The following is a 56,126-nucleotide window of genomic DNA, read 5'->3' on the forward strand; positions in this document are numbered from 1 at the left end:
CTGTCCCGGGTGCCTGGGGTCCGTCTCCGGTGGTTCTGACGTATCAGTGGAAAGCTGGCGGTGTTGCCATCACCGGGGCGGCCGGCGCGACGTACAAGCCTGTCGCGGCGGATGTCGGCAAGACCCTCACGGTCACTGTGACCGGCGCGAAGGCCGGTTACATCACGGCGGCTAGGACCTCTGCCGCCACAGTCCGCATAGCTTGATATCTTTGCGCGTTCATCCTAAAGCGGTGAGACGGACGATGACTGCTCGGAGGACAGGGCCGCCGCGGGAGGTGGGCCTACTTTGTCCGGGCGGCGTTCGAAGACCGGCAGCGCCTCGGCATTCTTGGCGACCGACCTCGTCGGCGGGTTTTCTGTAACTGCGTCCATTCCGCTGGCTTGAAGGTGTGACGGGATCGCCCGGGACGAACGGGCACTACGCACATGTGCGCGGCGCAGGACGCCTCTGGCTAAACCCGCACATGACAAGGGGACGACGGCGGAACCTCCCGCCGTCGTCCCCTTCTTTATCCCCGCGAGCCTTTATTTCAGGATTGTGCCCGACACGTCCGGCGTCGAGGGCACAATGCCGTACTTGGCCATCAGCTCGCCGAGCTTGCCCAGGACGGGTTCGTTCAGCTTGCCGTCGAAGTCCTCCAGCCGGAGCTTCTTGGCTACGGCCTCCGGCATCTTCATGAACGCAGGCAGCAGTGCCCGGACCTTGTCAGGGTTGCTCTGCGCCAGGGCAAGGGTCTCCGTCATGGCCGCCTTGAAGTCGGCAACCACCTGCGGATTCTGCTGGGCATAGCCGCCGCTGGTGAAGGTGACCATGGTGGGCAGGCCCGGCAGCGCCGCCTGGTTGTTGTACGTCACCAGCTTGTTGCCTTCCGCCAGCAGCTTGGACAGAAACGGTTCCGGAACCCAGACAGCATCCGCATTCCCCTTGGCGAGCTGGGCACCCATGTCCTGGAAAGGCAGTTCGAGGAACTGGACCGCGCCCGGATCGCCGCCCTGCTTCGACACAGCCTCCTTAATGGTCAGGTCTCCCTGCGCATTGAGGGTGTTGACCGCGACCTTCTTCCCGACGAGGTCCTTGGCCGAGGTAATGCCCGAGTCCGCCTTGGCGACGACGCCGTTGATGTCATCCCCGGTGGGGAGCGAGTTCGAATACCCGGAGACAATCTTCATGTCCAGGCCTTTGTTCTTGGCCAGGAGCACGGACAGCGGGTTCCCCACGGAGAAGTTCATGGTTCCGGTGGAGACGGCGGGAAGCATTGCCGCCCCGCCCTGCCCGCTCTGCAACTCGACCTTGAGCTTGTGCTTCGCAAAAATCCCCTCGTCGATGCCCAGCTGCACAGCAGCGGACGGCGCAATCGAGATCACACCCACACTGATGTTGCGGACACCATCGCCGCCGGCGGACGCGGCGTTCGACGCCGACCCGGACGGCGACCCGGCGCCGCATCCGGTGAGCAGCAAGGCCGCGGCAACTCCGACGGCGGCAAATGTGAGTCTCTTCATAACAGTCCACTTCCTTGGGGGTAGTTATTGGGCGGTCGGGACACTTGCCGGGCAGACGACCCTGCGGGTAGCCCCGTAGCTACATAAATGACAACCCACATAATTGACGTTGTCAATCATAATTTTCTCAACTATTTTCCGGAGTGCGGGGCCGCCAGCGGTATCGTTGGCGCTGTCAAGCGTTCCAGGCGCCAACCAGAAGCTGCGAGGATCTGTGGCCGAATCAACCCAGCACGGTGAGGACCCGTGGGAGGGCGCCGCGATTCCGGCCGTCCCCGACCGCTTTCTCGCCAGCGATTTGGTGGACGAAATTGAATTCCTGGCGGCGCGGGCGAGATCCCTGGGCAGCGCCCACGCCAATGCCGTGCTGGCCCCGCTGGATCTGAAGGTGCGGTCCTACTCGGTCCTGGCGATGGCCTGCAGCGACACTGGGCCCTCGCAGCGCGAGCTCGCCGATTTCCTGCGCTTGGATCCGAGCCAGATTGTCTCCCTGGTTGACGCACTGGAACAGCGCGGGCTGGTGTTCCGCGCGCCCGATCCCCGCGACCGGCGGTCCAAGGTCATCCGCCCGACGGCAGCCGGCACGGAGCTGCATCAACGTGCGGCGGCGGCCGTCCGGGTGGCCGAAGAGACGTCCTTGGCGTCCCTCGACGGTCCGGAACGGGATCAGCTCCGCGTCCTGCTGCGAAAGATCGCGTTCAGCTGAGTTTCGTGCTGCGTAGTGGCCGTGGACTAGGCGGAGAGCACGTCCAGCTCGACGCCGGAGAGCACCTTTGCCGGGTGCGGGCCGCGGGCCGTCAGCGCCGCGGTCCAGACCTCGGGCCACGGGCCCTGGGTGCCGGTCAGGATGATGTTGCCGGGGTGCCGGCCGGCGAACATGCCGGTCTCTGCGAACGCGGCCACATCGGCCATCGCCCGGCGCAGCGCGGCGACCTGGCTGCGGACCAGGGTCAGGCCCGGCTCGTCGCCGACATTGACGATCAGTACGCCCCGCGGGGTCAGCCTGGCCGCGGCTTCCAAGTAGAACCCGGTGCTGGCAATGTGCTCGGGCGCCTCCGGACCGGAAAAGATGTCCAGGATCACGACGTCGAAGCGCAGTTCCGCGGGCAGCGTGGCCAGGGATTCGCGGGCGTCGCCGATGACGGTGTGCAGCTCGGTCCCCGCGGGCATCGGCAGCTGCTGCAGCACGAAGTCCAGCAGTTCCCGCTCCAGCTCCACGGCGTACTGCACGGAACCCGGACGGGTCGCCTGGATATAGCGCGCCAGCGTCAGCGCCCCGGCGCCCAGATGGAGGGCGCTGATGGGTTCGCCCCACGGCGCCGCGAGATCCACCACGTGGCCGATCCGGCGCAGATACTCGTAGAAAATGTCGCTGGGGTCGGCCAGGTTGACGTGGGACTGTTCGGCCCCGCCGATGCTCAGCACGAACCCGCCCTCGGTGAACTCGTCGGGCTCGATCACGGCGTGCTGGCCGGTGGTCCGCAGGAACCGCGTGGCCGCCGGGGTGCCCTCCGTGCTCACAGTACGTACCGGAGGGTGGCGAGCCGTTCGGCGGCTTCCTCCAGGACGTGGGTCCGCTTGCAGAACGCGAAGCGGAGCAGGCTGCGGGTCCGCTCTGCGCCCTCGGGGTGACAGAAGACCGGAACCGGGATGGCGGCAACGCCCACCAGTTCCGGCAGCCGGCGGGCCAGGTCTACCGAATCGGAAATCCCTAGCGGGGCGGTGTCCACGTTCACGAAGTAGGTACCCTGCGGGGTGAAGACCTCCAGTCCCGCCGCACGCAGGCCTTCGCTCAGGATGTCCCGCTTGAGCCGCAGGGTGTCGGCGATGCCGGCGTAGAACTCGTCCGGCAAGCCCAGGCCCACCGCAATGGCGCTCTGGAACGGGGTCCCGGAACTGTAGCTCAGGAACTGCTTGACCGTCCGGGCCGCGGCAACGAGGTGTTCGGGGCCGCTGAGCCAGCCGATCTTCCAACCGGTGAAGGAGAAGGTCTTTCCGGCGGACGAAATGGTCAAGGTGCGGTCGGCCGCGCCGGGCAGTGTGGCGATCGGCAGGTGCGCGACGTCGAAGGTGAGGTGCTCGTAGACCTCATCCGTGATGATGACGGCGTCGTGCTTAATGGCGAGCTCGACGACGCGTTCCAGCGCTTCGCGGGGGAATACCGCGCCGGTGGGGTTGTGCGGGTTGTTGACCAGCACCACCTTGGTGCGGTCGCTGAAGGCCGCGGCCAGCGCATCGAGGTGGGGCATGAAATCGGGAGCCAGCAGCGGGGCGGTGACGTGCGTGGCGCCGGACAGCCCGATGATGGCGCCGTAGGAGTCGTAGAACGGCTCGAAGGTGAGGACCTCGTCGCCGGGCCCAACCAGGGCGAGTAGTGCGGCGGCGATGGCCTCCGTGGCGCCGGTGGTGACGATGATTTCCGTCTGCGGATCCGGGGTCAGCCCATAGAACCGTTCCTGGTGCAGGGAGATGGCCTCGCGCAGCTCAAGGATGCCCTTGCCGGGGGCGTACTGGTTGGCGCCCGCGGCGATCGCGGCCTGGGCTGCGTCCTTGATCTCCGCCGGGCCGTCCTCGTCCGGGAAGCCCTGGCCGAGGTTGATGGCACCGGTCCTGAGCGCCAGCGTGGTCATCTCCTCGAAGATGGTGACGCCCAGGTCCCCGCCGGGGGAGAGCAGGTTGGCGCCGCTAGCCGCACGCTGCCAGGGGGCCAGCGGCTGTCCGCTCACCGGGTCCCCGCCTGGCTGGGGCTTTCATCGGCACCGTCGCCAACGCCGTTGGAGGCACTGCCCGTGCGGCCGGTGAACTTGTCCATGGTGGTGTAAATGCCGAAGATCTTCCCGCCGACGAAGTCCCAGGCCCGGACCGGCAGCAGCCCGCGAAGCACCTTGCCGAGCTGCGCCGTCGCCGGGGCGATCAGCTGCGGCTGACCGGCCACGGTGGCCCGCCAGGCGCGGTTGACGGCGTCGTCCGGGGTCATCAGCGGGGTGAAGAGCGGGCCCCGGGCACCGGTGAACATGCCGGTGGAGATGTAGCTGGGGCAGAACGTGGTCACCTTGAGGTGGCCATAGCCCTGCTGTTCGAGCTCCAGCCGCAGCGAGTCGCTCCAGCCGATGACCGCCCACTTGGACGCGGCGTAGACGCTCATCCGCGGATTGGACACGGTGCCCGCGGCGGAGGCGATGTTCAGGATCCGGCGCGGCCGGCCGACGTCGGCCATCATGGCCGGCAGGAAGGCGTGGGTGACATACATCGGGGCGAGCGCATTGATGTCCATGGTCAGGGCGATGTCCCGGGCCGGCTCGTGGTCCCAGAACAGGGCACCGCGCACGATCCCGGCGTTGTTGACCAGCAGGGTGAGCGGGCCTTCGGACTTCGCCTCCGCGGCGGCCTCCGCGATCGCCTCCCGGCTGGCCAGGTCGACCCGGCGGACGACGGCGCGCGCGCCGAGCGCCGTGACCTCATCGGCGGTCCGGGCAAGGCCGTCGGCGTCGACGTCCCAGAGAATGACGACGGCGGCTCCCTCCCGGGCCGCGCGAAGGGCGTAAAGCCGCCCCATGCCCATGGCGGCTCCGGTCACGAGGACGACCCCGCCGGCAACCGTGAACGGCGCGGACGTGGGCTCGGCAGTGGAACTCTTAGATGCTGACATGCCGCCATGCTATCCCGGCCCGCAAGGCCCATGCGGTAGGTTCGGAGGATGAGACGCGCCGTATGCCCTGGCTCCTTTGACCCTATCCATAACGGCCACCTGGAAGTCATAGCCCGGGCGGCCAGCCTCTTCGACGAGGTCATCGTGGCAGTATCGACCAACTACGCCAAGAAATACCGTTTCGGGCTCGAGGAACGGCTGGACATGGCCCGGGAAACCCTGGCCTCGCTGCGGGGGATCGTGGTGGAACCCGTGGGGGAGGGGCTGCTCGCCGAGTACTGCCGGCAGCGCGGAGCCAACGCGATCGTGAAGGGCCTGCGATCGTCCTCGGACTTCGACTACGAGCTGCCGATGGCCACCATGAACCGGCAGCTGACCGGCGTGGAGACCGTGTTCATTCCGGCCGAGGGCCACTACCTGCACCTGTCCTCCACGCTGATCAAGGAAGTCTTCACCCTCGGCGGCGACGTCGCGGACTTCGTGCCGAAGTCAGTGCTGAAACGGCTGGGCTCCGGCGAGCCGGTCCAGGATGCGCCCCGCAGAGGGTAAGCTTGATCGGTACTCGGCGGCCTGCTGCCGGTTGCGCGGCCTAACCGGGCCGGTGTGCGGTGCTGAACCGCGCGCTGCCGGCCGGTTTGAGTCCGTCCGGAAGATCAGGCTAAGATGGTACGTCGGTCATATGTTCAACAGGAGTTCTCATTAAACGAGATGCTAGTTCGCCCCTGGCGTTCGACGTCAAGGACCTCGGACGCAGTCCGGGAAGCATGCGGACACTGACGGAACATGTACCCGCACCAAGTGACCTTGGTGTGGCGCTCATTGGTGTGCAGGAAGGCTCGGATGTCGAGCTGGATCTGCGGCTGGAGGCCGTACACGAAGGAATTCTGGTATCGGGCACCGCGAACGTCGAAGTAACCGGCGAATGCGGTCGATGCCTGGATCCCCTTGCGTATGACCTTGAGGTCAATGTGCAAGAACTTTTCTTCTACGGGGATGCTGAATTCCCGGACGAAGAAGACGAACAAGAGCAACGTCGAGTCGAGCACGATCTGATCGATCTTGAGCCGGTGTTGCGGGACGCAGTTGTCACTATGCTGCCGTTCCAGCCGGTGTGCCGGGAAGACTGCCAGGGCCTTTGCTCCGAATGCGGAGTTCGCCTGGAAGACGAGCCGGGGCACCACCACGAGGTCGTAGATCCTCGCTGGGCTGCCCTAGCTGATCTGGCTAAGCCTGACCGGCAAAACTGATTTGTAAGTGTTGGACTAGAGAGAAATGAGTTAGCCGTGGCTGTCCCGAAGCGGAAAATGTCTCGCTCGAATACCCGCGCCCGCCGCTCCCAGTGGAAGGCAACCGCCCCCCACCTGGTGAAGACCGTGGAAAACGGACAGGTTGTTTACAGCCTGCCGCACCAGGCAAAGGTCGTTACCGACTCGGCTGGCACCGCGCTGTTCCTTGAGTACAAGGGCCGCAAGGTCGCAGACGTCTAATCCGCCAACAGGCTGACCAAGATGTCTTCAACTGAAGAGCTTCTGAAGCGTCTCGGTGTCTCTATTGACGCCGGGACGCTTCGTCTTGCTCTGACACACCGTTCCTACGCCTACGAAAACGGCGGCATCCCCACCAACGAACGGCTCGAGTTCCTCGGCGACTCCATCCTGGGCTTCTCCGTCACCGACGCGCTGTACCGCGACAACCCCGAGCTGCCAGAAGGGGACCTGGCCAAGCGCCGCTCCGCCGTCGTCAGCACCCGGGCGCTGGCCGGCATCGGCCGCAGCATCGGGCTGGGCGAGTACATCTACCTCGGCCAGGGCGAGAAGCTCACCGAGGGCAAGAACAAGGCCTCCATCCTGGCGGACACCATGGAGGCGCTTATTGGCGCCACCTACCTGTCCAACGACCTGGAGACCGCGCGGCAGCTCGTCATGCGGCTGGTCGGCCCGCTGCTCCAGGACGCGGGTGCGCTGGGCGCCGGCACCGACTGGAAAACCAGCATCCAGGAGCTCGCGGCCAGCCGGCAGCTCGGCACGATCAATTATGCCGTGGAGGGCTCCGGCCCGGACCATGCGCGGACCTTCGAAGCCGTGCTGCGGATCGGCGGCAACGACTACGGCACCGGCTCGGGAAATTCCAAGAAGGAAGCCGAACAGGAAGCAGCCGCCGACGCCTGGCGCCGGCTTTCCGCGCCCGCTCCCGCCCGGTCCCCGGACGCCGCTCAGGCCGCCTCTTCGGACGCGCCGGCCGACGCACCGGCCGACGCCGCGCCGTTCAAGACCCAGACCGGCAGCTAGGCGCCTCCTTGCCTGAACTGCCCGAGGTCGAAGTGGTCCGGCGCGGCCTGGTGAACTGGGTGCGCGGCCGGACCATCACCGCCGTAGAGGTGCTGGATCCGCGCTCCATCCGCCGGCACGCGCTTGGCGTCGAGGACTTCGCCGGAAACCTCGAAGGTGCCCGGGTGCTCGACATCGTCCGCCGCGGAAAGTTCCTGTGGCTGCCGCTGGCGGACACCCCCGCGGGTGCCAGCAGCGCGGCTCCGGAGCCGGCCCCAGCCGTCGCGCTGATGGCCCACCTGGGCATGTCCGGCCAGCTCCTGATGCAGGACGGTGCCGTCGCAGACGAGAAGCACCTAAAGATCCGGCTGCGGCTCAGTGCCGCCGCGGGCATGCCCGACCAGCTGCGCTTCGTGGACCAGCGCATCTTCGGCGGGCTGTTCCTCACCGCGCTGATCCCCACGCCCGACGGCGGTCCCGGCGGCCTCGCGGAGACGCCGTTGCCGCTGATCGCCGAGGAAGCCGCGCACATTGCCCGGGACCCGTTGGACCCGCACTTTTCCTTCGACGTCTTCTACCGGCGGCTCCGGGCGCGCAAGACCGGCCTCAAGCGGGCGCTCCTGGACCAGGCGCTGGTTTCCGGGATCGGCAACATCTACGCGGACGAGGCGCTCTGGCTGGCCAAACTTCACTATGCCCGGCCCACGGACACCCTCCGCCGGTCCGAGGCGCTGCGGGTGCTCGACGCGGCCCGGCAGGTCATGACGGACGCCCTCGCTGCCGGGGGGACCAGCTTCGATTCCCTCTACGTCAACGTCAACGGCGCGTCCGGCTACTTCGAGCGGTCCCTGAACGCCTACGGCCGCGAGGGCCAGGAATGCCGGCGCTGCGCGGAAGCGGGCATCGTGAGCCTGATGAAGCGCGAACAGTTCATGAACCGCTCCTCCTACACCTGTCCGGTCTGCCAGCCGCGGCCGCGTAACGGGCGCTGGTAGCCGGACGCCCGCGAATCAGGGCGCCGCGCTCCTGCCTAACCCACGTCGAGTGCTCCATAACTGCCGTTATGAGGCCTCGAAAGGGCCGTTATGGAGCAACCGACGCTGGAACATGGCACCGAGACCCCAAATCCGCTGAATATGTTGTGGTGCCAGTAGATTTAGGGCAGGAAACACCCCCGCTTCCGCCACACAGGAGACCCGAAACACCTTGCATCTCAAAAGCCTGACCGTCCGCGGATTCAAGTCGTTCGCCTCCGCGACGACGTTCGAATTCGAACCTGGCGTCACCGCCGTGGTGGGACCCAACGGCTCGGGCAAGTCCAACGTGGTCGACGCCTTGTCCTGGGTGATGGGCGAGCAGGGGGCCAAGACGCTCCGCGGCGGCAAGATGGAGGACGTCATTTTTGCCGGAACCTCCGGCCGGCCGCCGCTGGGCCGCGCCCACGTCTCGCTGACTATCGACAACAGCGACGGCGCGTTGCCGATCGACTACAGCGAAGTGACGATCTCCCGCACGCTGTTCCGCACCGGCGGCTCGGAATATGCAATCAACGGTGCAAGCTGCCGGCTGCTGGACATCCAGGAACTGCTCTCGGACTCCGGCCTGGGCCGTGAAATGCACGTAATCGTCGGGCAGGGGCAACTGGACAAGGTCCTGCACGCCACCCCGGAGGACCGGCGCGGCTTCATCGAGGAGGCCGCCGGCATCCTCAAGCACCGCCGCCGCAAGGAAAAAACGGTCCGCAAACTCGAAGCCATGCAGGCCAACCTCGCCCGGCTCAGCGACCTCACCGGGGAAATCCGGCGCCAGCTCACCCCGCTGGGCAAGCAGGCCGAGGTGGCCCGCCGCGCCCAGACCGTCCAGTTCGAGGTCCGCGACGCCCGCTCCCGGCTCCTGGCCGACGAGCTGGTCCAGCTTCAGTCCGTGCTGGCCAAGGACGTCGCGGATGAGAGCGCGCTGAAGGCCCGCCGCGCCGTCGTCGAACGGGAACTCGAAAGCGGCCGCCAGCGCCAGGCCGGTCTGGAGCAACTCGCCGCGGAGGCCACTCCAAAGCTCAACGCCGCCCGGGACAGCTGGTACCAGCTCTCCTCCGGACGCGAACGGCTGCGCTCCCTCGGATCGCTCGCGGAGGAACGCCGCCGCCTGCTCGGGGCGACCGACGCGGCCCCGGACACCGGCCGCGACCCCGAGCAGCTCGACAAGCAGGCAGCCCGGGTCCGCGCGGAACAGTCCGGGTTGGAAGACCAGATTGTCGAGCAGCGAACCGCCCTCGACGCCGCTACCGCAGCCAAGCAGGAAGCCGAAAGCGCAGCCGCGGCGGAGGACAAGCGCCTCGCCACCCTGCTCCGGGCCGCCGCGGACCGCCGCGAGGGCCTTGCCCGGCTCGCCGGCCAGGTGGGTGCCGCGAGGTCCCGGGTCGAATCCGCCCAGGCCGAACTCGGCCGGCTGAGGGAATCGCAGAAGTCCGGTGAGGAACGGCGCCGCCTCGCCCAAAGCGAGTTCACCGCCCTCGAATCCCAGGTGGCCGGCGTCGAGGACGGCGAGGAGACCCTCGACGCCGAATACGAAGCCGCAAGCGAGGCCCTCGACGCCGTCGTAGCCGAAATCGACGCCCTCAAGGCGGCCGAACGCGAGGGCGAGCGGGAACGCGACGCCCTCGTGGCCCGCCGGGACGCCCTGCAGCTTGGCATGAACCGCAAGGACGGTTCGGAGCACGTGGTGGCCTCGGGGCTGCCCGGCGTGCTGGGCCCGCTCGCGGGCATGCTGAGCGTGGAGACCGGCTACGAGGCCGCCATCGCCGCCGCGCTGGGCAGCTGCTCCGACGCCGTCGTCGTGCGCGACGCAGCAGCAGCCGCCGAGGCCGTGCAGCTCCTGAAGGACGACGACGCCGGCCGCGTCTCGCTGCTGCTGGCCGACGGCTCCGGCTTGTCCAGTGCCTCCGCACCCTCTGCAGGAAAAGACGACGCCGGCCTGCCCGCGGGCGTTCGCTGGGCCGCCGGACTCGTCAGCCCCGTCGGCGACAAGAACGGCGACACGGACGGCGGCACCGGCCTGCCGCTCGGGCAGCTGCTCGAAGGCACCGCCGTCGTCGAGGACCTCGACGCCGCGGCGCGGCTCATTGCCGCCCGGCCGGAGCTGACCGCGGTGACCCGGACCGGGGATGTGTTCACTGCACTGAGTGTCAGCGGCGGCTCCGCCACGGCGCCGTCACTGCTGGAAGTCCAGGCCGCCGTCGACGACGCCGCCGCTCGGCTCGCCGGCGTGGGCGCAGAGCTGGAACGCAACCGCTTCGCCCTGGCCGCCGCCGAATCCCGCCGCGCCGCCGCCCAGGACCGTGCCGACGCCGCCCTTGAGAAGCTGCACGACTCGGACGCCCGGCTCGCCGCCGTGGCCGAACGGCTGGGTCACCTGAACTCGGTGCTGCGCAGTGCCGTCGGGGAAAGCGAACGCCTCGCCGCGTCGCTGGCCCGGGCGGAGGCGAACATCCAGGCGGAGCAGGAGGCGCTGGAGGCTGTCGCCGCCCGGCTCGCCGCAGCCCAGGAGGCCCCCACGGAGGACGAGCCTTCGCCGGAACACCGCGACGCCCTCGCCCTCGCGGCGTCCGCGGCGCGCGCGGCTGAAATGGAGGCCCGCCTCACGCTGCGCAGCGCGGAGGAACAACTGACCGCCACCCGCAACCGGGCCGCCTCGCTGGAGCGGGCCGCCGCCACCGAACGCCGCGCCCGCGAAGAGGCCGCCGAACGGGCCCGCCGCCGCCGGCTCCAGGCCGGCCGCGCCGCAGCCGTGGCCGCCGCCGTCGGACAGGTGATCGGCTTCATCGACGTGTCGGTGGAACTGGCCCGCCGCGAACGCGACCATGCCGAGGAGCGCCGCGAGCAAATGGAGCGTGAACTGGCCGCGGTCCGCACCGGCAACGACGCCCTCGCCCGTGAACTGGCTGAGCTGACCGACTCCGTGCACCGGGACGAACTGGCCCGCGCGCAGCAGCGCCTGCGGATCGAAGCCCTCGAGCTGCGCAGCGTCGAGGAACTCGGCCTGACCGCGGACCAGTTGGTCGCCGACTTCGGCCCGGACCAGCCCGTACCCTTGCCGGCCGGCGAATCAGGGGACAAGTGGGCGGCCCTCCGCGCCCCCGTCGACGAGGACGGACACGAGATCGTCGAAGGCAAACCCTTCGTCCGCGAAGAGCAGGAAAAGCGGCTCCGCAAGGCCGAACGCGACCTCTCAGCCCTGGGCCGGGTCAACCCGCTCGCGCTGGAGGAGTTTGCGGCCCTCGAGGAGCGCCACCAGTTCCTGAGCACCCAGCTGGAGGACCTCAAGTCCAGCCGCAAGGACCTGCTGGACATCATCAAGGAAGTCGACGAACGCGTGCAGAAGGTCTTCGCCGAGGCCTTCGAGGACACCGCGGCGCAGTTCGTCCGGGTCTTCGCCCGGCTGTTCCCGGGCGGCGAAGGCAGGCTGGTGCTGACCGACCCCTCGGACATGCTCACCACCGGCATCGAGGTGGAGGCGCGCCCCGCCGGCAAGAAGATCAAGCGGCTTTCCCTGCTGTCCGGCGGTGAACGGTCGCTGACGGCGGTGGCCCTGCTGGTGGCGATCTTCAAAGCCCGGCCCTCGCCGTTCTACGTCATGGACGAGGTGGAGGCCGCCCTGGACGACACCAATCTGGGCCGCCTCATCACCATCTTCGAGGAGCTGCGCGAGTCCAGCCAGCTGATCGTCATCACGCACCAGAAACGCACCATGGAGGTCGCGGACGCACTCTACGGCGTCACCATGCGCGGCGACGGGGTCTCCACCGTGATCAGCCAGCGGCTGGGGGCCGAGGTCTGAGGTCCGGCGCCTGAAGGCCTGCTCCGGACGGAGCCCGGGCCGCCTCCGGGGCGTTTGGGGTTTGTGAGAAGCTAGGGGAGTGAACGACATCCTCCCCATCATCCTGCCCATCCTCGTTGCCGTGGTGGTCCTCGGTGCGCTGATTCCGGTGCTCATGAAGACCCGGAAGAACATCACCAACTACCCGTCGCAGCGCGACGCGAACGACCCCGTGCAGGGTGCCGGCGGCGGCACGCTGCTGGAGGACCGTCCCGCTCCGCCCCGCGGGGCCACGGCGCCGGACGCCGTCGACCTCGAAGGCCTCGAAACCGTCGAGGTGCCGGACAACGTCGCAGGCCTCGAGACCGTCCCGGTCGAGACCCCGCTGCCGGTGGCGGGCCGCCTGACCCGGCTGCGCGAACGCCTGGTCAAGTCCAACAACATCCTGGGCAAGGGCCTGCTCGCCCTGCTCTCCGCGGACAAGATCGACGAAAACGTCTGGGACGAGGTCGAGGAGACCCTGCTGCTGGCGGACCTCGGCACGGAACCGACGATGCAGCTCGTGGACGCCCTCCGCGAACGCGTCAAGGTCCTGGGGACCCGTTCGCCCGAGCAGGTCAAGGCCCTGCTGCGCGAGGAACTCATCAAGCTCGTGGACCCCACGATGGACCGCAGCCTGAACGTCGAGCGGCACGCGGACAAGCCCGCGGTCATGATGGTGGTCGGCGTCAACGGGGTCGGCAAGACCACCACGGTCGGCAAGCTCGCCCGAGTGCTTGTTGCCGAGGACAAGGATGTGCTGCTTGGCGCTGCCGACACCTTCCGTGCCGCCGCGGCTGAGCAGCTCGCCACCTGGGGCCAGCGCGTCGGCGTCCCCACGGTCAAGTCCGACGTCGACGGGGCGGACCCGGCGTCCGTCGCCTACGAGGCGGTCAAGGCCGGCATCGACCAGGAAGTCGACGTCGTCATGATCGACACCGCCGGCCGGCTGCAGAACAAGGTCGGCCTGATGGACGAGCTCGGCAAGGTCAAGCGCGTTATTGAAAAGCTCGCTGAGGTGGACGAGGTGCTCTTGGTCCTGGATGCGACGACCGGCCAGAACGGCCTGAACCAGGCCCGCGTCTTCGCCGAGGTCGTGAACATCACCGGCATCGTGCTGACCAAGCTGGACGGCACCGCCAAGGGCGGCATCGTCGTCGCGATCCAGAAGTCACTCGGGGTGCCGGTCAAGCTGATCGGCCTCGGTGAAGGCGCGGATGACCTGGCGCCCTTCGACGCAGAAAGCTTCGTGGACGCGCTGCTGAACTAGCCCGCCCCGCCCAACTAGCTCGCAGTTGTTGTCGTTTTCAGCCCTCAAAACGACGACAAGTGCGAGCTAGTTTGGGTTAATCCGTAGCGTCGCGTCAGTAGCTGAAGTTGAGAACCGTCACCGTACCGGCCGTCAGCTTGAACTTCTGCGTATCCGACCCGTAGGAGAAGCCCGGCACGGTGGGACGCTTGGCGGCCGGGACCGGCGCGTTCTTGTCCCCGTCGATGACCGTGCTGTCCTGCGCGTTCAGGCGGGGGCCGCTGAGCTGCGTCATGGTTCCGCGCAGGGCGCGGCCGGGCAGCTTGAGCGATACTTCAGTCTGCGCGGCCTTCTCGGGATCGTTTTCGTTGACGATGACCACCGTGGTGCTGCCGTCGGCGTTCTTCAGCGCGTAGCTGTTGCCCATGCCGCCGCCCTTTTTGTCGACGTTGAGGAACTTGCCGGGCGCCAGGTCCGCGACCATCGCCATGCCGAAGTAGTTCGCGCGGGCGGCCATCTCGCCGTTCGGCTTCAGGTAGGCGCCGCCGCTGCAGATCACGGACATCGGCGGGCCGCCCTTGCAGGTGGCCATCGAGCTGTGGAAGCCCAGCCGGGTGATGCCGAGGCGGGCTGCATTCAACGCATAGTCTGCGGCCCACAGCGCCGTCGCGTGCGTCTTGGTGGTCTGGTTGGATCCCGGGCAGGCGGACATGCCGGTCTCCGCGAGCCAGGTCTCCAGCCCGGCGGCCTTGGCTGCATCAAGGGCGTGCTGCTGGTATTTGGCGGCGCGCTGGCGGGTTCCCTCGCCCAGCAGGTTGGGGACCGTGGGGAAGCCCTCCGACTTCGTGTCCTTGCAGCTGTAGAGCGGGTAGTTGTGGAACGACAGCACCTTCTTCTGCGGCAGCTCCGCGTCGATAAACGGCTTCCACCACTTTTGGTCATAGACGCCGGGCCCGGAAATGACGACATCGGGGGCGGCCGCGTGGATGGCGTTGGCATAGGCCTTGAGTTCCACGATGTACTCGTCGCTGCCGTAGGTGGCCGGACGCAGCTTCGTGTACGCGAAGCCGTTCGGTTCATTTCCGACCGTGAAGCTCAGCAGCCGCTTGCCGAAGATCCGGGAGGCGTTCTTGATCATGTCCGCTGCCCGGTCAGGATCGTAGTGTCCAAGGTCCACGGTGAGGCTGATCTTGGCGTTTGTGGCGTTCAGGAGGGTGGCAACCCGCTCCAGGTCTGCGGGGGTGACCACCCGGGCCGGGTGGGCCTTATCTCCCTTGTAGCCGGCGGGCAGCGCCTCCCCCGAGGACGTCCAGAAGAACCGGCGGTCTACGGCGTTGCCTCCGAAGCGGAGCACCGTGTCGTCGGAGTCCTTGAGCAGCTTCACCATCGTGGCGTTGTCAGCGCTCAGGGTGGGATCCGCCAGATCCGTCGCTTCCAGCGAAATTCCAACGGTGCCCTTGTCCAGGGTCGTTCCGACGGGCTCGTTCTTGACGGTCAGCTCCAGCGGGTCCACCTTCTCCAGGGGGGACCCGGCCGGCGGGGGAGTCTGCTTGTAGTAGGTGACGGCGGGGGCCTTGCCCGTCGGGGCGGGCTGCGTCGGCGTCTCCTCGGCGGTGCCTTCGGCGTTCCCCGCGGCCTGATTCGAGTTCGAGCCCGGGTTAAACGACACCGTAAGCAGGACGGCGATCAGCGCAATAACCGCCACGGCCGCGATGGCTGCGATCAGGCGTAGGCGGGTGATTTTTCCGGCGGGGCGGGAACTGCTGGAGCCAGGCTCCGTGCCGTGCGGCGGGTGGTCAGTATCGGGCATGGCAGTTTCTCCAGCGGTCGAGGTTGGTTTGCCCCTAGCCTAGCCAATTCCGGTCAGCGCGCGGGCGACCCGGTGCCCAACGAGTCCGAAAGCTACGCGGACGCGCCGCTGAGTTGTCCCGATCAGCCCAACTGGCTGGCAGCAGTTGCCGTTTTCAGCCCTCAGAACGGCCACTACTGCGAGTTAGTTGGGTTGGCGCTGGAAGGTTTCCCGGGCCAGCAGCCAGCCCGCGGCCGCCGCGAGTAGCACCCCGCCGGTCACGCCGAACGCCCAGCCGTAGCCCAGCCGGTCCGCCAGCAGCCCCGCGATCACAGGCCCTACGATCGCGCCGCTGTCCGCGGTCATCTGGAACACCGCCAGCACCCGGCCGCCGGAGCGCTCGTTGCCCACGACGTCGGCAATGGCCGCCTGCTGTGCGGGCCCGAGCAGGCCGGACCCGATGCCGGCGACGGTCGAGGCCAGCAGGAACCAGGGCAGCTCGTGTGTGAAGCCGATGGCGGCGGTGGCGAGGCCGGTGACGACGAGCCCGGCGAGCATCATCGGCTTCCGGCCCAGATTGTCCGCGAGCCGCCCGGAAAAGGTCAGCGCCGCGGCGTTGCCCGCGGCGAACACGGCCAGCGCCCAGCCCGCGGAGGAGGACCCCGCACCGAGCGCCGCGACGGCGAAAAGCGGCACCGTGGCCATCCGGACGCCGAAGGTGGCCCAGCCGTTGGCGAAGCTGGAGGCCAGTCCAGCCCGGTAGGCGCTGTCCCGCAGCGCGTCCCGGAGCAGCATCGCCGGGCCCGCCGCGCCCGCTTCACGGGAACCTGCCGGGACATGGCTGAGCTGGGTCTGCACGACGGCGGCGGCGAGCACCAGCGCGGCCGCGTAGGCCAGGAACGGCACCCGCAGGCCGAAGCTGGCCAGCAACCCGCCCACGATCGGGCCGCATACGTTTCCGATCAGGAAGGCCGAGGCATAGGCGCCCGAGACGCGCCCCCGGCTTTCCGGCGGCGCCAGCCTCACCACGAGGGCCATCGACGCCACCGTGAACATCACTGATCCCGCACCGCCCAGGCCGCGGAAGACCAGCAGTTGCCAGTAGTCCTGGGCGAAGGCGCAGGCCGCCGTGGACGCCGCCACAATCAGCAGCCCGGCCACATACACAGGGCGTTCCCCCAGCCGCACGATCAGCGCCCCGCCGGCCGGAGCGAAGACAAGCCGCATGAACGCGAAGATGCTGACAATCACCGCCGCCGCTGTGGCGCCGACGTCGAAAGTGGTGGCGAACTGGGGGAGCACCGGCGCGACGAGGCCAAAGCCCAGCGCGATGAGGAAGGCAGCGACCAGCATGACCTTGATGTCCCGGGGCAGGCGGGGGCCGCCGGGGCGGCGGAGGCCGGCCAGCGGGCGGGGTCCGTTGGCGGAACGGGTTGCTTTGCTCATGGTGCTGCTTTCGGTGCTGCTTCTGGTGCCACGGGGCAGTCAGGGGCGTGATGGAACGCGTGAAACATAACCGTAACAAGCGCGAGACGCACCATTTACTTCCGGGAGGTTCTTGTAACAACCCGGCAATGTAAATCCTCTGCCGGTGAAACACGGCGCCAGCAAACTCTTCTTAGAACGCAAAACGCGTTGGACCGGCGGACAAGTCCGCACCTAAGAGCAAGAGAGGACGCAGACCATGGAACTCACCGCAGGTCTCGTTTGGCTCCTGGTCGCGTCAGCCCTCGTGCTGTTCATGACCCCGGGCCTGGCATTCTTCTACGGCGGCATGACTCGTGCCAAGTCGGCATTGAACATGATGATGATGAGCTTCGTCGCCATTGGAACCGTAGGCATCATGTGGGTCCTGTGGGGCGCTTCGATGGCTACCAGCAACAAAGACAACTTCTTCCAGATCTTCGCGAACCCCACCAGCCACTTCGGCCTGCACAACTTCACCGAACCGGCTGACCTGCTCAAGGTAGGGTACGCGGCGACCTTCGCCATCATCACCGTGGCACTGATCTCCGGCGCTGTCGCAGACCGGGCCAAGTTCTCCGCCTGGGTCATCTTCACGCCCATCTGGGCCACCCTGGTCTACGCGCCGCTGGCCTACATGGTCTGGGGTGGAGGGCTCTTCTCCGCAGACGGCTGGTTCGGCCAGACGTTTGCCCCGGTGATCGACTTCGCCGGCGGAACCGTGGTCCACATCAACGCCGGCGTCGCCGGCCTCATCCTGGTCCTGATCATCGGAAATCGCCGGGGCTTCGGCAAGGACCCCAACCACCGTCCCCACAACGTCCCGTTCGTCATGGTGGGTGCCGCAATCCTCTGGTTCGGCTGGTTCGGCTTCAACGCCGGCGCCGCCGCCACGGTTGAGCAGGCCGGCCTGATCTGGATCAACACCCTCGCCGCTCCGGCCGCAGCGATGCTCGGCTGGCTCGCCGTCGAACGCTTCCGCGACGGCCACCCGACATCCCTCGGCGCCGCTTCGGGCGTCGTCGCAGGCCTGGTCGCCATCACCCCCGCCTGCGCCAACGTCTCTCCGCTCGGGGCGATCGCCCTGGGCGTCGTCGCCGGTGTGGCCTCGGCCCTCGCCGTCGGCCTGAAGTTCAAGTTCGGCTACGATGACTCGCTCGACGTCGTCGGCGTACACCTTGTCTCCGGTGTCGTTGGCACCGTGGCGATCGGCTTCCTGGCCACCCCGGCCCAGGGCACCGCGGGCCTGTTCTACGGCGGCGGCAGCACGCAGCTGGTCGCCCAGGTCCTGGCAGCCCTGATCGCAATGGCCTTCACCGCGATCATGACGTTCATCATCGCGTTCCCGATCCACAAGCTCATGGGCTTCCGGGTCTCCCAGGAACAGGAAGTCGTGGGCGTTGACCTGAGCCTGCACGCCGAGACGGCCTACGAGTTCGGTGTCAGCGGCCGCGGCGGAAGCTTCCAGCCGCTGCACGAACTCATCACCGGCAAGCAGCTGGACGAAGGCGCAGAAGTACCGGCCACCGAGTCCGTGGACGTCACGTCGAACGGCAAGAAGTCAGCAGCTGGCAAGGAAAGCGTGGAAGCATGAAACTGATTACCGCAATCGTCCGTCCGGAAAAGCTCGACACCATCAGGGAAGGTCTGGAAGCCTACGGCGTGCAGGGCCTGACGGTCAGCGCGGCCAGCGGCTACGGCCGGCAGCGCGGCTACACCGAGGTGTACCGCGGCGCCGAGTACAACGTGGACCTGCTCCCCAAGATCCGAGTCGAGGTCCTGGCCACCGACGAACAGGCGGACGACATCCTGGATGTCATCATCGCCAGCTCGAACACCGGCCGGGCCGGCGACGGGAAGGTCTGGACGATGGACGTCTTCGAGGCAGTGCGCGTCCGCACCGGAGAACGCGGCGCGGCAGCCATCTAGGCTGCAGCCCTCCAGCCGCGCACCGCGCGAGCGGATCGCGATCGGGGGTTGCGACGGCGGACCGGACACCTGGAAAGGTGTCCGGTCTGCTTTTTCGTTGCCCGCTCATTATCGTGGCGGCGATTAGCCGCCGCGGGTTTGCCGTGCCGCCGTTCACCCCGCTAAACCGGCCAGCCCTCCGGACCGGGCGTCCCGGCGGCATATTCCTCCAGCGGCACGCTGTCCCGGGCCCAGGCCTTGAGCACGGGTTCGAGGATGCGCCAGCAGTCTTCCGCGGTGTCGCCGCGCACGGACAGCAGCGGGTCGCCGCTGAGAACGCCTTCCAGGACTTCACCGTAAGGGAGCAGCTCGGAGGCGCTGAGTTCCGCCTTCAGGGTGGCCCGGTCCAGGCTCAACACGTTCCCGGGGCCGTTCACGTCGACGTCGAACTGCAGCGTATCCGGGCCGAAACCAATCCGCAGCTGGTTGGGGGAGTCCACCCCGGTAAAGCCCTTGGGCAGGTGCGGCACCGGCCGGAAGGTGACCACGGCCTCCTTGCGCATCGCGCCCAGCGCCTTGCCTGAGCGGAGGATGAAGGGCACGCCCTGCCACCGCCAGTTGTCGATCTCCACCTGCACCTCGGCAAGGGTCTCGGTGTTGCGCGACGCGTCCACGCCCTCTTCCTTGGCGTAGTCCGGGACCTTCCGGCCGTCGATGGAGCCTGCCGTGTACCGGGCGCGGCGCGTGCTTTTGGCATACGGGGCCTTGATGCTGCTGGCCCGCAGGAGCGTGGCGACGGCGTCCCGCAGGTCCCGCTCGTCAACCGAGGCGGGCGGTTCGATCGCCATCAGGGCCATGATCTGCAGCAGGTGGCTCTGGATCATGTCGCGCAGGGCGCCGGCGCCGTCGTAGTAGCGGGCCCGGCCTTCCAACGCGAGGTCCTCATCGAAGATGATCTCCACCTTCTCGACGTAGTCCCGGTTCCACACCGGCTCCAGGAAGGTATTCGCAAAGCGCAGGCCCAGGATGTTCAGCACCGTGGCCTTGCCCAGAAAGTGGTCCACCCGGTGGATGTGGTCCTCGGGGACCAGTGCGGCCAGGGTCTTGTTGAGGTCCCGCGCCGATTCCTCGCTGGACCCGAACGGTTTCTCCATCACCAGCCGGGTCCCGGCGGGTACCTGCTCCGGGGCCAGGGCCTCGCAGGCCAGCTGGCTGATCTTCGGCGGCAGGGCGAAATAGACAGCCACCGGTCCTTCCAGCGTGGCCAGCAGGCCCGCCAGCTGCCCTTTGGCGGTGACGTCCAGCTGGTGGTAGCTGGTGCTTTCGCGGATCCGTTTCAGCTCCCGCTTGCCGCTGGAGTTGGCCTGGGAGTTGGCGTCGGCGAAGGAGGTCTCGAGGCGTTCCAGCCACTGCTCCGAAGTCCAGTCGTCCGAGCCCGCACCCACCAGCGTGAGGCCCGGAGCGTGGCCCTTCGCCACCAGCCGGGCCAGCCCCGGCAGCAGCAGCCTGCCGGTCAGGTCGCCCGAGGCGCCGAGGATGAGCAGGGTTTTTACAGTTGGTTGACTGGTCACCTAAGCCAGCATGCCATCTTGAAGGCGCGTCTTGGTACCCTAGATAGTCGAGTCCCGTTGTCGAGGCAGTTCGTTCCGGCGAAACAGTCACGACTCTGGCGTGCCGCACTGGCCGCCAGCTGTAGATCCACTGAAAGAAGTGCACGGCGCGTGTTCAATTCACTCTCTGACCGGTTGACAGCAACCTTCAAGAATCTCCGTGGCAAGGGCCGCCTCACCGAGGCGGACGTTGACGCCACGGTCCGCGAGATCCGGCGTGCCCTGCTGGACGCCGACGTTGCCGTCCCGGTGGTCAGGGAGTTCACCGCCCGCGTGCGCGAGCGGGCCCTCGGCGTCGAGGTCTCCGGTGCGTTGAACCCGAGCCAGCAGATCGTGAAGATCGTCAACGAGGAACTCGTCGAGATCCTCGGCGGCGAGACCCGCCGGATCCGGCTGGCCAAGACCGGGCCCACCATCATCATGCTCGCCGGCCTCCAGGGTGCCGGTAAGACCACCCTGGCCGGCAAGCTCTCCAAGTTCCTCAAGGCGCAGGGCCACAGCCCCATGCTGGTCGCCTGCGACCTGCAGCGCCCCAATGCCGTGACGCAGCTGCAGGTCGTCGGCCAGCGGGCCGGCGTTCCCGTCTTTGCCCCGCACCCGGGCGCCACCTCCTCCGAACTGGACCACCCTGCCGGTGACCCGGTCGCCGTCGCCCGTGCCGGCGTCGAGGAAGCCAAGCGCACGCTGCACGACGTCGTGATCGTGGACACCGCCGGCCGGCTCGGCGTCGACGCCGAAATGATGGAACAGGCCCGCCAGATCCGCCGGGCCATCGTCCCCAACGAAGTCCTCTTCGTGATCGACTCGATGATCGGCCAGGACGCCGTCAACACGGCAATGGCCTTCGATGAAGGCGTCAACTTCACCGGCATCGTGCTCTCCAAGCTCGACGGCGACGCCCGCGGCGGTGCCGCGCTGTCCGTCGCGTCGGTCACCGGGAAGCCGGTCATGTTCGCGTCCACCGGCGAAGGCCTGGACGACTTCGAGCTCTTCCACCCGGACCGGATGGCCTCGCGCATCCTCGACATGGGCGACGTGCTCACCCTGATCGAGCAGGCCGAGAAGTCCTGGGACAAGGACGAAGCAGCGCGGATGGCGAAGAAGTTCGCCGACCAGGAAGACTTCACCCTCGAGGACTTCCTCGCCCAGATGCAGCAGATCCGCAACATGGGCTCGATGAAGAAGATGCTCATGATGATGCCGGGCGCGCAGAACATCCGGCAGCAGCTGGAGCAGTTCGACGAGCGCGAGATTGACCGGGTCGAGGCGATCGTGCGGTCCATGACCCCGCACGAGCGGGTGGCGCCGAAGATCATCAACGGCTCCCGCCGCGCCCGCATCGCCCGCGGTTCCGGCGTGCACGTCTCCGAGGTCAACGGCCTGCTGGAACGCTTCGCGCAGGCACAGAAGATGATGAAGAAGATGGCGGCCGGCGGAGGCATGCCAGGCATGCCGGGGATGCCCGGGATGGGCGGCGGCGGAGCCCGCAAGGGCGCCAAGAGCGCACCGAAGAAGAAGGCCCGCTCCGGCAACCCGGCCAAGGCCGCGCAGGAGCTCAAGGACGCGGAGGCACGGCGCGCCGCGGGCCCCAAGGCTGTGCCCACCGGTGCGGCCTTCGGCCAGCAGGGCGGGGAATTCGACCCGTCGCAGCTGAACCTGCCCAAGGGTTTCGACAAGTTCCTCGGCGGCAGCAAGTAGCGGAAGCCTCCTTGGCCCCGGCAGTATGTTGTCGGCCGGTATCCCGACTGCCAGTATCGCGACTGCGAGGATGTCGTCGGCCTCGATGACGGACCGGTGCCATAGGCTTAGGGCATGTTCAAGCAGCGCGTAGTTTTCGTCCACGGGGCCGGCAGATTTGGCGCCGCGGCGTGGCCGAAGCAGCACGGCATGGCGCTGAGCTACGACGCCTTGTTCCTGCGGCGGCACGGCTTCGACGCCGTCGCCGAGCCTCAGGAGACGGACTTTGCCGCCGACGCCGGAATTGTCCTCCGGGCCCTGGCCGACGACGGCCGCGGCGCTGCCGGCGGCCACGTGGTGGCCCATTCGCAGGGCGCGATCGCGGCGATGATGGCGGCCGTCGAACGCCCCGACCTGGTGCAGTCCCTGACCCTGGTGGAACCGGCCTGCCTGTCCCTGACCGCGGAGCTCCCGGCCAGCGCCGCGCACCGGGCGCTGATGCAGCCTCTCTTCGATGTCCGGCACAACCTCAGCGACGACGACTTCCAGCGGGAATTCGTCCGCCGCGCCTTCGCCGCCGACGCCCCGGGAGCCACGACGCCGGAGGCCCTCCGGGCGGCGCGCCGGCTGCGGCTGCAGGCGCCGCCGTGGGAGGCGCCGCTGCACATCGTCCCCGGCGTGCCCACCCTGGTCCTCACCGGCGGCTGGGAGCCGCTCTACGAGGAAATCGCCGGCTACCTGAGGGAGACGGGCGCCCTGCACCGCACCGCCCCCGGAGGGCACCGGCCGCAGGACTCGAAAGAGGGCGACCGCGCTATCCGCACCTTCATCGCCGACGTCAACCGGCTTCAGCAGGCCCGGGCTTCCTAGGGTGCCGGTGGCCCGCATCAGGACGGCGACGCCGGAAGACCTCGGGCGCCTGCCCGCTATCGAGGCTGCGGCTGACAGCCTGCTCGAGGCAGCGCTGGGGAACCAGGCGCTCCCGGGTCCGGCGCTCCCGACCTTGGGTGAGCCGCTCTATGTCCTGGTTGCGGGAACACCCGCCGTGGGTTTTGCCCGTGTCGACGAAGTCGGGGGCCAGGCCCATCTGGAACAACTCGCGGTGCATCCGGACTCTGCCGGGCAGGGGATCGGCCGGTCCCTGGTGGAGGCAGCCCTCGATGTGGCCCGCAGCCGTGGCTATGAATCCATGACGCTCTGCACCTTCGCGGACGTTCCGTTCAATGGGCCCTTTTACGCAAGCTGCGGCTTCGACGTCGTCGCCAGCCCGGCCGGGGCGCTGGAAGCACTGCGGGCGCACGAAGGTCAGTTGGGGCTGGACGAGCTTGGCCCGCGGATCGCCATGCGGATTAGGCTTTAGGCCATGAGCGCCATCATCGAGTTCAGCGGCCCGGTCCTCACCGGAGCCGACCAGGAGCGGCGCGGGCTGTGGGCCGTGGACGGCCGCCTGACCTTCCGGCGCCCCGCGGCCGCGCCGGACCGGGTACTGTACGGCTGGGTGATCCCCGGGCTCGTCGACGCGCACTGCCACATCGGGCTCGGACCCGGCGGGGATGTCCCCGAGGAGGTCGCCGAGCGGCAGGCCCTGACCGACCGCGACGCCGGAACCCTGCTGGTCCGCGACGCCGGTGCCGTCCATGACACCCGCTGGATCCAGCAGCGGGCCGAGCTGCCACGCATCATCCGCTCCGGCCGGCACATCGCCAGGACGCGGCGGTACCTGCGGGGCTTCGCCGTCGAGGTGGAACCCGAGGACCTCGTGGAGGCCGTGCGCAAGCAGGCCCGCGCGGGGGACGGCTGGGTGAAGCTGGTGGGGGACTGGATCGACCGCGACGCCGGCGACCTCGCCGCGAGTTTCCCGGCCCGGTACGTCAGGGACGCGGTCCAGGCCGCCCACGACGAAGGCGCCCGCGTCACGTCGCACTGCTTCGCGGAGGACACCCTCGATGACATGCTCGACGCCGGCATCGACTGCATCGAACACGGAACCGGGCTGCTTCCCCGGCACTTGCCGCGCTTCGTCGAACAACGTGTCCCGATTGTCCCCACCCTGATCAACATCGCCACTTTCCCGGACATCGCGGCCCAGGCCAAGGCGAAGTTCCCCCGCTACGCGGCACACATGCTCGGGCTCTGGGAACGCCGCTCCGAACGGATCCTCGAGGCGTACGAGGCCGGGGTCGCCATCTACGCCGGGACCGACGCGGGCAGCGTGATCAAGCACGGACGCATCATCGACGAAGTAGAGGCCCTGCACGCCGCCGGGCTCCCTGCCGGCGCCGCCCTCGACGCCGGCGCCTGGGCCGCACGGGACTGGCTTGGAGCCGATGCGATCGCAGAAGGTGCCAGTGCCGACGTCCTGGTCTGCGCGGAGGATCCGCGCGGGAACCTCGGCACCCTGCGCGGACTCACGGCCATCGTGCTGCGCGGAGAGCTGGTGCTGGGGACGACTCCGGGCTTTTAGGAATAAATTGAAGCTTCAAGTAATTTAACTCTATGAGGGTCGCCGAAGGTCGGGGGCCACAGAACCATCGGAGCGTTTCAATGACCGTAGAAGCCAGCACCCAGGATCTCCTTCCTGCCGAACTCACCATGGGCACCGTGATGCTCAAGGTCGGCGACATGAAGCTGATGACGGACTACTACCAGCGCGCCCTCGGCCTCGACATCGTGGCCGAGCAGGACGGCGGGCTCTACCTCGGACGCAGGCGCAAGCCGCTGGTCCACCTGGCGCCGGCACCCGGGCTGAACCTGCCCTCCCGCGGCGAAGCCGGCCTCTTCCATACCGCCCTGCTCTTCGAGGACCAGCCCTCGCTGGCCGCCACCGTCGCGTCCGCTGCGCAGTACGAGCCGCAGTCCTTCACCGGCAGCGCCGACCACCTTGTCAGTGAGGCCTTCTACTTCAACGACCCGGAGGGCAACGGCATCGAGCTTTACTGGGACCGCCCCCGCGAAGCCTGGTCCTGGGACGGCAAGAACGTCGTGATGGACAGCCTGGCCCTGCCGCCGCAACGCTACCTCGAGCAGCACCTCACCGAGGCGTCGCTCGCCGGGCAGCGCGAGGCAGACGCCGGCGTCGGCCATGTCCACCTGCAGGTCGGCGACGTTCAGTCCGCGCACGACTTCTACGTCGGCACCCTCGGTTTTGAGAAGACCGCGGGCTGGCATGGCCAGGCGCTCTTCGTCTCCGCCGGCGGCTACCACCACCACATGGCCATGAACGTCTGGAACAGCCGCGGCGCCGGCCCCCGCCGCGACACCCTCGGCCTCGGCGAAGTGCTGATCGAAGTGCCGTCCGGCGACGACGTCGGCGCCCTCGCCGACCGCCTCAAGACCGCCGGCGTCCAATCGCACCACACCGGAGCCGAGCTGCGCTTCGAGGATCCGTGGCGCAACAGCATCCGCGTCGCCGTCCGCTAAGCATCCGGACATGCCCAGTCTTCAGCGCCAACGTTGGACATGTCCCACCTTCGAAGCCCACGCTGGGCATGTCCAACTCTCAGCGCCAGCGGCGGACACGTCCAACTTTCGAAGCCCACGTTGGGTATGTCCACCCTTCCACGTTCGGGTCCGCGGACGTGTCCGGCGTGCGCGTCGGGGAATGGGCATAGTGGGATTATGTCCATTGCTCGCGGCCAGGGGAGGGCATGTCCAGTGGCGGGAGTGCGCGAGGCAGGGTACAGCGTGGTTGACGCCGGGCATGTCCATCCGCTGATCGGGACGCCGGGCATGTCCATCCGCTGATCGGGACGTCGGGCATGTCCATCCGCCGCGGCCAAGGGCGGACATAGTGGCATTATGTCCATTGCTCGCAGCCAGGGGAGGGCATGTCCAGTGGCGGGGGGGGCGAGGCAGGGCGCGGCCGGGCTGAAGCGGATAGGCTGAAAGCGACGCCAAAAACGCGGCCAGCGCCGCCAACCCTCATGAGGAGCACTTCCTTGGGATTTACTGAAATCTTCGTCGCCACCCATGACGCCGCCCTCAAGCGTGCCGCGGCCCTCGACGGCGGCGCCGCGGTCGCCCCCGGCGCGGTCCGGATTCCGGACATCAGCGACTTCGAAGTCGAACGCCTGGGTGACCTGGCCGGGACTGCCGTGCACGCCGCCGGCGCCGATTATGAGCTGGCCATGGTGGACGTGGCCAGCGACTCGCTGCTGGGCGTGCCGGCCGCCATGGTCCGCGCCCTCGCCGAGCTGCTCAGCTACGAGACCGAGGGCGAGGGGGACGTCCTCGCGGACGTCGCGGAGGGCTGGGCCGCGGAGGAGGACATGCCCTTCGGTGCGGACCAGGCCGCCCGCTATGTGCGCCAGCTCGCCGAACTCGCTGCCGGCGTTGACCCCGCCACCAAGGCCGGACTTTACGTCTGGACCTCCTGACGCCTCCAAGCTGACGCCTCGAAAAAGCGTCCGGACACGCAGCCGCGGGCGTCAAGTCGAAATCCGCGCGGTGATCTGGCACAATGAACAGGTACTCGATCTGCGTGGCCCCTCTCTCCGCGTCCGGATCCTGTCCTTTAGAACCCCCTAGTACGGCCCGCCCCACGGGTGCAGAACGCCGGGCTCGACCCCGTTTCAGAAACAGGAGTGACCACAAAAGTGGCCGTAAAGATTCGCCTTAAGCGCTTCGGCAAGATGCGCGCACCGTACTACCGCATCGTCGTCATGGACGCACGCTCCAAGCGTGATGGCCGTGCCATCGAAGAGATCGGCAAGTACCACCCGACCGAAGAGCCCTCGTACATCGAGGTCGACACGGACCGTGCCCAGTACTGGCTCGGCGTCGGCGCACAGCCGTCCGAGCAGGTAGCCGCGATCCTGAAGATCACCGGTGACTGGCAGAAGTTCAAGGGTCTCCCGGGCCAGGAGGGCACCTTGAAGACCAAGGCTCCCAAGGAAGCCTTCGTCACCCCGGAAAAGGGTTCCGTGATCATCCCGGAAGCCATCACCAAGAAGGCCAAGAAGGACGACGCAGCCGAGGCTCCCGCCGACGCCGAAGCAGAGACCACCGAGGCTGAGTAAATTGCTGGCAGAAGCGCTCGAACACCTGGTCCGCGGGATTGTTGACAGCCCCGAGGACGTCAAGGTCAGTGCGAAGAACAACCGCCGCGGGGACACCCTCGAGGTGCGCGTTCATCAGGACGATCTCGGACGGGTGATCGGACGCCAGGGCCGCACGGCACGCGCTTTGCGCACTGTGGTGGCGGCGCTGGCCGACGGCGAGCCGGTCAGGGTCGACGTCGTCGACACCGACCGCCGCCGGTAGCGCGACCAGCATTACTTGTCTTTAGTCCGGCCCCTTCACCAGCTTATGGTGGAGGGGCCGGACTGTTTTGCGCAGCCAGCGCACCAACAAATCCCAGATTTTACGAGAACCCGAACAGAGGAACAGATGCAGCTTCAGGTGGCACGAATCGGCAAGCCCCACGGCATCCGCGGCGAAGTGACCGTCCAGGTGCTGACGGACGCCCCCGGTGACCGCTTTGTTCCCGGCACCCAGTTCGTGGTGGAACCGGCGTCGGCCGGGCCGCTGACGGTGGAGAGCGCCCGCTGGAACAAGGACATCCTGCTGCTGGCGTTCGAGGAGGTGGAGACCCGCAACGAGGCGGAAGCCCTCCGCGGCGCGAAGCTCTACATCGAGACCGAGGAACTGGACGAGGACGACGACGAGGGCTGGTACGAGCACGAGCTGGTGGGCCTGGACGTCCGCGTCGGCGACCAGGTGGTCGGCAAGGTCTCCGGTCTGCACACCATGCCGGCCCAGGACCTGCTCGTGGTGACGGACCAGGACGGCAAGGAAATCCTGATCCCGTTCGTGGAGCAGATCGTGCCCGAGGTCAATGTCGCGGACAAGTACGTCCTCGTCACCCCGCCGGCCGGCCTTTTTGAGGTCAACACCGAGGCCGGCGCTACGCCCGACGACGGTGACGCCGATGGGGATGCCGACGGCAAGACCGAACGCGGCGCGGGGGACAACGCCTAAGATGCGGATCGACGTCGTCAGCATCTTCCCCGAATATCTGGCACCGCTGGAACTCTCCCTGATCGGAAAGGCCCGCCAGGACGGGCTGCTGGACCTCAACGTCCACGACCTCCGCGACTTCACCACGGACCGGCACCGCACCGTGGACGACACCCCGTACGGCGGTGGCGCCGGAATGGTGATGAAGCCCGAACCGTGGGCCCAAGCCCTGACCGCCATAGCCGAGGTCGGCCCGAAAGCGCCTGGGACGGAGGCCGTCCGCAAGCCCGTGCTGATCGTCCCGTCGCCGGCGGGGGAGCGCTTCAGCCAGGCGATTGCCCACGAACTTGCGGAAGAAGAGCAACTCGTCTTCGCCTGCGGACGCTACGAGGGCATCGACGAACGCGTCCTGGAGTGGGCCGCGGAGCACTTCACCGTCCGGCCCATGAGCCTCGGTGACTACGTGCTGAACGGCGGCGAAGTGGCGGTGCTGGCCATGGTCGAAGCCGTGGGGCGGCTGCTGCCCGGCGTCGTCGGAAACCCCGAATCGCTCGTGGAGGAATCCCACTCCGATGGCCTGCTCGAGTACCCCGTGTACACCAAGCCCTCCAGCTGGCGGGACCGCGAGGTTCCGGCGGTGCTGCTGAGCGGCAACCACGGCAAGATCGCGCAGTGGCGGCGCCACGAACAATACCGGCGCACCGCCGAACGCCGGCCGGACCTGCTCGACGTGTTCGACGCCGGCAAGCTGCCACGCGCGGACCGCACCGCTTTCGGCGAACTGGGCTACGACGTCGTGGACGGCCGGCTCCGGCGCCGCCCCGACGCCTGAGCTGAGCCGATTCGCCCAGGCCCTTCGCCCGGCCAATTCACCAAAACGTGCGCGAATGTGGCAAAATTAGTCCTTGTGCCTGCTGGGTGCGAACCTGCCACAGGGGGAGCGCCACCAACAGTGCGGCACCCCGGCCCCGTCAATTCCTGACGGAGCCGGAATGACAAAACTTTCGGCGGGAATTTCCGGTGCGCACAGCACCCGGGCTTGGCCGCCGTGACCCAACGTGAATGACCTGTGGCGTTCACCAGGAGTGGATCAATGCATATCCTCGATTCCGTAGATGCAGCCTCGCTGCGCAACGATGTTCCCGAGTTCCGCGCGGGTGACACCATCAAGGTGCACGTGAACATCATCGAAGGCAAGAACTCCCGTGTCCAGGTCTTCCAGGGCTTCGTCCTGGGCCGCCAGGGCGACGGCGTCCGCGAAACCTTCACCGTCCGTAAGGTCTCCTTCGGCGTCGGCGTGGAGCGTACCTTCCCGGTACACTCCCCGATCATCGACAAGATCGAGCTCGTCTCCAAGGGTGACGTGCGCCGCGCCAAGCTTTACTACATGCGTGCACTGCGCGGTAAGGCTGCGAAGATCAAGGAAAAGCGCGACTTCCAGACCGCCAAGTAAGTCCTCCGGACTTTCCTGCGGATCCACGGAGGGCTCCGGCGTTTGCCGGAACCGTCCCCACTGCGCCGTTCAATTAAGAAAAGCGTTAGAGGACACGGATCATGGAACAGACAAGACGCCGGCCCAGGAAACTGGGCTGGCGTTTTGCGCTTCTGGGCCTGGTGCTGGCCGTGGCCATCAGCGGCCTGGTCCGGTCACTGTGGCTGGATGTCTACTTCATCCCCTCCGCGTCGATGGAACCGCTGCTCCGCGACGGGGACAGGATCCTGGTGTCCCGCACCGACTTCGCGTTCGACCCGGTCCGCCGCGGCGACGTCGTGGTCTTCGACGGCCGCGGCTCCTTTGCCCCGCTGAACAGCGGCAAAGGGCCTGCGGCGGACTTCCTCACCGGCGCGGGCCACTGGCTGGGTCTGACCGGCAGCGACACGACCTATGTCAAGCGCGTCATCGGGCTACCTGGCGACCGCGTGGTGTGCTGCGCCCCGGACGGACGGCTCACAGTCAACGGCCAGCAAGTTGAGGAACGCTATCTGTATGAGGGCGACGCTCCGAGCCAGTTGAAGTTCGATGTGATTGTGCCGGACGGCCGGCTTTGGCTGATGGGGGACCACCGTTCAAAATCGGCCGATTCGCGCAGCCTGCTGGGCGCGCCGGGAGGCGGTATGGTCCCGGTGGAGCGCGTGATCGGCCGCCCGGTACAGATCATCTGGCCGCTTGATAGATTTGCAGCAATACCGCGGCCCAACCAGGCCGCCACGACGATGAAGAACGGACAGTAGATGCCCGAGACCGGACCCCGGACTCCTGATCCGCGGGGGCACGACGAGCCCCGAGTGACTTCCTCGCCCATCCCGGGCGCCGAACACCCGACGACGCGGCTGCCCGCCGCGCCGAGGCCCGAACACGCGCCGGACCCTCGGCCGGTGCAGGCTGAACCGGTGCACGCGGCGCCCGCGCAGCCCGAGCGTGCTGCGGGCATCCCGCTGGCGGGACCCTCGCACGCCGGACCGTCGTCGGCGCGCGCCCGAAAGGCCAAGGCCCGCGAGGGCCGCAACCCCGTGCTCCTCTGGCTCAAGGAGATCGCCACGGTGGTGGTGATCGCCGTCGTGCTGTCCTTCCTGATCAAGACCTTCTTGTTCCGTGCGTTCTACATCCCGTCTGAATCCATGATGAACACCCTGGACGTCAACGACCGGATCTTCGTCAACCTGCTGGTGCCGGAACCGATGGCTTTGCAGCACGGGGACGTCGTCGTGTTCCGGGACACCAAGGGCTGGCTTGTCCCGAGCGCCGTGAAGCCGGCCGGTCCGCTGACCGGTGTCCAGGACGCCCTGACATTCGTCGGCCTGCTCCCCGACAACTCCGAGCAGCACTTGGTCAAGCGCGTCATCGGCCTGCCGGGCGACCACGTCGTCTGCTGCGACGGCAGCGGCCGGCTCACCGTCAATGGGGCGCCGCTGGACGAGAAATACGTGAACAAGGCCGAGGTTCCGCAGGTGCGCGACTTCGACGTCGTGGTCCCCGCCGGCAAGGTCTGGGTCATGGGCGACAACCGGAACCACTCTGCCGACTCGCGCGCCCACATTGAAAGCAACGGCGGCTTCATCGACGTGGCGGATATCGAAGGCAAGGCGGCCGTGATCGCGTGGCCGCTGAACCGGATCACGTCGCTGGACAACTATCCGGACGTGTTCCGCGGCGTCCCGGCTCCAGTAAAGAAGTAGGGACGGCAGTGTCCGAAGCTCCAACCCTCGACTACGAGCGCCGCTTCCGTGGCTCCGGCGCGCGGCTGCTCGCCGGGATCGACGAGGTGGGACGCGGTGCCCTGGCCGGACCCGTCAGCGTCGGAATCGCCGTCGTGGACCTGCAGAAGCAGAAGCTGCTCGCCGACGTGCGGGACAGCAAGCTGCTCAAGGTCGCGGACCGGGAGCGGCTCGAACCGCTGGTGCGCAGCTGGAGCGTCGCCTCCGCCGTGGGGCACGCCAGCGCGGCAGAGATCGACGCCCTGGGGATCATCGGCGCGCTCCGGCTCGCCGGCAACCGTGCCTGGTTCGCGGTGCTGGCCGCCGGTGTGACGCCGGACGTGGTGCTCCTGGACGGCAGCCACAACTGGCTCTCACCCGTGGCGCAGGCTTCGCTGTTCGATGAGGGCCCCGAGGAGCCCGGCTGCGACGCGCCGGTCCACACCCTGGTCAAGGCCGACATGCAGTGCCTCAGCGTGGCCGCGGCGTCCGTGCTGGCCAAGGTCGAACGTGACCGCCAGATGGCTGTCCTGCACGCCGAGTACCCGGCGTTCGGCTGGAACGAGAACAAGGGCTACGGCACCGCTGCGCACAAGGACGCGCTCCGCGCCGCCGGCCCCACGCCGTACCACCGGGTGAGCTGGCAGCTGCTCGGCGACTGAGCGGTGGCGCGCGCCCGGCGCCCGATGGTGCAAGATGGAAGCATGAGTGCCGAGGACCTTGAAAACTATGAGACCGACATGGAGCTACAGCTCTACCGCGAATACCGCGACGTCGTCGGGCTGTTCAGCTATGTGGTCGAGACCGAACGGCGTTTCTACCTGGCCAACCACGTGGACCTGCAAGCGCGCAGCGCCGACGGCGAGGTCTACTTCGACCTGACCCTGCAGGACGCCTGGGTTTGGGATGTCTACCGCTCCGCCCGGTTCGTCAAGAGCGTCCGCGTCATCACCTTCAAAGACGTCAACGTCGAGGAGCTCCCGCGCAGCGAGGAGCTCGCCCTGCCCAAGGTCGAGGGCCTGGGGAACTGATTCCGGGGTTGAATTAACTGAAGTTTCCCACATAGCCGAATTCTTGTCCGCGTCCCGGCTGACCTGCGTTCCACGCTGGAGGAATGAGAGCTAAGGACGTGCTGGGCCGGCGCGGCGAAGAACTCGCCGCCGGCTTCATCGAGGCCCAGGGGATGCGAATTGTTGACCGCAACTGGCGTTGCCCCGAGGGTGAAATCGATATTGTGGCGCTCGACGGCGACGCCCTGGTCATCGCCGAGGTCAAGACCCGAAGATCCCTCGCCTACGGGCACCCGTTCGAAGCCGTGGGCGTGGACAAGCTCGCCCGGCTGCACCGGCTGGCCTCGGCGTGGTGCCGGGACCACGAGCTGCGGATGCCGCTGCGCCGTGTGGACGTCATCGCCGTCCTCGACGACGGCACCGGCTCCCCGGCCATCGAACACCTCAGAGGGGTGGGGTAGATGGCGCTGGGACGGACCTATTCGGTGGCGCTGGTCGGACTGAACGGCTACATCGTCGAGGTCGAGGCCGACATCGGACAGACCCTGCCCGCGTTCGTGATCCTGGGCCTGCCGGACGCCTCGCTCAACGAGGCCAAGGAACGGATCCGGTCTGCCGCGCAGAACTCCGGAATACCGCTCAGCCGCCGGAAGATCACCGCGAACCTCATTCCGGCGTCGCTGCCGAAGCGTGGCTCCGGCTTCGACCTCTCCATCGCCATGGCGGTGCTGCTGGCCGCCAACGACGTGCGCTCCACCGGACGACATGTCTTCATCGCGGAACTTGGCCTGGACGGGCGGCTGCGTCCGGTCCGCGGCATTCTGCCGGCCGTGATGGCGGCGGTTCAGGCCGGTTATCCGGACGTCGTGGTGGCGCAGGCCAACGCCGCCGAAGCAGAGCTGGTGCCCGGAGCCAGAGTCCGCGGCTACCGGACCCTGGCCAGGCTGGCGTTCGATTTCGGCGCCGACCCGCAGGACCTTGCCCTGGACTTCGAGCCGGTTGATGAGGAGACGGACGACGCCGGCGGAACCGCCGCGCCCGGGCTGGTCCCGGACATGTGTGACGTCTCCGGCCAGGGCGAGGGGCGCCGCGCTCTGGAAGTGGCCGCCGCCGGTGCCCACCACGTGCTGTTGACCGGGCCACCCGGGGCCGGCAAGACCATGCTGGCCGAGCGCCTGCCCGGCCTGCTCCCGGACCTCGGTGACAGGGAGGCGATGGAGGTGACGGCCATTCATTCGCTCAGTTCGCTCACCTCGGCTTCCGTCACGCTGCTGCGGCGGCCGCCTTACGAGAATCCGCACCACACCGCCACCGCGGCTGCCATTATCGGCGGCGGATCCGGACTGCCGCGGCCCGGTGCGGCTTCCAGGGCGCACCGCGGCGTGTTGTTTCTGGATGAAGCCCCTGAATATGAGCGCCGGGTCCTCGACGCACTCCGGCAGCCGCTCGAAAGCGGCGAACTGGTCATCCACCGCTCGGCGGGCACCGCGGCCTACCCCGCCCGGTTCCAGCTGGTCTTCGCCGCCAACCCCTGCCCCTGCGGCAAAGCCTCCGGAAAGGGCGTGGACTGCACCTGCACCCCGATGATGCGGCGCCGCTATCTCGCCCGGATGTCCGGGCCGCTTCTGGACCGGGTCGACATCCAGCTGGAGGTCGAGCGCGTTGCACTCGCAGACTTCGGCCAGCCCCGCGCCGAAGAGGCCACGGCCGACATCGCCGCCAGGGTGCGCGCCGCCCGAGAGCGCCAGCTGGAGCGGCTCCGGCCGCTCGGACTGGAAACCAACTCGCAGGTTCCCGGACGGGTGCTCCGCGGCCCCCTGCGGCTCGCCGGACCTACGACGCGGATCCTCGACCATGCGCTGGAACGCGGCGCCCTGACGGCCCGCGGCTATGACCGGGTGCTGCGCCTGGCGTGGACCCTTGCGGATCTCTCCGGCCGCGACGGACCCGACGTGGACGACATCGGCCAAGCGCTCAACCTTCGGCAAGCGACATCGGCTGCCGCGTGACGGCACCGACCCGTCCCATCACGCCCCGCCCCGCTAGCAGCACCACCGCAGCACCACAGCATGAGGAGAATGCAGCACCATGACAGAGAACGAAAGGATTGCCCGGGCGGCGCTGTCCAGGCTTCTGGAACCCCAGGACGCCGCCGGCGTGGCGCTCGTCCGGGTTGCCGGGGCGGAGGATGCGCTGCGGATCGCCACCGGACAACTGCCGTCCGGCCCGAGGCTGGAGCAGGAACTGTCCCAAATGCTGGAGGAGAACGGCGCCGGCGGCGGCTGGACCGGCCTGGGCATGGCACTGAAGCGCTGGGCGCCGCGGGTACCCGACCTGGCGCCGGAGCGCGACCTGGCGACCATGCAGCGCCTAGGCGGCCGCCTGATTATCCCGGCGGACGATCTATGGCCCGGCCAGCTCGCGGACCTGGGGCTGCAGGAGCCGCTCTGCCTCTGGTGGCGCGGCGTGGAACAGGCGTTGCCGCCAGTCCACAAAGCCATTGCGCTGGTGGGTTCCCGCGACAGCACGGCCTACGGCTCTGCAGTAACGGGCGACCTCGCCTATGGGCTGGCCCAGCGGGGCTTCACGATCATCTCCGGCGGAGCCTATGGCATTGACGCCCATGCTCATCGGGCCGCCCTGGCCGGTGCCGCCGGGGGCCTGCCGACCATCGCCGTCATGGCCGGGGGAGTGGACCGGTTCTACCCTGCCGGCAACGAAGATCTGCTCCGTGCGGTCGCCAACCAAGGCGCCGTGCTGGCCGAGGTCCCGCCGGGCTCTGCCCCCACGCGGTACCGCTTCCTGCAACGCAACAGGCTAATCGCTGCGCTGGCCGCCGTCACGGTGGTGGTGGAGGCGCGGTGGCGTTCCGGGGCGCTCAACACCGCCCACCATGCCGAGACCCTGGGCAGGGCGGTCGGCGCGGTGCCGGGCTCGGTGCACAGTGCCAACTCGGCCGGCTGCCACCGGCTGCTGCGCGAAGGCGGCGCGGTGTGCGTCACGGACGCGGCCGAGATCGCGGAACTGGCTTCGCCGAGCGGTGACGCGCTGCCGGAGTCCATGGCGGGCCGGGCCGAGGCCCACGACGGGCTGACCCTTGAGGACCTCATTCTCCTGGACGCCCTCCCGCTGCGGATCACCAGCACGGTTGAGAAGCTTTCCGTGGTCGCCGGGCTGAGCCCGGAATCGGTCAGGGCTGGCCTCGGGCGGCTCGGACTGCTGGGCCTGGCCGAATCCCACCGGGGCGGCTGGAAACGCTCCGCCAAGGCGGGCTGACGCGATGCACCGGATCGGTGGCGCACTCATCGCCCGGGGGCAAACTGCCGTGGCGTCCCGGGCCGTGACTTCCAGTCTCCTGGCACTGCGGAGCAAGCACGAGGGCGTTGACGGCGCGCCGCCGGGCTGCGCCGGCGCCAGCCCAATTGCTGGGAGAGTGGGAGTGTGTCAACACAGCAACTTCCCCCAGCCCTCGTTGAGGCCGCCCGCGGCTTCGGCCGGTATCTGGAGGCTGAGCGGGGCCGCTCCGCCCACACCGTCCGCGCCTACCTCTCCGACGTCGGAAGCCTGTTGGCGCATGCGGTCTCGGAGGGTGCGGGGGACCTGGCAGACCTCGAACTCGGCACGCTGCGGCGCTGGCTTGGCACCCAGAGCGAAGCCGGGATGTCACGAGCCACGCTGGCCCGGCGCGCCGCCACCGCGCGGGCCTTCACCGCCTGGGCCGTCCGCGAGGAGCTCGTCGCCGCCGACCCCGCCCTGCGGCTGAAGGCCCCGAAACGGGAGAAGTCCCTGCCCGGAGTGCTGCAGCAGGGGCAGGTGCAGCGGCTGGTGGCCGGAGCCGAGTCGGCGGCCGCCGGAGGGGAGCCGCTGGCCCTGCGCAACCGCGCCATGTTGGAGGTGCTCTACGCCACGGGCGTCCGCGTCGGCGAGCTGGCCGGCCTGGACATCGACGATCTCGACCCGGACCGCCGGACCCTGCGGGTGCTCGGCAAGGGCAACAAGGAACGGACCGTGCCGTACGGGTTGCCGGCCGCGGTCGCCGTCGACGACTGGCTGCGCCGTGGACGCCCGGCCCTGGTGGCGGACGGCTCAGGCCCGGCTCTCTTCCTCGGGGCGCGCGGGAATCGGGTGGACCAGCGGCAGGTCCGCAGCGTCGTCAAGGGGCTGCTGGACGGGCTGGGGGACACCTCGGCCACGGGTCCGCACGCACTGCGGCACTCCGCGGCAACCCACCTGCTCGACGGCGGGGCGGACCTCCGCGCGGTGCAGGAAATCCTCGGCCACAGCAGCCTGGCCACCACCCAGATCTACACCCACGTCTCGGTCGACCGGCTCCGGAAAAGCTACCAGCAGGCGCATCCGCGTGCCTGACCGGCCGCGCGCTGGCACCGTGCCCTGCGCCTGCTCGGAGCCGCTCCGTGACCGCCTCCGGACCGCCTCCGGAGCTGTAGCAAAGCGAAAACGACTCGCCGGGAGCGACGCGCCGAATTGCACTGGCGTAATTAGGCGGGGTACGGCAGAATGAGATTCACGCCCGGCAACTTTCAAGTGGTGCTTGAAGCTCAGAAAGCATCGTTTCACCACCTGAGGTCCGGACCTATTTTTTGCACCAAGTAGTTATCCAAAACTGAATAGTCTGGCAGGGGCAAGAGCCCCGCACGCGGATCCACGCAGCAGACAGGCATCCAGGCAGAGGTCGTTGGGGAAGACGTACCTATAGCTATGGAGGATGGAATGTCTGTTGCACTAACCCGCGGTGTCCTGTTCGTACACTCGGCCCCGACCGCCCTGTGCCCCCACGTTGAGTGGGCCATTGGGTCTGTCGTGGACAAGCGCACGGACCTTGAGTGGACTGCCCAGCCCGCTGCGCCCGGAATGTTCCGGGCCGAGCTGTCGTGGACCGGAACACCGGGCACGGGGGCTCAATTGGCGTCTGCGCTCCGCGGCTGGGCGCACCTGCGCTACGAGGTGACCGAGGAGCCCAGCCAGGGCGTTGACGGCGGCCGCTGGTCGCACACCCCGGAACTCGGCATCTTCCACGCCGTGACGGACGTGCACGGCAACATCATGGTCTCCGAGGACCGCATCCGCTACGCCTACGAATCCGGCGCCGGCGACCCTTCCGCGGTCTACCATGAGCTCTCCCTGGCCCTCGGCGAGGCCTGGGACGAGGAGCTCGAACCCTTCCGGCACGCCGCCGAAGGCGCCCCCGTGCGCTGGCTCCACCAGGTCGGCTAGGTACCCGCGGGCCTCTTCCTCCGACCCTGGACGTACCGCAACACACTCCATAGCAACGCCAAATGACAGATGGCGGCAATGTTCACGAGGAACATTGCCGCCATCTGTCATTTCGGCGTGAGGCCCAAGGCCCAGATGCCCGGGCCCAGGCGGGTTAGACGCTGCGGACGGCGATGACGGCGTTGTGGCCGCCGAAGCCGAACGAGTTGCTCAGTGCCACGATGCTGCCGCCAGGCAGGGCGCGCTCGGAGGTGACGACGTCGAGCGGGATCTCCGGATCCTGGTTCTCGAGGTTGATCGTCACGGGTGCCTTGCGGTCGTACACGGCCATGACGGTCAGCACGGCTTCCACCGCGCCGGAGGCGCCCAGCAGGTGGCCCATCTGCGACTTGGTGGCGGAGACCGCCACGTTGTCCACGTGGCTGCCGAGGGCGGCCTTGAGGGCGGTGTACTCGGGCTTGTCGCCGACCGGGGTGGAGGTGGCGTGCGCGTTGACGTGCACCACGTCCTCGGCCTGGATGCGGCCGTCGAACATGGCCGCCTTCAGGGCGCGGGTGGCGCCGAGGCCCTCCGGGTCCGGGGCGGTGATGTGGTACGCGTCGGCGGTTACCGAGGTGCCGGCGAGTTCGGCGTAGATCCGGGCGCCGCGGGCGAGGGCGTGTTCCTCGGCCTCAAGGACCAGGGCACCGGCGCCTTCGCCCATCACGAAGCCGTCGCGGTCGCGGTCGTAGGGGCGGGAGGCGTGCTCAGGATCGTCGTTGCGGCGGGAGAGCGCCTGCATCGAGGCGAACGCGGCGATCGGCATCGGGTGGATGGCGGCTTCGGCGCCGCCGCAGACGACGACGTCGGCCTTGCCGGAGCGGATCAGGTCCAGGCCCATGTGAACGGCTTCGGTGCCGGACGCGCAGGCGGAGACGGGGGTGTGGGCGCCGGCACGGGCGCCGAGGTCCAGGCTGACCGCCGCGGCGGGGCCGTTGGGCATCAGCATGGGCACGGTCATGGGGAGGACGCGGCGGGGGCCCTTTTCGCGCAGGGTGTCCCAGGCGTCCAGGAGCGTCCAGACGCCGCCGATGCCGGTGGCGAACGCCACGGCCAGGCGGTCGTGGTCGATGTCGGTGATGCCGGCGTCGGCCCAGGCCTCGCGGGAGGCGACAACGGCGAACTGTGTGGACGGGTCCATGCGCTTGGCCTCGACGCGGCTCAGGACCTCGGTGGCGGGGGTGGAGGCACGAGCAGCGAAGTGCACGGGCAGCTCGTACTTGGCCACCCAGTCGTCCTCAAGCGTGTGCGCGCCGGAGACGCCCTTCAGCGCGTTCTTCCACATCGTGGGGACATCGCCGCCGATGGGTGTGGTGGCACCCAGACCGGTAATGACTACTTTGCGTGCCATGGGATCACTCTCTGTCGGTGCGCCTGCCGTATCCGGAACCTGGTGAAGGCGGCCGGGGCCTGCGTAGGGAAAACTCGGTGGTCATGCAAAAAAACTTGGGGTTCAGCTGTGGTGCTCCGGTCCGGGGCGCTGACGAAGCGCCCCGGACCGGCCACAAGCCAGGCCGTTGCCGGCCACAAGCCAGGCCGTTGCCGGCCACAGCTCCGGCCGGTTACCGGCCGGAGCCAAGGCGAAGGCGGAATTAGGCCTGGGCGTTGGCGATGAAGCTGACGGCGTCGCCGACGGTCTTGAGGTTCTTGACCTCTTCGTCCGGGATGCGCACGCCGAACTTTTCCTCGGCGTTGACCACGATGGTCATCATGGAGATGGAGTCGATGTCCAGGTCCTCGGTGAAGGACTTGTCCAGCTCGACAGCCTCGGGGGCCAGGCCGGTCTCTTCGTTGACGATTTCAGCCAGGCCGGCCAGGATCTCTTCGTTGCTAGCCATTGATGGCTCCTTTTCTTGTTGTTGCCGTCGGCTTCCGGTGGTTGTCCGGGAGTGTCGGGCGAAATGATTCAAACCGAGGATTCGGCTTGGTTGGGAATCCGCGCTGTTGAGGAACGCGTTCAGCGTGGGAAGTGCGGTGGCCGCCTACGGAAGCACAATCACCTGGGCGCCGAAGACGAGTCCGGCTCCGAACCCGATCTGCAGGGCCAGTCCGCCGCTTAGTTCAGGGTTTTCCTGAAGCAAACGGTGGGTGGCGAGGGGGATGGAGGCTGCCGAGGTGTTGCCTGCTTCGGCGATATCCCGGGCGACCTTTACGGTCTCCGGAAGCTTGAGCTTCTTGGCCATCTCATCGATGATCCGCATGTTGGCCTGGTGCGGGATGAAGGCCGCGAGGTCCTCGGCCTTGATCCCGGCGGCGTCGAGGGCCTGCTGGGCCACCTTGGCCATTTCCCAGACTGCCCAGCGGAACACCGTCTGGCCATCCTGCCGCAGGGTGGGCCACAGGGCCGCTTCGGTGACGGCGGCCTCGCCCTCGCTGAGGGCGGTGTCGCGCTTGCCTGCGGCGGCGAAGTCGCGGATGTCCAGCATCGAGTGGGTCATGCCGATGGCGTCCCACTTGCTGCCGTCCGAACCCCACACGGAGGGGCCGATGCCCGGGGTGTCGGAGGGGCCGATGACGACGGCGCCGGCGCCGTCGCCGAGCAGGAAGGAGATGGTGCGCTCGGTGTTGTCGATGACGTCGGAGAGCTTCTCCGCACCCACCACGAGCACGTACTTGGCCGCGCCGGAGCGGACCAGGGCGTCGGCCTGGGCGATCCCGTAGCAGTAACCGGCGCAGGCGGCGGAGATGTCGAACGCCGGAGCCGGGGTGGCGCCGAGGCGGTCGGCCAGGCTTGCGGCGGCCGAGGGCGTGGCATACGGGTGGGTGACGGTGGAGACGATCACAGCGCCGAGCTCGGAGGCCTCAATGCCGGCCTTTTGCAGGGCCTCGCGGGAGGCGCCCTCGGCCATGTCGATCACGCTGACGTCGGCGGGGGCCCGGTGGCGCGTGATGATGCCGGTGCGCTGCCGGATCCACTCGTCCGAGGAGTCGATCCACTGGCAGACGTCCTCGTTGGTGACGATGACGCTGGGCCGGTACGCGCCGACGCCCATCACCCGGGTGTTTTCCTGCAGGGGAGCCTGCTTCAGAGTAGGAGCGCTCATTCCCCTCCCTCCAGTTCTGCGAATAGGGCCAAGGCGGCGGAAAGGTCATCCGGGGTCTTGACGGTGACGGTCTTCACGCCGGGCATGCCGCGCTTGGCCAGGCCGGCCAGCGTCCCGGCCGGGGCCAGTTCGATCACTCCGGTCACGCCTCGCTTCACGAGGGTCTCCATGCAGAGATCCCAGCGGACCGGGCGGGAGACCTGGGCAATCAGGCTGTCGACGGCGGCACCGCCGTCGGTGACCTCCGCGCCGTCGAAGTTGGACAGCAGCGGGACCTGCGGGTTCCGCGGGTGCAGCGAGGGCCGGAGGGCCTGCAGCGCGGCGACTGCGGGAGACATGTGTGAGGTGTGGAACGCGCCGGCGACCTTCAGCGGGATCACGCGGGCCTTGGCCGGCGGATTGTCGGCGAGGGCCTTGAGCTGCTCCAGGGTGCCGGCAGCGACGGTCTGGCCGGCGCCGTTGACGTTGGCCGGGGTGAGGCCGCAGGCCTCGATCGCGGCCAGGACTTCGGCGGGATCCCCGCCCACGACGGCGCTCATGCCGGTGGGGGTGGCCGCGGCGGCCGCGGCCATGCCGTTGGCGCGTTCGCGGACAAAGGTCATGGCCTCGGTCTCGGTCAGGACACCGGCCAGGGCGGAGGCGGTGATTTCGCCGACCGAGTGGCCGGCGAGGATTACCGGGAGGGTGCCCAGTTCGACGTCGAAGAGCGACTTGGCGGCCACGAGTCCGGCGGCGACGATCAGGGGCTGCGCGACGGCGGTGTCCTTGATGGTCTCCTCATCGGAAGTGGTTCCGTGGGCGGTGAGGTCGATACCTGCTATTTCGCTAAGGGAGGCCAGATGGCCTGCGACGGGAGGCAGTTCCAGCCAGGGGGCTAGAAAACCAGGGGTCTGGGAGCCCTGTCCAGGGCAAACGATTGCAAGCACGTATCCAGCTTTCCAAATTGCCGCGTGATTCATCGGTACTCTCATGCACCAAGCTCACTGGGTCAGATTGTAGGAAGTCTACAACGGGTCAGGAGTTGTTACGCGACGGCTGGCGTTCCGCGGAGGGCCTGGGCGGGGCCGAGAGCCGGCCCACTACGAGCGCGGCCTGGAGCACGAAAGCCTCCCGGGGGATCAACGGATCCCAGCCCGTGACGTCGCAGACACGCTTGAGCCGGTAGCGCACGGTGTTGGCGTGGACGAAGAGCTCGCGGGCCGTCGCTTCAAGCGAATGGCCGAGTTCGAGGTAGGTCCCGAGGGTCTCCACCAGGCCGTTGGACGCCGCGACCAGCGGCCGGTAAATGTTCTTGACCAGGGAGCGCCTGGCCGCGTCGTCACCGGAGATCACCCGCTCGGGCAAGAGGTCATCGGCCGCCACCGGACGCGGCGCGGAGGGCCACGCCCTGGCTGCGGTCAGGCCGGCGAAGGCGGACTGGGCGGAGCTGCTGGCCTCCAGCAGGGATCCGGCCTCCGCGCCGTAGACCACCGGACCCGGGGCGAAGAGCTCGCTGAGTTTCTGGCAGGCCGTTTCGCGGTCCTGCACGCCGCCCAGAATCAGGATCAGCCGGTCGCCCTGGATGCCCACGAGGGCGTCCTCGGCGAAGCGCCCGGCCGTGCGGCGGAGTTCGCTGACGTAGCTGGCGCTGGGTTCCGACGGGGAGTTTCCCACCATCACGGTGAAGCGTTCCTGGGCCTTCCAGCCCAGGGCGGCGATCCGGGAGCGCAGCGCGTCGGTGTTCTCGCCGCGCAGGATCGCGTCGACAATCAGCGCCTCCAGCCGGGTGTCCCAGGAGCCGCGGGTCTCGGCGGCGCGGGCGTAGACGTCGGCCGCGGCGAAGGCCACCTCGCGGGAGTACCGCAGCACGGCCTCGCGCAGGCCGGCCTGGTCGGCTTCCGGGGCGATGATCGGCACCTGCTCCTCGACCACCTCCACGACGATCCGGATCAGCTGCAGCGCCTTCTGCAGGCTGATCGAGCGGGTGAGCTCGGTGGGGGCGGTGCCAAAGACATCGGAGAGGATCCAGGACGGCGAGCTGGGCCGTTCGAACCAGGTGACGAAAGCGGCAATGCCGTTCTGCGCGACCATGCCCAGGGCGGAGCGCTCATCGGAGTTCAGCCGGCTGTACCAGGGCAGTGATTTTTCCAGCTGCCGCAGGGTCGTGGTGGACAGCTGGCCCACGCTGGCACGGAGCTTCTTCAGCGTCTCGGCCTTCTCCGGGGTGAGCGCCCGCACGGACGGCTTGCGTTTTGCGGGAGTGGTGGTGGGCTCTGCCATGCATCGAGCATACGGTGCCCGCCGTCCAAGCTCCATTTGTGCAAAGGCTACAAGTCGCTTTGGGCTGCATCACAGCCGTGCCCCGGCCGTGGCGGGTGGCCTGTGCCACCCGTTGCGGCGCCGGGTGCCCGGTTAAACGCCCGACGGCGGCCCCCACCCGAAGGTGTGAACCGCCGTCGTGCGCTGTTTCCTGCGTTACTGTTTCCGGCGCTGATGCGCGGTTAGGAGTCGCCGCCCGCGTTGCCGGTGGTGCCGGCGTTGACGTTGAGCAGGCGGTACTTCTCGATTGCCTGGGCCGGGGCCTGGGCGTCGACCTCGCCGCGGCGGGCCAGCATCTGCAGCGAACGGACCACGATCGAGTGGATGTCGTTCTTGAAGAAGCGGCGAGCGGCGGCGCGGGTGTCCGAGAAGCCGAAGCCGTCAGCACCGAGCGAGGCGAACTCGTTCGGGATGAACTGGCGGATCTGGTCCGGAACGGCCTTCATGTAATCCGAGACCGCCACGATCGGGCCGGTGGCGCCTGCGAGCTGTTCGGTGACGAACGGGACGCGGGCAGGCTGGCCCGGGTTGAGGAAGGCATCTTCCTCGGCGGCCATGGCGTCGCGGCGCAGTTCGGTCCAGGACGTCACGGACCAGACATCGGCGGAGACGCCCCAGTCCTCGGCGAGGATCCGCTGGGCTTCGAGGGCCCAGGGGACGGACACGCCGGAGGCCAGGATCTGCGTGCGCGGGCCGTCAATCTTGGCCGGTGCCAGCAGGTAGATGCCCTTGATAATGCCCTCGACGTCGAGCTCGGCGGGTGCCGGCGGCTGCACGATCGGCTCGTTGTACACCGTGATGTAGTACATCAGGTTCCGGGCAGGGTCGTTGTCCGCCGGGCCCGGACCGTACATCCGGTTGAGCCCGTCGCGCATGATGACGCCGATCTCGTAACCGTAGGCCGGGTCGTAGGTGACGACGGCTGGGTTGGTCGAGGCGAGGATCGGGGAGTGGCCGTCAGCGTGCTGCAGGCCCTCGCCGGTCAGCGTGGTCCGCCCGGCGGTGGCGCCGATGATGAACCCGCGCGTCATCTGGTCCGCGGCAGCCCAGAAGGAGTCGCCGGTGCGCTGGAAACCGAACATCGAGTAGAACACGTAGATCGGGATCAGCGGTTCGCCGTGCGTGGCGTAGGACGTGCCCGCCGCGGTGAAGGCGGCGACTGAACCGGCCTCGTTGATACCGGCGTGAACGATCTGGCCGGCAATGGACTCCTTGTAGGCCAGGACGAGGTCGCGGTCCACGGACAGGTAGTTCTGGCCGTTCGGGTTGTAGATCTTCGCCGTCGGGAAGAACGCGTCCATACCGAAGGTGCGTGCCTCATCGGGGATGATCGGCACGATCCGGGAGCCGAAGTCCTTGTCCCGCATCAGGTCCTTGAGCAGCCGGACGAACGCCATGGTGGTGGCGGCCTGCTGCTTTCCGGAGCCGCGGTTGGCGACCTCGTACGCCTTGTCGCCCGGCAGGGTGACGTCGGTGTGCTTGGAGCGGCGCTCGGGAACGAACCCACCGAGGGCGCGGCGGCGTTCCATCAGGTACTGGATCTCCGGGGCGTCGGCGCCGGGGTGGTAGTACGGCGGCTGGTAAGGGTCGGCCTCAAGCTGCTCGTCCGTGACCGGGATGCGCAGGTGGTCGCGGAAGGCCTTCAGGTCCGCCAGCGTGAGCTTCTTCATCTGGTGGGTCGCGTTGCGGCCCTCGAAGTGGGTGCCCAGGCCATAGCCCTTGACCGTGTGGGCCAGGATGACCGTCGGCTTGCCCTTGAACTCGGTGGCGGCCTTGTACGCGGCGTAGACCTTGTTGTAGTCGTGGCCGCCGCGCTTGAGGTTCCAGATCTCCTGGTCCGTCATGTCCGCGACCATGTCCTTGGTCTGCGGGGTCTTGCCGAAGAAGTGCTCCCGGACGAACCCGCCGGATTCGGCCTTGTAGGTCTGGTAGTCGCCGTCGACGGTCTCATTCATGATCTTCACGAGCGAGCCGTCTTCGTCCTTGGCGAGCAGGGTGTCCCACTCGCGGCCCCAGACGACCTTGATGACGTTCCAGCCGGCGCCGCGGAAGAACGCCTCAAGCTCCTGCATGATCTTGCCGTTGCCGCGGACCGGGCCGTCGAGGCGCTGCAGGTTGCAGTTGATGACGAAGTTGAGGTTGTCCAGCTTGTCGTTCGCGGCGAGCTGCAGCAGGCCGCGGGACTCCGGCTCGTCCATTTCGCCGTCGCCCAGGAACGCCCAGACCTGCTGGTCCGAGGTGTCCTTGATGCCGCGGTTGTGCAGGTAGCGGTTCGACTGCGCCTGGTAGATGGCGTTCATCGGGCCGATGCCCATGGACACGGTGGGGAACTCCCAGAACTCCGGCATGAGGCGTGGGTGCGGGTAGCTGGAAAGGGCGTGGCCTTCCTTCGACTTCTCCTGGCGGAAGCCGTCCAGGTCCTCCTCGGTCAGCCGGCCTTCCATGAAAGCGCGGGCGTACATGCCGGGGGAGGCGTGGCCCTGGAAGAAGACCTGGTCGCCGCCGCCGGGGTGGTCCTTGCCGCGGAAGAAGTGGTTGAAGCCGACCTCGTAGAGGGTCGCCGCACCGGCGTAGGTGGAAATGTGGCCACCGACGCCGATCTCGGGACGCTGGGAGCGGTGCACCATGACGGCAGCGTTCCAGCGCAGCCAGGCGCGGTACTTGCGTTCAATCTCTTCATCGCCGGGGAACGGCGCTTCCTGGTCCACCGGGATGGTGTTGACGTAGTCGGTGGTGGTCACCATCGGCACGCCCACGCTCTGTGCGCCGGCCCGCTGGAGCAGGCTCCGCATGATGTATTGGGCACGCTCGGTGCCCTGTTCCTGAATCAGGGTGTCCAGGGACTCCAGCCATTCGGCGGTCTCTTCCGGATCACGATCAGGCAGCTGGTTAGTCAACCCGCTGAGGATATGGGAGGTATCTTCTCCTGCAGCCACGTCCAACCTCTCTTTGAGCGCATTCATCGGCACCCTCAGCTCCGGCAGGGTAACTGCCTGGCGTGAACGCGACGTGTGCGACATATCGGTAACAGCAGCCCGGTCCTGTACGCCGGGCTAGGTCCAATCACAACCATGCCTGCCTGTATTAGCGGTCGGTTGTCCGCGCAGGCATAGTCGTCATCAGCCACTCTAGCCGTGTGAGTCCGCGGATGCGTAGCTGTCGCATGGGGCCGCCGCCGTATTTCACGGGCATACTGGTTCTGTGACGTGGGCCCCGTCAGGCGCCCCCGGAACGGCCGGTGTGACGCAGAATATGGCGGATCGCGGCGCCAGCAGCTTGAAGCAAAGGCCCAAAGGGTGTTGGCTTGTAGTAATGGAAATCACTAGCATCATTGGGTTCACCAAGCAGTACACCAAGACGTACAAACAGCATAGGAGCAACACGTGAGCGAGGCCGACGCCGCCACTTCGGTAAATGTGGCGGAAAAATTGGGTTTCAAAAACGGAGATCTGATTCAAGAATTCGGTTATGACGACGACGTCGACTTCGACTTGCGCGACGACATCGAGGACCTCACCGGCTCGGAACTCTTCGATGAGGACGACCACGAGGTCGTCGACGCCGTGATCCTCTGGTGGCGGTCCGACGATGGGGACCTCGTTGACACCCTGGTCGGCTCGCGCACCACCCTGACCGAGGGCGGCGTGGTCTGGGTACTCACCCCGAAGAACGGCCGGGTGGGCTACGTGTCACCGGCTGACATCCAGGATGCCGCGCCCACCGCGGGCCTGCACTACACCACGTCCGCTGGTGTCTCCAAGGAGTGGAGCGCCACCCGGCTGGTCACGCGGAAGAACAAGTGACCCAACCCGGCGCAGGCGCTGCGCTGGCAACTGCCGTGCCGGCCGTCGGCCATCCCGCCCCCGACTTTGAGCTGGTCAACCAGTTCGGCGAGCCCGTCCGGCTGTCGGAACTGCGCGGACGCAATGTGGTTCTCGTGTTTTTCCCGTTTGCGTTCTCCGGCATTTGCACGGGCGAACTTTGCGAAATCCGGGACAACCTTGCGCTCTTCGAAGACGCGGACGCCGTCGTGCTGGGGGTTTCGGTGGACAGCAAATTCGCGCAGCGCGCCTACGCGGAAAAGGAAGGCTATTCCTTCGACCTCCTTGCGGACTTCTGGCCGCACGGTGCCGTGGCCGAGCGGTATGGCGTCTTTGACCCCGACAGCGGCATGGCCAAGCGCGGCACCTTCATCATCGACGCCTCCGGAATGGTCCGCTACGTCGTGGTGAACCCCCGCGGCCAGGCCCGGGATTTCACCGAGTACCGCGCCGCCCTGGCGGGGCTCGCAGGGAACTGACGGCGGGGACAGTCGCGGTGAGGCAGCGGAGGCCCGGCGTCGGCATGACTGGCTTTGCCAGCCTGCCGCCGGTCGTTGCCGCCGAACCGGCGCGGAGCGAACTCGAGGTCCTGCGGGAAATCCACGACGTCCTCGCGGGGGAGCGCTTCGCGTTGCTCACCGGGGCCGGGCTCAGCACGGATTCGGGCATCCCGGATTACCGGGGCCCCGGCGCGGCTCCGCGGGCGCCCATGACCTACCAGGAATTCATTGGCGAACCCGAGAACCGCCGTCGCTACTGGGCGCGGAACCACATCGGCTGGTCGCATTTGCGCCGCGCCGATCCAAATGACGGCCATGCGGCCGCCGCCCGACTGGAGCACCGCGGGCTCCTCACCGGCCTGATCACGCAGAATGTGGACCGGCTGCACGAGGACGCCGGGAGCGTCAACGTGGTGGACCTGCATGGCCGCTTCGACCAGGTGGTCTGCCTGGCCTGCCAGCGCCGCTACAGCCGCTCGCTGCTGGCCGGCGTGCTGGAGGAACTCAACCCCGACTTCCTGACGGAAGCACTCGCCGCCGGTGTCGTGGAAATGGCGCCCGACGCCGACGCCACCGTGGAGGATTCGGAGCTGATTGCGGGTTTCGTCGTCGCCAACTGCCCGGCCTGCGGCGGAACGCTGAAACCCGACTTTGTCTACTTCGGCGAGAACGTCCCCAAGGACCGGGTGGAGCGCTCCTACGCCATGGTGGACGCCGCGGCGGCCCTGCTGGTGGCCGGGTCGTCCTTGACCGTGATGAGCGGACTGCGGTTCGTCCGGCACGCTGCCAAGCAGGGCAAGGCGGTGGTGATCATCAACCGGGGACAGACCCGCGGCGATGACCTGGCCACGATCAAGCTGGAGGCGGGCGTCAGCGAATCGCTGACCTGGCTCGCTGTGGAGCTCCCCTCGCTGTGAGGCTTTCCGGCCCGGCGGACGATTGGCGTTTCCGGCGCCGTTTCGGGTAGAGTCATTGTTCGTTGGTTGACGCACTGCAGTGCGGAAACAACACCTTGGGTCTTTAGCTCAGCTGGTAGAGCGCCACGTTTACACCGTGGATGTCATCGGTTCGATCCCGGTAGGACCCACCAAGGAGAACCCCGTCGCGGCAGGCCTAGAAGCCAGCCGCGGCGGGGTTTTTTGCTGCGGATTTTGCACCCACGCAGAATGTCGGTGCCAGCCCGTACCGTCGCTGGCATGGAACATGTGATGGTGAAGACCGGCCCGGAGGGGCAACCCCAGTCAGTGGTCCGCGGTGGCCGCGAATGGGTGGTTGGCGCGGAACCCGTGCGGTGGTTTGAGCGCGTGAGCTGGTGGGAGGCCGAGCGCAGGATGCCGAAGGGACTGAGCCGGGTCGACGTCGAAGTGTGGCAGATCCAGGCCAGGCTGGGCCGGAACAGCGGATCGGCCCTGACCACGATGGAAATCATCCGGGACGGCCTTGGCGGAGGCTGGCGGCTCCGGGACGCGGTAGCGGACGCCGCCTGACCAGCGACCACCCACGGGAAAAGCCCTTTGTGCAGTGAAAAGCCTTTGTGCAGTGGAAAGCGTCCGGGCAATGGAAAAGCCTCCGGGCAATGGAAAAGCCTTCCACCGCGACTATTGGGGGATGCCGCGGTGGAAGGCTTGATAGAAATATACCGTGAATGCGTCCAAATGTGAAACGCCTAGCGGTTGAATTTGGCCATCGTCGGGACTAATCCTGGCCCCGCGGCTGCCCATCGGGAGCCGTTCCGCTGCCGTGCGGGCGGACTAGCGGGGCTGGACCGGGACGAAGACGCGGGGCTGGTCCTTCCAGCTGGGTTCCATGTCCGCGATCGTCTCGCGCATGATCTTGTTGGAGGCCTCGCGGGCGGCCACGCCGTCGCCGGCCGCAATCGCCTCCGCCACGTCCACGTGCCACTGCAGCGCGGAGGTCCGCGGATGGTCCGGCATCAGGCCGTGGACGGTGCGGCCGGTCAGCGTTTCGGCTACCTGGCCCACCATGTTGGCGAACATTTCGTTGCCGGAACCGGTCAACAACAGGGAATGGAATTGGATGTCCAGTTCGAGGAACCGAGGCACGTCGCCGGCCACGCCCGCCTCCCGCATGGCGTGGGAGATTTCCACCAGTTGGCTGCGGAGTTCATCCGGGGCGTTGCCGGCCGCCAGCTCGGCCGCCACCGGCTCCACCGCGGTCCTCAGCTCGGCCAGGGAGCGCAGCTGGGCGCCGCGGCCCTCGCCGGCCAGGCGCCAGCGGATCACGAGCGGATCGAAGGGGTTCCAGCGGCTGGCGGGGAGCACGCGGATGCCGACTCGTTTGATGGTCTCGACCAGCCCCAGGGACTGCAGCACGCGCACCGCCTCGCGGACCACCGAGCGGGAGACCTTCAGCTCATCCTCGAGGTGCTCGGCCAGCATGACATGGCCGGCGGGGAGCTCACCGGCGACGATGCGGGCTCCCAGATGCTCGATGGCGCGGTGATGCAGGCTGGTCGACATAGTCGTAAGCATAGTGGCGCAGGTCGCAATCCCGGGGCTACAGGCGCAGTGGCCGCCGAAAATCATAGACTGTTTGTGACGCGCCGTATTCCGCCACGTGGGCGCTGCTTTCCGGCAGTCAGCGGAAATACATATGGTTTATTGACAGCCACTGATCCCAAGAAGCGTGTTCCGCAGCAACTGCGGGACGAATTGCACTCGATGCACAGAATGAATTGGAGTTTTGATGTCAGCACACATCGGTGTCACCGGCCTTGCGGTGATGGGGGCCAACCTGGCCCGAAACCTGGCCCGTAACGGCTTCACCGTTGCCCTGCACAACCGTTCCGTGGAGAAAACCGACGCGCTCCTCGAAAAGCACGGCCAGGACGGCGACTTCGTCCGCACTGAAACGCTGCAGGAACTCGTTGACTCGCTGGAGAAGCCGCGCCGCGTGCTGATCATGGTCAAGGCCGGCAAGCCGGTGGACTCAGTGATCGAACAGCTCGAGCCGCTGCTGGAGGCCGGCGACATCATCATCGACGCCGGCAACTCGCACTACGAGGACACCCGCCGCCGCGAGGCCGCCCTCGCGAAGAAGGACCTCCACTTCGTCGGCATCGGCGTCTCCGGCGGCGAGGAAGGCGCGCTCAACGGCCCCTCGATCATGCCCGGCGGCTCCAAGGAGTCCTACGAGGCGCTCGGCCCGCTGCTGGAAAAGATCGCAGCCCACGTCGACGGCCAGCCCTGCTGCGCCTGGATCGGTACCGACGGCGCCGGCCACTTCGTCAAGATGGTGCACAACGGCATCGAATACGCCGACATGCAGGTCATCGGCGAGGCCTTCGACCTGCTGCGCTCCGGCGCTGGCATCGAGCCGGCCGAGCAGTCCAAGATCTTCGCCGAATGGAACAAGGGCGAGCTCGCCTCCTTCCTGATCGAAATCTCCGCCGAAGTCCTCGGCCACGTCGACGCCAAGACCGGCAAGCCGTTCGTCGACGTCGTGGTGGATGCCGCCGGCCAGAAGGGCACCGGCCGCTGGACGGTCATCTCCGCCCTCGAGCTGGGTTCCCCGACCTCCGGCATCGCCGAATCGGTCTTCGCCCGCGCGCTGTCCTCCCAGGCGGAGCAGCGCAAGCTGGCCCAGGAACTGCTCGCCGGCGGCGAGGCCGCCGTCGAGGTCCCCGAGACCTTCGTCGAGGACGTCCGGCAGGCACTGTATGCCTCCAAGCTGGTCTCCTACGCGCAGGGCCTTGACATGCTCACCTCCGCCGCCAAGGAATACGGCTGGGACCTCAAGCTGGACGAGATCGCCTCGCTGTGGCGCGGCGGCTGCATCATCCGTGCAGAGCTGCTGAAGGAAATCACCAAGGCCTACGCCGCGGAAGAGAAGCCGGCAAACCTGCTGTTCGCGCCGGCCTTCACCAAGGCGATCGCCGAGGTCCTCCCGGCCTGGCGCCGCGTGGTGGCCACCGCGGTGCAGCTCGGCATCCCGGTGCCGGTGTTCTCCTCCTCCCTGGCCTACTACGACGGCCTGCGCCGCAAGCGCCTCCCGGCCGCCGTGATCCAGGGCCAGCGCGACCTTTTCGGCGCACACACCTACGGCCGGATCGACACCGAGGGCACCTTCCACACCCTCTGGGGCGAGGACAAGTCCGAGATCGCGGCAGTGGACACGCACTAGTCCAGACCGGTTAAGCGACAGCGGCCGGCGCCCCCGCTTTGGGGACGCCGGCCGCTGTCTTGTAACTGCGCGCCTTAGATCCGGTATTCGATCAGGTACTCGGCCGGGTCGACGGCGGGCTTGGTCTCGCGCTGGGCGTCGCGGTGCCGCCAGGTGGCGGGTACGCCGGTCAGGATCGACTCGGCCGGGGCGTCCTTGACCACGACGGCGTTGGCGCCGATGGCGCTGTCCCGGCCGATCGTGATGGGGCCCAGGACCTTGGCCCCGGCGCCGATGACGACGCGGTCCTCGATGGTGGGGTGCCGCTTGATCTTGGCGAGCGAACGGCCGCCAAGCGTGACGCCGTGGTAGATCATGACATCCTCGCCGATCTCGGCGGTTTCGCCGATCACGACGCCCATGCCGTGGTCGATGAAGAAGCGGCGGCCGATCGTGGCGCCGGGGTGGATCTCGATGCCGGTCAGGAAGCGGGCCAGCTGGGAGATCAGCCGCGCCGGGAAGCGCAGCGAAGGGTTCTGCCAGAGCCGGTGCGTCAGGCGGTGCGCCCAGATCGCGTGCAGGCCGGAGTAGGCAAAGAAGTTTTCGAAAGAACCCCGCGCCGCCGGGTCGTGGGACCGGGCGGCGTCGAGGTCTTCCTTCAGTCTTGCGAAGAAGCTCACAAAGACCTTTCTACGAATTCTTGGGACAGGGCTGGGCTTAGCCGCGGATGTCGTCGTACAGCACGGTGGAGATGTAGCGCTCCCCGAAGTCGCAGACAACGGCAACAATCAGCTTACCGGCGTTCTCCGGGCGCTTCGCGAGTTCCAGGGCCGCCCAGACGATCGCGCCGGAGGAGATGCCGCCGAGGATGCCTTCCTTGACGCCCAGCTCGCGGGCCACGCGGACCGAGTCCTCCAGGGTGGCGTCGATGACCTCGTCGTAGACGTTGGTGTCCAGGATTTCCGGCACGAAGTTGGCGCCCAGGCCCTGGATCTTGTGCGGGCCCGGGGCGCCGCCGTTGAGGATGGGGGAGTCCTTGGGCTCGACGGCGATGATCTGCACGTCGGGCTTGCGCTCCTTGAGCACCTGGCCGACGCCGGTGACGGTTCCGCCGGTGCCGACGCCGGCGACGAAGATGTCCACCTTGCCGTCGGTGTCGGACCAGATTTCCTCGGCGGTGGTGCGGCGGTGCACCTCGGGGTTGGCCTCGTTGGCGAACTGCTGCGCCCAGATGGAGTTCTCCGTGTTGGCGACGATCTCCTGGGCCTTCTCCACGGCTCCGCGCATGCCCTCGGAACCGGGGGTCAGCACAATCTCGGCGCCGTAGGCACGGAGCATGACGCGGCGTTCCGTGGACATGGTCTCGGGCATGGTGAGGATGACCTTGTAGCCGCGGGCGGCGCCGACCATGGCCAGGGCGATGCCCGTGTTGCCGGACGTTCCCTCGACGATGGTCCCGCCGGGCTTCAGTGCACCGGACTTCTCCGCGGCGTCAATGATGGCGACGCCGATCCGGTCCTTGACGCTGTTGGCCGGGTTGTAGAACTCCAGCTTGACCGCCACTGTGGCGTCCAGGCCTTCGCTCAGCCGGTTGAGGCGGACCAGCGGGGTGCCGCCGACCAGCTGGGTAACATCGTCATAGATCCGTGCCATGGGTAGGTATGCCTATCTGTGAGGAGGAATTCTAAGGTCAGCCTAACGAGGGCGCCGAGGCCCTAGCTAAGCATTAAGCCATGCAGAGTAATATTTCCTGGCCTTCGCCAGCTTCGGGTTGATGATCACCTGGCAGTAGCCCTGATCGGGATACTTCGCGTAGTAGTCCTGGTGGAAATCCTCGGCCACGTGGAAGACCGGCAGGCGGCTCACCTCGGTGACGATCGGGTTAGACCACAGCTCCTGGTTTCGACCGATTGCTTCCTCGAAAAGGATCTTCTCCTCGGTGGTCTCGTAGAACATCGAGGACCGGTACTGCGTGCCGACGTCGTAACCCTGCCGGTTCAGCGTCGTGGGATCGTGCAGGGCGAAGAACATGTCCAGGATGACTTCGGCCGGGATCACCTCCTCGTCGAAGGTCACCGCCACTACCTCGGCGTGACCGGTGGTACCGGAGCACACGCTGTAATAGTCGGGGTTGCGGTCGTGGCCTCCGGTGTAGCCCGATACAACCGAGCTGACACCCCTGGTCTTCTGGTAGACGGCGTCGAGGCACCAGAAGCAGCCCCCGCCGAGGACGAAAGTTCTCATGTCCTGTTCAATGGGCGAAGGGCCCGGATCATTCCCGAACCCGGCATTCCGCCAGCATCCGGGACTCCCGGCAGGGGTGGCGGGCCCCGCGCATAGGGTAAAAATGAGGGTATGGAACCTGAGAACACCGACGTTTCAGCGCAGCCCGACGAAGCCATCAGCGCCGGCGACGCCGCCACGCTGGGCATGATCCTGCTGGCCGTCGAGGAGCTCTGGCCCGAATCGCTGGCGGAGGACTGGGACGAGGTGGGCCTGGTGGCCGGACACCCGTCCGCCGAGGTGAGCAGGATTCTCTTCGCCGTGGACCCCACGCTCGAAGTCATCGAGGAAGCCGTCGACTGGGGCGCCGAACTGCTCATAACGCACCATCCCCTGCTGCTCAAAGGCGTCACCTCCGTTGCCGCCAACACCCCCAAGGGCAAGGCGGTGCACCGGCTGATCGAGTCCGGAACTGCCCTGCTGACCGTCCACACCAACGGTGATTCCGCCGTCGGGGGCGTCTCCGACGTGCTGGCCGACGCGCTGGGCCTGCAGGACGTGGTGCCGCTGACGCCCGCCGCGAACGGCCTTCCCGAGGAGGGGATCGGCCGGGTCGGGGACCTCGCCGACGTCCAGACGCTGGGGGAATTCGCCGCGCGGGTCTTCGGCATCCTGCCCTCCGTGGCCGGCGGGGTCCGTGTTTCCGGCGACCGGGACGGCCTGGTGCGCCGGGTGGCCCTGTGCGGCGGTGCAGGCGACTCGCTGTTCAACGAGGTCCGCGCGAGCAACGCCGACGTGTACCTGACCGCGGACCTGCGCCACCATCCGGCGTCGGAGGCCCGCGAGGCTGCCGTCAATGACCGGCCGTACCTGATCGACGTCTCGCACTTTGCGAGCGAGTGGCTGTGGCTGCCGGCGGCCGCCGAGGCCCTGGGCAATGTGCTGACCGACCAGGGGCACGAGATCGAGATCCGGGTCAGCACCACCAACAGCGACCCCTGGGACTTCATTCTGACTCCGGGCTAAGCCTGGCGTGCGAGGGGCCCCGGGTGAGCGTAGCGAGGCCGGGGAGCACGCTAGGCGCTAGAGTCTAGGGAGCGCCGGTACGGTGCCCGGCTGCGGCCGGTAAGTGAACAAGCGGAGGAAATAGTGGCCAAGGCAGCACCGGCGGAACAGTTGAAGTTGCTCGAATTGCAGGGACTCGATGCCAGGCTCAAGTCCCTGTCCAACCGCCGCCGCAGCCTTGAAAGCGACTCCCGGATCACCGACCTGGAGGCTGCCCTTAGTGTGGCCAACGGCGAACTTGGCGCCGCGAAGGTGGCAGTGCACGACGCCGAACTGGAACTCAAGCGCGCCGAGGCCGACGTCGAGCAGGTCGCCTCCCGGATCGAACGCGATGAGGCCAGGCTCAACAGCGGCACCGGGCTGTCCAAGGACCTCGTGGCCCTGCAGCGCGATATCGCGTCCCTGAACAAGCGTCGCTCGGATCTTGAGGACGTTGAACTCGAGGTCCTGGAGCGGCTGGATTCGCTGCGCCTGCGCCAGGCTACGCAGCAGCAGATCGTTGACGACATCCAGGGGTCCTTTGGCGCCATCCGCGCCGAACTGGACGAGCAGCTCGCCGAAGTGGCCGCGGAGATGACCGTGGTTCGCGGCCAGCGCGCCGAGTTCGCCGAGGGACTGGACGCGGGAATGCTCACCGTCTACGAGAAGACCCTCGCCAAGCGCGGCGTCGGCGCGGCCCGGCTCTTCCACGGCACCTCCGAAGGCTCCGGCATGCAGCTGAGCCCCGGCGACCTTGCCGAGATCAAGGCCGCCGCCGAGGACGACATCGTCTTTTGCCCCGACTCCGGGTGCATCCTGGTCCGCTCCGCCGAGTGGGCCTAGCCGGCCTGTCCCGGGCTAGTTGGGCAGGATGAGGTTGAGGGTGTGCGGCTTCCGGGCCGTGCCCTCGACCAGCTCCGCGGACCACTTCTCGGCGGCGGCCTTGTGCAACTGCGCCGGGGTCTGCGGGGCCTTGCCGCGCCTGGACAGCAGGTGCCGGGCCAGTTCCCCGCGGGTGTGCTTGGCGAAGTGGCTCACCACCTTGCGGACTCCGTTGACCTCGGTGAAGACGTTCACCGCCACGGTCTGCTCGGGCGGGGGAGCCCAGGCCGCGGCGTAGGTGCTGGAGCGGCAGTCGACCAGCAGCTCGCCGTCCGTCGCGGCGGCCAGGGCCTCCGTTAGCTGCGGCTTCCAGAAGGAGGCCAGCCGTCCGACGTCGGGCAGGGCCGTGCCCATTGACAGCCGGTACGCCGGCACCCGGTCCGCGAAGCGGATGGCACCCCAGAGCGCGGAGATCACCAGCACGGACGCGTCCGCCTTCTTCCGCTGCGCCGGAGTCAGTGAACGGTAGTCCAGGGCGTCATAGAGGACGCCGGAATACACCTGGTGGGCAGGTGCGGCAGGCTCGGCGTGCAAGCGGGTGTTGCGTTCGACGTCGGCCTTCAGCGAGGCGCCTACGCCCAGCAACGCCAGGGCGTCCTCGTGGGCGCTGACTGTGCCGAGCGCCTCGAGCACCTTTGCGCGGTAGGCGTTGAGGCCGGGGAAGCTGAGCGAACTCGCGTCGACGGCGTCGCCGCCGGTCGCGGGGGTCTTGCCTTCGGAGGGCGGCAGCAGAATTAGCACCGTACGATCCTACCGGCGGCCAGGCGGCTCCAGCCGCGCGCGCCC

56 protein-coding genes, 1 tRNA gene and 1 pseudogene are annotated in these 56,126 nt (G+C 67.9%); 39 read left to right on the forward strand and 19 right to left on the reverse strand.

What is annotated here, in order from left to right:
• Window positions 1-206 (forward strand): annotated as a pseudogene (locus HNO80_RS17755) (peptidoglycan DD-metalloendopeptidase family protein); the annotation flags it as partial.
• Between the two features lie 18 nt (window positions 207-224).
• Here HNO80_RS17755 and HNO80_RS00005 read toward each other — a convergent pair.
• On the reverse strand, window positions 225-374 hold the full coding sequence (locus HNO80_RS00005; protein WP_175320833.1) for a hypothetical protein: 150 nt from the start codon (window positions 372-374) through the stop codon (window positions 225-227).
• Window positions 375-527: 153 nt separating this feature from the next.
• Window positions 528-1,505 (reverse strand): ABC transporter substrate-binding protein, encoded by a 978-nt coding sequence (locus HNO80_RS00010; RefSeq protein WP_175320834.1) that lies wholly within the window; start codon window positions 1,503-1,505, stop codon window positions 528-530.
• Between the two features lie 214 nt (window positions 1,506-1,719).
• Here HNO80_RS00010 and HNO80_RS00015 point away from each other — a divergent pair, with 214 nt between their 5' ends.
• Window positions 1,720-2,211 carry a MarR family winged helix-turn-helix transcriptional regulator gene (locus HNO80_RS00015; protein ID WP_349627121.1) on the forward strand — a complete coding sequence of 164 codons (492 nt, stop codon included), beginning with the start codon at window positions 1,720-1,722 and terminating at the stop codon, window positions 2,209-2,211.
• A gap of 26 nt (window positions 2,212-2,237) precedes the next feature.
• On the opposite strand, the gene HNO80_RS00020 is transcribed toward HNO80_RS00015, so the two are convergent.
• The 3 genes from HNO80_RS00020 to HNO80_RS00030 are packed head-to-tail and all read right to left on the reverse strand — an operon-like array spanning window position 2,238 to window position 5,154.
• Window positions 2,238-3,026: a spermidine synthase gene (locus tag HNO80_RS00020; RefSeq protein ID WP_175320835.1), complete on the reverse strand. Its 789-nt coding sequence runs from the start codon at window positions 3,024-3,026 to the stop codon at window positions 2,238-2,240.
• Window positions 3,023-4,231, reverse strand: a complete 1,209-nt coding sequence (locus tag HNO80_RS00025; protein WP_175320836.1) for an aminotransferase class I/II-fold pyridoxal phosphate-dependent enzyme — start codon at window positions 4,229-4,231, stop codon at window positions 3,023-3,025. Before HNO80_RS00025 ends, HNO80_RS00020 begins: the two co-directional genes overlap by 4 nt.
• The gene (locus HNO80_RS00030) at window positions 4,228-5,154 is read right to left on the reverse strand and encodes an SDR family NAD(P)-dependent oxidoreductase (RefSeq protein WP_175320837.1); all 927 of its coding nucleotides are present in this window, start codon (window positions 5,152-5,154) and stop codon (window positions 4,228-4,230) included. Before HNO80_RS00030 ends, HNO80_RS00025 begins: the two co-directional genes overlap by 4 nt.
• 48 nt (window positions 5,155-5,202) lie before the next feature.
• On the opposite strand from HNO80_RS00030, the gene coaD reads away from it, so the two are divergent.
• The 7 genes from coaD (at window position 5,203) to ftsY (ending at window position 13,542) form a co-directional block, all read left to right on the forward strand.
• On the forward strand, window positions 5,203-5,703 hold the full coding sequence (gene coaD / locus HNO80_RS00035; protein WP_175320838.1) for a pantetheine-phosphate adenylyltransferase: 501 nt from the start codon (window positions 5,203-5,205) through the stop codon (window positions 5,701-5,703).
• 173 nt (window positions 5,704-5,876) lie between these two features.
• Entirely contained in the window at window positions 5,877-6,401 is a 525-nt protein-coding gene (locus tag HNO80_RS00040; RefSeq protein ID WP_146337283.1) for a YceD family protein, read from the forward strand.
• 36 nt (window positions 6,402-6,437) lie between these two features.
• Window positions 6,438-6,641 carry a 50S ribosomal protein L32 gene (gene rpmF, locus HNO80_RS00045; protein ID WP_056738282.1) on the forward strand — a complete coding sequence of 68 codons (204 nt, stop codon included), beginning with the start codon at window positions 6,438-6,440 and terminating at the stop codon, window positions 6,639-6,641.
• Window positions 6,642-6,662: 21 nt separating this feature from the next.
• Window positions 6,663-7,442: a ribonuclease III gene (gene rnc, locus HNO80_RS00050; RefSeq protein ID WP_175320839.1), complete on the forward strand. Its 780-nt coding sequence runs from the start codon at window positions 6,663-6,665 to the stop codon at window positions 7,440-7,442.
• Window positions 7,443-7,450: 8 nt separating this feature from the next.
• Window positions 7,451-8,416: a bifunctional DNA-formamidopyrimidine glycosylase/DNA-(apurinic or apyrimidinic site) lyase gene (gene mutM, locus HNO80_RS00055; RefSeq protein ID WP_175320840.1), complete on the forward strand. Its 966-nt coding sequence runs from the start codon at window positions 7,451-7,453 to the stop codon at window positions 8,414-8,416.
• A 211-nt stretch (window positions 8,417-8,627) separates the two neighbouring features.
• Entirely contained in the window at window positions 8,628-12,254 is a 3,627-nt protein-coding gene (smc, locus tag HNO80_RS00060; protein WP_175320841.1) for a chromosome segregation protein SMC, read from the forward strand.
• A 79-nt stretch (window positions 12,255-12,333) separates the two neighbouring features.
• Window positions 12,334-13,542: a signal recognition particle-docking protein FtsY gene (gene ftsY / locus HNO80_RS00065; RefSeq protein WP_175320842.1), complete on the forward strand. Its 1,209-nt coding sequence runs from the start codon at window positions 12,334-12,336 to the stop codon at window positions 13,540-13,542.
• A gap of 94 nt (window positions 13,543-13,636) precedes the next feature.
• On the opposite strand, the gene HNO80_RS00070 is transcribed toward ftsY, so the two are convergent.
• Together HNO80_RS00070 and HNO80_RS00075 are read right to left on the reverse strand one after the other, a co-directional pair.
• On the reverse strand, window positions 13,637-15,331 hold the full coding sequence (locus HNO80_RS00070) for a hypothetical protein (protein WP_175320843.1): 1,695 nt from the start codon (window positions 15,329-15,331) through the stop codon (window positions 13,637-13,639).
• Window positions 15,332-15,514: 183 nt separating this feature from the next.
• Window positions 15,515-16,756, reverse strand: a complete 1,242-nt coding sequence (locus tag HNO80_RS00075) for an MFS transporter (protein WP_502707787.1) — start codon at window positions 16,754-16,756, stop codon at window positions 15,515-15,517.
• A 238-nt stretch (window positions 16,757-16,994) separates the two neighbouring features.
• On the opposite strand from HNO80_RS00075, the gene HNO80_RS00080 reads away from it, so the two are divergent.
• Together HNO80_RS00080 and HNO80_RS00085 are read left to right on the forward strand one after the other, a co-directional pair.
• Window positions 16,995-18,368 (forward strand): ammonium transporter, encoded by a 1,374-nt coding sequence (locus HNO80_RS00080; RefSeq protein WP_175320844.1) that lies wholly within the window; start codon window positions 16,995-16,997, stop codon window positions 18,366-18,368.
• Complete coding sequence (locus tag HNO80_RS00085; RefSeq protein WP_175320845.1) at window positions 18,365-18,703, forward strand: P-II family nitrogen regulator; 339 nt, start codon at window positions 18,365-18,367, stop codon at window positions 18,701-18,703. The genes HNO80_RS00080 and HNO80_RS00085 overlap by 4 nt, the downstream gene beginning before the upstream one ends.
• Window positions 18,704-18,864: 161 nt before the next feature.
• Here HNO80_RS00085 and HNO80_RS00090 read toward each other — a convergent pair whose 3' ends face one another.
• Window positions 18,865-20,253, reverse strand: coding sequence for a glucose-6-phosphate dehydrogenase (locus HNO80_RS00090; RefSeq protein ID WP_175320846.1), 1,389 nt, complete (start codon window positions 20,251-20,253; stop codon window positions 18,865-18,867).
• A gap of 150 nt (window positions 20,254-20,403) precedes the next feature.
• On the opposite strand from HNO80_RS00090, the gene ffh reads away from it, so the two are divergent.
• The 20 genes from ffh to HNO80_RS00190 all read left to right on the forward strand — a co-directional run bounded on the left by ffh (window position 20,404) and on the right by HNO80_RS00190 (window position 37,367).
• Window positions 20,404-21,990, forward strand: a complete 1,587-nt coding sequence (gene ffh / locus HNO80_RS00095; RefSeq protein WP_175320847.1) for a signal recognition particle protein — start codon at window positions 20,404-20,406, stop codon at window positions 21,988-21,990.
• A 114-nt stretch (window positions 21,991-22,104) separates the two neighbouring features.
• Window positions 22,105-22,839 carry an alpha/beta hydrolase gene (locus HNO80_RS00100; protein WP_175320848.1) on the forward strand — a complete coding sequence of 245 codons (735 nt, stop codon included), beginning with the start codon at window positions 22,105-22,107 and terminating at the stop codon, window positions 22,837-22,839.
• A gap of 7 nt (window positions 22,840-22,846) precedes the next feature.
• Window positions 22,847-23,329 (forward strand): GNAT family N-acetyltransferase, encoded by a 483-nt coding sequence (locus HNO80_RS00105; protein ID WP_349627123.1) that lies wholly within the window; start codon window positions 22,847-22,849, stop codon window positions 23,327-23,329.
• 3 nt (window positions 23,330-23,332) lie between these two features.
• Window positions 23,333-24,433, forward strand: coding sequence for an amidohydrolase family protein (locus tag HNO80_RS00110; RefSeq protein WP_175320850.1), 1,101 nt, complete (start codon window positions 23,333-23,335; stop codon window positions 24,431-24,433).
• 80 nt (window positions 24,434-24,513) lie between these two features.
• A complete protein-coding gene (locus HNO80_RS00115; RefSeq protein ID WP_175320851.1) occupies window positions 24,514-25,389 on the forward strand; it encodes a VOC family protein in 876 nt (291 codons plus the stop codon).
• Between the two features lie 518 nt (window positions 25,390-25,907).
• Window positions 25,908-26,345: a hypothetical protein gene (locus HNO80_RS00120; protein WP_175320852.1), complete on the forward strand. Its 438-nt coding sequence runs from the start codon at window positions 25,908-25,910 to the stop codon at window positions 26,343-26,345.
• A 219-nt stretch (window positions 26,346-26,564) separates the two neighbouring features.
• Window positions 26,565-26,987 (forward strand): 30S ribosomal protein S16, encoded by a 423-nt coding sequence (gene rpsP, locus HNO80_RS00125; RefSeq protein WP_138769023.1) that lies wholly within the window; start codon window positions 26,565-26,567, stop codon window positions 26,985-26,987.
• Window position 26,988: 1 nt separating this feature from the next.
• Window positions 26,989-27,231, forward strand: a complete 243-nt coding sequence (locus HNO80_RS00130) for an RNA-binding protein (RefSeq protein WP_056426755.1) — start codon at window positions 26,989-26,991, stop codon at window positions 27,229-27,231.
• Between the two features lie 126 nt (window positions 27,232-27,357).
• Window positions 27,358-27,948, forward strand: coding sequence for a ribosome maturation factor RimM (rimM, locus tag HNO80_RS00135; protein ID WP_175320853.1), 591 nt, complete (start codon window positions 27,358-27,360; stop codon window positions 27,946-27,948).
• A gap of 1 nt (window position 27,949) precedes the next feature.
• A complete protein-coding gene (trmD, locus tag HNO80_RS00140; protein WP_175320854.1) occupies window positions 27,950-28,759 on the forward strand; it encodes a tRNA (guanosine(37)-N1)-methyltransferase TrmD in 810 nt (269 codons plus the stop codon).
• A gap of 261 nt (window positions 28,760-29,020) precedes the next feature.
• Window positions 29,021-29,380 carry a 50S ribosomal protein L19 gene (gene rplS / locus HNO80_RS00145; protein ID WP_056738299.1) on the forward strand — a complete coding sequence of 120 codons (360 nt, stop codon included), beginning with the start codon at window positions 29,021-29,023 and terminating at the stop codon, window positions 29,378-29,380.
• Between the two features lie 101 nt (window positions 29,381-29,481).
• Window positions 29,482-30,159 carry a signal peptidase I gene (gene lepB, locus HNO80_RS00150; protein ID WP_175320855.1) on the forward strand — a complete coding sequence of 226 codons (678 nt, stop codon included), beginning with the start codon at window positions 29,482-29,484 and terminating at the stop codon, window positions 30,157-30,159.
• Window positions 30,160-30,213: 54 nt separating this feature from the next.
• Complete coding sequence (gene lepB, locus HNO80_RS00155; RefSeq protein WP_502707788.1) at window positions 30,214-31,104, forward strand: signal peptidase I; 891 nt, start codon at window positions 30,214-30,216, stop codon at window positions 31,102-31,104.
• A gap of 8 nt (window positions 31,105-31,112) precedes the next feature.
• A complete protein-coding gene (gene rnhB / locus HNO80_RS00160) occupies window positions 31,113-31,784 on the forward strand; it encodes a ribonuclease HII (protein WP_175320856.1) in 672 nt (223 codons plus the stop codon).
• Window positions 31,785-31,826: 42 nt separating this feature from the next.
• On the forward strand, window positions 31,827-32,153 hold the full coding sequence (locus HNO80_RS00165; protein WP_056426737.1) for a DUF2469 domain-containing protein: 327 nt from the start codon (window positions 31,827-31,829) through the stop codon (window positions 32,151-32,153).
• Window positions 32,154-32,236: 83 nt separating this feature from the next.
• Complete coding sequence (locus tag HNO80_RS00170; RefSeq protein ID WP_175320857.1) at window positions 32,237-32,593, forward strand: YraN family protein; 357 nt, start codon at window positions 32,237-32,239, stop codon at window positions 32,591-32,593.
• On the forward strand, window positions 32,594-34,141 hold the full coding sequence (locus tag HNO80_RS00175; RefSeq protein WP_175320858.1) for a YifB family Mg chelatase-like AAA ATPase: 1,548 nt from the start codon (window positions 32,594-32,596) through the stop codon (window positions 34,139-34,141).
• Window positions 34,142-34,220: 79 nt separating this feature from the next.
• Complete coding sequence (dprA, locus tag HNO80_RS00180; RefSeq protein WP_175320859.1) at window positions 34,221-35,408, forward strand: DNA-processing protein DprA; 1,188 nt, start codon at window positions 34,221-34,223, stop codon at window positions 35,406-35,408.
• A 165-nt stretch (window positions 35,409-35,573) separates the two neighbouring features.
• On the forward strand, window positions 35,574-36,500 hold the full coding sequence (locus tag HNO80_RS00185; protein ID WP_175320860.1) for a tyrosine recombinase XerC: 927 nt from the start codon (window positions 35,574-35,576) through the stop codon (window positions 36,498-36,500).
• 363 nt (window positions 36,501-36,863) lie between these two features.
• Window positions 36,864-37,367 (forward strand): DUF3145 domain-containing protein, encoded by a 504-nt coding sequence (locus HNO80_RS00190; RefSeq protein WP_136322385.1) that lies wholly within the window; start codon window positions 36,864-36,866, stop codon window positions 37,365-37,367.
• Window positions 37,368-37,521: 154 nt separating this feature from the next.
• Here the strand turns inward: HNO80_RS00190 and fabF are convergent, their stop codons facing one another.
• The 6 genes from fabF to aceE form a co-directional block, all read right to left on the reverse strand.
• Window positions 37,522-38,757: a beta-ketoacyl-ACP synthase II gene (fabF, locus tag HNO80_RS00195; RefSeq protein WP_175320861.1), complete on the reverse strand. Its 1,236-nt coding sequence runs from the start codon at window positions 38,755-38,757 to the stop codon at window positions 37,522-37,524.
• Between the two features lie 241 nt (window positions 38,758-38,998).
• Window positions 38,999-39,244 carry an acyl carrier protein gene (locus HNO80_RS00200; protein WP_175320862.1) on the reverse strand — a complete coding sequence of 82 codons (246 nt, stop codon included), beginning with the start codon at window positions 39,242-39,244 and terminating at the stop codon, window positions 38,999-39,001.
• A 144-nt stretch (window positions 39,245-39,388) separates the two neighbouring features.
• Window positions 39,389-40,450 carry a beta-ketoacyl-ACP synthase III gene (locus tag HNO80_RS00205; protein WP_175320863.1) on the reverse strand — a complete coding sequence of 354 codons (1,062 nt, stop codon included), beginning with the start codon at window positions 40,448-40,450 and terminating at the stop codon, window positions 39,389-39,391.
• Entirely contained in the window at window positions 40,447-41,376 is a 930-nt protein-coding gene (locus tag HNO80_RS00210; RefSeq protein ID WP_175320864.1) for an ACP S-malonyltransferase, read from the reverse strand. The genes HNO80_RS00205 and HNO80_RS00210 overlap by 4 nt, the downstream gene beginning before the upstream one ends.
• A gap of 88 nt (window positions 41,377-41,464) precedes the next feature.
• Entirely contained in the window at window positions 41,465-42,709 is a 1,245-nt protein-coding gene (locus HNO80_RS00215; protein WP_175320865.1) for a PucR family transcriptional regulator, read from the reverse strand.
• 221 nt (window positions 42,710-42,930) lie between these two features.
• Window positions 42,931-45,711, reverse strand: a complete 2,781-nt coding sequence (aceE, locus tag HNO80_RS00220; RefSeq protein WP_175320866.1) for a pyruvate dehydrogenase (acetyl-transferring), homodimeric type — start codon at window positions 45,709-45,711, stop codon at window positions 42,931-42,933.
• A 420-nt stretch (window positions 45,712-46,131) separates the two neighbouring features.
• Here aceE and HNO80_RS00225 point away from each other — a divergent pair, with 420 nt between their 5' ends.
• The 5 genes from HNO80_RS00225 to HNO80_RS00245 all read left to right on the forward strand — a co-directional run bounded on the left by HNO80_RS00225 (window position 46,132) and on the right by HNO80_RS00245 (window position 48,556).
• Window positions 46,132-46,551 (forward strand): DUF3052 domain-containing protein, encoded by a 420-nt coding sequence (locus tag HNO80_RS00225; protein ID WP_175320867.1) that lies wholly within the window; start codon window positions 46,132-46,134, stop codon window positions 46,549-46,551.
• The gene (locus tag HNO80_RS00230) at window positions 46,548-47,048 is read left to right on the forward strand and encodes a peroxiredoxin (protein WP_175320868.1); all 501 of its coding nucleotides are present in this window, start codon (window positions 46,548-46,550) and stop codon (window positions 47,046-47,048) included. Before HNO80_RS00225 ends, HNO80_RS00230 begins: the two co-directional genes overlap by 4 nt.
• A 44-nt stretch (window positions 47,049-47,092) precedes the next feature.
• Window positions 47,093-47,986 (forward strand): NAD-dependent protein deacetylase, encoded by an 894-nt coding sequence (locus HNO80_RS00235; protein WP_217500387.1) that lies wholly within the window; start codon window positions 47,093-47,095, stop codon window positions 47,984-47,986.
• Window positions 47,987-48,083: 97 nt separating this feature from the next.
• Window positions 48,084-48,159, forward strand: a tRNA-Val gene (locus HNO80_RS00240).
• Window positions 48,160-48,265: 106 nt separating this feature from the next.
• Window positions 48,266-48,556, forward strand: coding sequence for a hypothetical protein (locus tag HNO80_RS00245; RefSeq protein WP_175320870.1), 291 nt, complete (start codon window positions 48,266-48,268; stop codon window positions 48,554-48,556).
• 264 nt (window positions 48,557-48,820) lie between these two features.
• Here HNO80_RS00245 and HNO80_RS00250 read toward each other — a convergent pair whose 3' ends face one another.
• Window positions 48,821-49,549: a FadR/GntR family transcriptional regulator gene (locus tag HNO80_RS00250; protein ID WP_175320871.1), complete on the reverse strand. Its 729-nt coding sequence runs from the start codon at window positions 49,547-49,549 to the stop codon at window positions 48,821-48,823.
• Window positions 49,550-49,775: 226 nt separating this feature from the next.
• Between HNO80_RS00250 and gnd the strand changes: the two genes are divergently transcribed.
• Complete coding sequence (gnd, locus tag HNO80_RS00255; protein ID WP_175320872.1) at window positions 49,776-51,212, forward strand: NADP-dependent phosphogluconate dehydrogenase; 1,437 nt, start codon at window positions 49,776-49,778, stop codon at window positions 51,210-51,212.
• A gap of 74 nt (window positions 51,213-51,286) precedes the next feature.
• Here gnd and epsC read toward each other — a convergent pair whose 3' ends face one another.
• From epsC to msrA, 3 genes are all read right to left on the reverse strand, one after another.
• Window positions 51,287-51,871 carry a serine O-acetyltransferase EpsC gene (gene epsC / locus HNO80_RS00260; protein ID WP_138769044.1) on the reverse strand — a complete coding sequence of 195 codons (585 nt, stop codon included), beginning with the start codon at window positions 51,869-51,871 and terminating at the stop codon, window positions 51,287-51,289.
• Between the two features lie 37 nt (window positions 51,872-51,908).
• Window positions 51,909-52,844 carry a cysteine synthase A gene (cysK, locus tag HNO80_RS00265; protein ID WP_175320873.1) on the reverse strand — a complete coding sequence of 312 codons (936 nt, stop codon included), beginning with the start codon at window positions 52,842-52,844 and terminating at the stop codon, window positions 51,909-51,911.
• Between the two features lie 66 nt (window positions 52,845-52,910).
• On the reverse strand, window positions 52,911-53,435 hold the full coding sequence (gene msrA, locus HNO80_RS00270) for a peptide-methionine (S)-S-oxide reductase MsrA (RefSeq protein ID WP_175320874.1): 525 nt from the start codon (window positions 53,433-53,435) through the stop codon (window positions 52,911-52,913).
• A 111-nt stretch (window positions 53,436-53,546) separates the two neighbouring features.
• On the opposite strand from msrA, the gene HNO80_RS00275 reads away from it, so the two are divergent.
• Together HNO80_RS00275 and HNO80_RS00280 are read left to right on the forward strand one after the other, a co-directional pair.
• Window positions 53,547-54,440 carry a Nif3-like dinuclear metal center hexameric protein gene (locus HNO80_RS00275; protein ID WP_175320875.1) on the forward strand — a complete coding sequence of 298 codons (894 nt, stop codon included), beginning with the start codon at window positions 53,547-53,549 and terminating at the stop codon, window positions 54,438-54,440.
• 123 nt (window positions 54,441-54,563) lie between these two features.
• Window positions 54,564-55,301 carry a zinc ribbon domain-containing protein gene (locus tag HNO80_RS00280; RefSeq protein WP_175320876.1) on the forward strand — a complete coding sequence of 246 codons (738 nt, stop codon included), beginning with the start codon at window positions 54,564-54,566 and terminating at the stop codon, window positions 55,299-55,301.
• Window positions 55,302-55,316: 15 nt separating this feature from the next.
• On the opposite strand, the gene HNO80_RS00285 is transcribed toward HNO80_RS00280, so the two are convergent.
• On the reverse strand, window positions 55,317-56,081 hold the full coding sequence (locus HNO80_RS00285) for a YaaA family protein (RefSeq protein WP_175320877.1): 765 nt from the start codon (window positions 56,079-56,081) through the stop codon (window positions 55,317-55,319).
• Window positions 56,082-56,126: the final 45 nt, after the last annotated feature.

It is taken from the genome of Arthrobacter sp. C9C5, assembly GCF_013359735.1.
In the GTDB taxonomy this organism is placed as follows: domain Bacteria; phylum Actinomycetota; class Actinomycetes; order Actinomycetales; family Micrococcaceae; genus Arthrobacter.

Excerpts from the sequence above, each read along its gene's own strand:
- HNO80_RS00235 (WP_217500387.1), top strand. The coding sequence starts at position 47,093 with ATGACTGGCTTTGCCAGCCTGCCGCCGGTCGTTGCCGCCGAACCGGCG.
- HNO80_RS00200 (WP_175320862.1), bottom strand. The coding sequence starts at position 39,244 with ATGGCTAGCAACGAAGAGATCCTGGCCGGCCTGGCTGAAATCGTCAAC.
- HNO80_RS00250 (WP_175320871.1), bottom strand. The coding sequence starts at position 49,549 with ATGTCGACCAGCCTGCATCACCGCGCCATCGAGCATCTGGGAGCCCGC.
- HNO80_RS00205 (WP_175320863.1), bottom strand. The coding sequence starts at position 40,450 with ATGAGCGCTCCTACTCTGAAGCAGGCTCCCCTGCAGGAAAACACCCGG.
- HNO80_RS00190 (WP_136322385.1), top strand. The coding sequence starts at position 36,864 with ATGTCTGTTGCACTAACCCGCGGTGTCCTGTTCGTACACTCGGCCCCG.
- rnc (WP_175320839.1), top strand. The coding sequence starts at position 6,663 with ATGTCTTCAACTGAAGAGCTTCTGAAGCGTCTCGGTGTCTCTATTGAC.
- gnd (WP_175320872.1), top strand. The coding sequence starts at position 49,776 with ATGTCAGCACACATCGGTGTCACCGGCCTTGCGGTGATGGGGGCCAAC.
- HNO80_RS00070 (WP_175320843.1), bottom strand. The coding sequence starts at position 15,331 with ATGCCCGATACTGACCACCCGCCGCACGGCACGGAGCCTGGCTCCAGC.
- cysK (WP_175320873.1), bottom strand. The coding sequence starts at position 52,844 with ATGGCACGGATCTATGACGATGTTACCCAGCTGGTCGGCGGCACCCCG.
- HNO80_RS00085 (WP_175320845.1), top strand. The coding sequence starts at position 18,365 with ATGAAACTGATTACCGCAATCGTCCGTCCGGAAAAGCTCGACACCATC.
- HNO80_RS00115 (WP_175320851.1), top strand. The coding sequence starts at position 24,514 with ATGACCGTAGAAGCCAGCACCCAGGATCTCCTTCCTGCCGAACTCACC.
- coaD (WP_175320838.1), top strand. The coding sequence starts at position 5,203 with ATGAGACGCGCCGTATGCCCTGGCTCCTTTGACCCTATCCATAACGGC.
- HNO80_RS00005 (WP_175320833.1), bottom strand. The coding sequence starts at position 374 with ATGGACGCAGTTACAGAAAACCCGCCGACGAGGTCGGTCGCCAAGAAT.
- trmD (WP_175320854.1), top strand. The coding sequence starts at position 27,950 with ATGCGGATCGACGTCGTCAGCATCTTCCCCGAATATCTGGCACCGCTG.
- HNO80_RS00100 (WP_175320848.1), top strand. The coding sequence starts at position 22,105 with ATGTTCAAGCAGCGCGTAGTTTTCGTCCACGGGGCCGGCAGATTTGGC.
- HNO80_RS00165 (WP_056426737.1), top strand. The coding sequence starts at position 31,827 with ATGAGTGCCGAGGACCTTGAAAACTATGAGACCGACATGGAGCTACAG.
- HNO80_RS00245 (WP_175320870.1), top strand. The coding sequence starts at position 48,266 with ATGGAACATGTGATGGTGAAGACCGGCCCGGAGGGGCAACCCCAGTCA.
- dprA (WP_175320859.1), top strand. The coding sequence starts at position 34,221 with ATGACAGAGAACGAAAGGATTGCCCGGGCGGCGCTGTCCAGGCTTCTG.
- HNO80_RS00080 (WP_175320844.1), top strand. The coding sequence starts at position 16,995 with ATGGAACTCACCGCAGGTCTCGTTTGGCTCCTGGTCGCGTCAGCCCTC.
- HNO80_RS00175 (WP_175320858.1), top strand. The coding sequence starts at position 32,594 with ATGGCGCTGGGACGGACCTATTCGGTGGCGCTGGTCGGACTGAACGGC.
- aceE (WP_175320866.1), bottom strand. The coding sequence starts at position 45,711 with ATGAATGCGCTCAAAGAGAGGTTGGACGTGGCTGCAGGAGAAGATACC.
- rplS (WP_056738299.1), top strand. The coding sequence starts at position 29,021 with ATGCATATCCTCGATTCCGTAGATGCAGCCTCGCTGCGCAACGATGTT.
- HNO80_RS00075 (WP_502707787.1), bottom strand. The coding sequence starts at position 16,756 with ATGAGCAAAGCAACCCGTTCCGCCAACGGACCCCGCCCGCTGGCCGGC.
- HNO80_RS00010 (WP_175320834.1), bottom strand. The coding sequence starts at position 1,505 with ATGAAGAGACTCACATTTGCCGCCGTCGGAGTTGCCGCGGCCTTGCTG.
- rimM (WP_175320853.1), top strand. The coding sequence starts at position 27,358 with ATGCAGCTTCAGGTGGCACGAATCGGCAAGCCCCACGGCATCCGCGGC.
- HNO80_RS00215 (WP_175320865.1), bottom strand. The coding sequence starts at position 42,709 with ATGGCAGAGCCCACCACCACTCCCGCAAAACGCAAGCCGTCCGTGCGG.
- fabF (WP_175320861.1), bottom strand. The coding sequence starts at position 38,757 with ATGGCACGCAAAGTAGTCATTACCGGTCTGGGTGCCACCACACCCATC.
- HNO80_RS00275 (WP_175320875.1), top strand. The coding sequence starts at position 53,547 with ATGGAACCTGAGAACACCGACGTTTCAGCGCAGCCCGACGAAGCCATC.
- msrA (WP_175320874.1), bottom strand. The coding sequence starts at position 53,435 with ATGAGAACTTTCGTCCTCGGCGGGGGCTGCTTCTGGTGCCTCGACGCC.
- HNO80_RS00110 (WP_175320850.1), top strand. The coding sequence starts at position 23,333 with ATGAGCGCCATCATCGAGTTCAGCGGCCCGGTCCTCACCGGAGCCGAC.
- HNO80_RS00170 (WP_175320857.1), top strand. The coding sequence starts at position 32,237 with ATGAGAGCTAAGGACGTGCTGGGCCGGCGCGGCGAAGAACTCGCCGCC.
- HNO80_RS00030 (WP_175320837.1), bottom strand. The coding sequence starts at position 5,154 with ATGTCAGCATCTAAGAGTTCCACTGCCGAGCCCACGTCCGCGCCGTTC.
- lepB (WP_175320855.1), top strand. The coding sequence starts at position 29,482 with ATGGAACAGACAAGACGCCGGCCCAGGAAACTGGGCTGGCGTTTTGCG.